Here is a 57,076-nt window from a genome sequence, read left to right as displayed (position 1 = left end):
GTGCTTCGCAACCTTGTCGTTGTGTAATAAACAAACTGGTACGCTGAGTTAATATTATGTTAACAGTTTGTTTATTACCTGGGGTTGTGATGACGACGAATACGCATTTTAGAGGTGATGTATTGAAAAAGGTTTGGCTTAACCGTTATCCCGCTGGTGTTCCTGCGGAGATCAATCCTGACCGTTATCAATCCCTGGTGGAACTCTTTGAACACTCAGTAAGACGGTATGCCGATCAGCCCGCGTTTGTAAACATGGGGGAGGTGATGACCTTCCGCAAGCTTGAAGAGCGGAGCCGGGCATTTGCGGCTTATTTACAACAAGGCCTGGGGCTGAAAAAGGGCGATCGCGTCGCGCTGATGATGCCGAACCTGCTGCAATATCCGGTCGCACTGTTTGGGATTTTACGTGCCGGCATGATCGTCGTGAACGTTAACCCGCTTTACACGCCTCGCGAGCTGGAACATCAGCTTAATGACAGCGGCGCGTCGGCGATTGTCATCGTGTCCAACTTTGCCCACACGTTGGAAAAAGTGGTCGACAAAACGTCGGTACAACACGTGATCCTGACGCGTATGGGCGATCAGCTGTCGACCGCAAAAGGGACGCTGGTCAACTTTGTCGTCAAGTATATCAAACGGCTGGTGCCGAAATATAACCTGCCGGATGCCATCTCGTTTCGCAGTGCGCTGCAAAACGGTTATCGCATGCAGTATGTGAAACCCGAAGTGGTGTCGGAAGATCTGGCGTTCCTGCAATATACCGGCGGGACAACCGGCGTGGCGAAAGGCGCGATGCTCACGCACCGCAACATGCTGGCTAACCTGGAGCAGGTTAACGCCACATACGGCCCGTTGCTGCATCCGGGCAAAGAACTGGTGGTAACGGCTCTACCGCTGTATCACATTTTTGCGCTGACGATGAATTGCCTGCTGTTTATTGAGCTGGGTGGTCAAAACCTGCTGATTACTAACCCGCGTGATATCCCAGGACTGGTCAAAGAGCTGGCGAAGTATCCGTTTACCGCGATGACCGGCGTCAATACGCTGTTTAACGCGCTGCTGAATAACAAAGAGTTTCAGCAACTGGATTTCTCGTCACTGCACCTTTCAGCAGGCGGCGGCATGCCGGTTCAACAAGCGGTAGCTGAACGTTGGGTGAAGCTGACGGGGCAGTATCTGCTGGAAGGCTATGGTCTGACGGAGTGCGCCCCGCTGGTGAGCGTCAACCCTCACGATATCGACTACCATAGCGGCAGTATCGGGTTACCGGTTCCTTCCACCGAGGTCAAACTGGTGGATGACGACGACAACGAAGTGCCGCCAGGAGAACCGGGCGAACTGTGCGTGAAAGGTCCGCAGGTGATGCTGGGCTACTGGCAGCGACCAGACGCCACTGACGAAATCGTCAAAGATGGCTGGCTGCACACTGGCGATATTGCGGTGATGGATGACGAAGGCTTCCTGCGTATTGTCGATCGTAAGAAAGATATGATCCTGGTCTCCGGCTTTAACGTTTATCCGAACGAAATTGAAGACGTGGTTATGCAACATCCTGGCGTGCAGGAAGTAGCTGCAGTTGGCGTTCCGTCCGGCAGCAGCGGTGAAGCGGTGAAAATTTTCGTGGTGAAGAAAGACGCCTCGTTAACCGATGAAGCGCTGGTTACTTTCTGTCGTCGTCACCTGACGGGCTATAAAGTACCGAAGCTGGTTGAGTTTCGCGATGAGTTGCCGAAATCTAACGTCGGTAAAATTTTGCGACGAGAATTACGTGACGAAGCGCGCGCCAAAGTGGACAATAAAGGCTGAGCGTTAAGTCAGCCAGCAGAAAACGTCGGGTAATCCGGCGTTTTTTTTGGCGTAAACCTAAGAGAGCACGATTTGAATTATCAAATGATCACCACGGACGACGCGTTGGCCACGCTGTGCGAAGCCGTCCGTGAATTTCCGGCGATAGCCCTGGATACCGAATTTGTTCGCACACGTACCTATTATCCGCAGTTGGGGCTGATCCAGCTGTTTGATGGCAAACACGTTGCTCTGATTGATCCGCAGGGGATCACCGACTGGTCGCCGTTGCGCGATATTCTGCGTGATACCGCCATCACCAAATTCCTGCATGCGGGCAGTGAAGACCTGGAAGTGTTTCTCAACGCTTTTGGCGAACTTCCGCAGCCGTTAATTGATACACAAATTCTGGCCGCTTTTTGCGGTCGTCCGCTGTCGTGGGGCTTTGCCGCGATGGTGGAAGAGTTTACGGGCGTGGCGCTCGACAAAAGCGAGTCGCGTACCGACTGGCTGGCCAGACCGCTGACCGAACGTCAGTGCGAATATGCGGCGGCTGACGTCTGGTATCTGTTACCGATCACCTCAAAGCTGATGGCTGAAACTGAAACCAGCGGTTGGCTGCCAGCCGCGCTGGACGAATGCCGCTTGATGCAACAGCGTCGCCAGGAGATTCTGGCACCTGAAGATGCCTGGCGCGACATCACCAACGCCTGGCAACTTCGTACCCGTCAGTTAGCCTGCCTGCAACTGCTTGCCGACTGGCGGCTGCGTAAAGCGCGCGAGCGCGATCTGGCGGTAAACTTCGTGGTGCGTGAAGAACATCTGTGGGCGGTGGCACGTTATATGCCGGGCAGCCTGGGTGAACTGGATAGCCTGGGTCTTTCCGGAAGCGAAATTCGCTTCCACGGCAAAACGCTAATCTCGCTGGTAGAAAAGGCCCAGGCTTTACCGGAAGAGTCGCTGCCGCAGCCGCTACTGAATTTGATGGATATGCCAGGATATCGCAAGGCGTTCAAAGCCATCAAGACGCTGGTTGCCGAAGTGAGTGCGGAACAAAATCTTAGCGTCGAACTGTTGGCTTCCCGCCGTCAGATCAACCAGTTGCTCAACTGGCACTGGAAATTAAAGCCGCAGCAGACCCTGCCGGAGCTGGTTTCCGGCTGGCGTGGCGAACTGATGTCCGATCGTCTCAACGCGCTGCTGCAGGAATATCCGCAGTAAGTCACCAGACTCGCCGGGTCGCGCCATTGCTGACCCGGCCTGCGAACGCTACAAATCAAGTACCAGGCGCTTACCTTTGGCGCGAGAGCAGCAAATGAGCATGCTCTGCTGGCTGGCTTTTTCGTCGTCGCTAAAGTATTGATCGCGGTGATCCGCTTCCCCTTCAAGAATCGCTGTTTCGCAGGTGCCGCACACGCCTTCCCGGCACAGACACTCAACGCGTGCAGCTTTGTTATTTTCGATAACCTGCAAAATGGTCATCTCTTCCGGAACCACAAACTCGCGCCCGGAACGCGCCAGCACCAGGGTGAAGGCGTCGCCGCTTTTATCTTCCAGCGCAAATTGTTCGAAATGTAGCGTATTGCTATCCAGCCCATGGCGGGAAGCCGCTTCTCTGACGGCATCGTTGAGCACCGCTGGGCCACAGGTATAAATATGCGTGCCGGGTTCAACATCGGCCAGCAGGCGTGCTAAATCAAGGCGGGTGCCTGCGCTTGAGAGGTGCAGATGAATGCGATCGGCGCTGGGGTACTGCAGGAGTTCGTCATGAAATGCGCAGTTGTCCAGGCTGGGAGAGCAATAATGTAGCTGCCATTCTGCCTGAGAGTGTTCCAGCTCCGGGATCTGCGATAAAAACGGTGTGATGCCGATACCTCCGGCAATCAACAGATGTTGTTGTGCCTGAGGGGCGAGGGCGAACAGATTGTTTGGCGTGGAGATCGTGAGCGTGTCGCCGGGTTTCACCTTTTGATGCAGATATCGTGAGCCGCCTTTGGACGCCTCTTCCAGTCGTACGGCGATTTGCCAGGCGCTGGTATCGAAGGGTGAACTCATCAGCGAGTACGCATTGCTATATAGGTTCTCGCCATCGCGCATCTGCACGATGATATGGCTGCCACCCTGAAACGCAGGCAACGGCTGGCCTGAGGTTGCCATTAGGGTGAAGCGTTTTACCTGCGCGGTAATGGTCTCAATCCGACTGACCCGGACTTCTTGCATTTGATAATCAGACATTGCGGCACTCCCTAAAAAATCTGTCCGGCGCGGTTCAACGACGCGCCGGTGTCTGTCGTTACAGCCCCGGGTTATTCCTGAAACACCTGCGCGACCAGATTATGGAAATGGGCAATGCCATGCTCGGAGATGCCGCTGCCGCTGGTGTCCGCCATAATGCGGCCCTGACCGCGATACCCGCGCGATTTCAGCCCCTTTTGCACGCTTTCAACCAGACGTAAATCTTCAGGACGAAAGACGTTGCGATACCATTCGATCAGTTGTTTCTGCTCTTCGGTCAGCTCTTCGTTGGTGAAGTAAATGTCATAGTTTTGCAGCGTGGTTTCCGCATCCACCGGGAATTCGTAGATAACGGTCATCATGCCTTTGATTGGCGTGACGTTGAGCATGGTGCATGGCCACAGCCAGAAACCGTGGAAGGCGGCATCAACACCTTCTTCGAACTTAAATGACTGCTCTGACGGTTTGGCGAAACCGTGTTGCAGCGTCCAGTTGCCGTGCATGGTGTGCCAGTAACGGTCAACCTGAACCGAGTCGGAAAAACCTGGGTGGGCCGGGCCGCAGTGGTAGCACTCCAGATAGTTGTCGACAATATTCTTCCAGTTTGCCGGGGTACGGGTCGTAAAGCGCGCCGCCAGTTTCAGGTCATGCACGTCAGGGCAGGCTTCGATAACTTTGTCTGCAAGACCAGGGAGTTGTTCTTCTACGCTGCCTGCGTTCGGATCCATGTTGATAAACACGAATCCGGCATACTCTTCCAGACGTACAGGGGTAAGGTGCGCTTTTTCGCTGTCGAAGTTGGCGACATTTTCGCAGTTACGCGCATGCGCCAGATTGCCGTCAAGTTTGAACGCCCATGCGTGGTAAGGGCAGGTAATTACATTTTTCGCTTTCCCTTCGCCGCTCAACAGCTGATGACCGCGATGCGGACAAACGTTGTAGAACGCGCGCAGCACGTTATCGCGACCCCGTACCAGCACGATGTTCTCGCCAATCACTTCACGGGTAACATAATCATTGGGCTTTGCCAGCTCGCTACTGTGGGCGACGCAAATCCAGCTTTTAGCAAACACTTTCTCTTGTTCGTGCTCGAAGGCCTGATGGTCGGTATAAAACCGGGCAGGGATAGTCCAGGCGTCCTGCGGGTTGGCACAGAAATTTTGCGGCAGAATAAACTCAGGGCTTAGATTGCTCATTGGAATACCTTTTAATTTGTGAGTAAGAGGGTTTTATACTGGCGCTTAATTGTCGCCTTTGAGTAATGTCCCGGCCGGTGGCGCAACGGGGGCGTTAACTGGCGTTTCGGGAAGATGACTTTCAATTTGATGCGCAGGAACGTGGGCATAGTCCTGCCGTACCCAGCGAAGAAAACCGCCGACTTTCACCAACAGAATGGCGAGGAAGGGAAGTGCGGTCAGAACCACCGTGGTCTTCATGGTTTCCAGGGATGCGCCGGTGAATAAAATCGATAAGGGGATCAGGGTGATGACCACGCACCAGAACAGTCGTAAGCTACGCTGCGGATCTTCCCCTTCCTGCAGGTTACGCGTGCTGGTGGCGGCCATGGTATAGGCGACGGCATCCATGTGCGAGGCAAGGAAAATAATCATGATCGCCAGATACGCCACCAGGAATAGTTTCCCGGCTGGCAACGACATCAACACTTGCTGTACGGCCGTTTCACCGCCCAGTGTCGCCATAACCTGCGGTACGTCGATCACACCGTTCACAAACTGGTGGATTGAGTAGCTTTCCATCACGCCGAAGAAGAACCAGCAGCCAACGGTACTACCGAGGATTAACGCCCAGATAACCTCTTTGATTTTGCGACCACGGGATACGCGAGTGACAAACATTGCCACGCCTGGGGTGTAGGAGATCCACCACAGCCAGTAGAACACCGTCCAGTTGCGGGTGAACTCACCGTTGCCAAGTGGATCGGTGAACAGGCTCATCTGCAAAAAGTTTTGTGTCGTCAGACCAATGGCGTTGATGATGTTATTGGTGATAAATTCGGTCGGGCCGACGATCAGCACCAGCAGCGGCAGTAAGAATGCCCCCCAGCCGACCATTTTGCTCAGACGTTGCAAACCGTTATTGATGCCAATCCAGGAGCTCATGCAGAAAATGCCGCCAGAGAACAGGATCACAAACGCCTGCATGGTGAAGTTATCCGGCAAACCCGTGAGGGCAGATAAACCGCGGGTAAAGGTGGCGGCGGTGACAACCAGAGAGATGGTTAACGCGCCAACTGTTGCGATCAGGAACATCAAATCAACCAGGCGACCCCACACGCCCTGCGGATGGACGCCGGTGATAGCGGCAATAATTCCGGACAGGCTCAGCCCTTTGTTTTTACGCACATGAAAGTGGTAGGCCATTGTTAGTGAGGCCAGGGTATAAGTCGCCCAGGCGCTGATCCCCCAATGGAAAAAGGAGTAGGGTAAGCTATATTCCAGCGCTTTTTGCGAATGCGGCGCGATATTCAGACCCGGAGTCTGGTAATAATAGGCCCACTCAGCAACACCCCAATAGAGTGTTGAGGAGCCTAATCCGGCACATATAAACATAAACAGCCAGGACAGCGTGCTGTATTCCGCTTTCCCTTCACCCAGACGAATGTTGCCGTATTTGCTGGTAGCCAGCCAGACGACCAGACCCATCGCCATCAGAACGAGGATCTGCACGGCGGAACCCAGCATCCGGGTAACGCCGTTAAAAAGGGTATTTGCGACTTGTGCAGACTGCTGAGGGAAGAGACTAAGCGTGGCGGCGATGAAAAGAATAGCCACCAGGCTGATGGCTATCAGCGGCATGTCTTTTTTCTTTACGTTGCTCAACATGGGATCTCCTGGGCACAGTTGCCCGCGTATGGCATTAGCCTGTCGTTGTTATCATGCTGTAGGGAATCAGTGATTTTGTATTTAACAATTTTATTATTTGTTTTTTACATGAATTAAACAATTGCCCGATGCGTGAAGCAATAAAACACGGAACGGAAATAATAAAAGGTGAATTGGCGCAGGTTATTGGCGGCATAAAACGCATAAAAAAGCCGCGTCAGTGACGCGGCTCATATTTCGTGGTTTGACCTCTAACGCAGTGCCTGAGCGATGGCTTCACCAACCTGTTGGGTGGTGGCGTTGCCTTTCATATCTGGCGTTTTCGGGCCGCTGGCAATGACCTGCTCAATTGCCGCCAGAATACCGTCGTGGGCGGCTTTATAGTTGGCATCACCGTTGCCAAGGAAGTCGAGCATCATGGCGCCAGCCCAGATAGTCGCAATAGGGTTGGCGATATTCTTGCCGTAGATATCGGGGGCCGAACCGTGTACCGGCTCGAACAGCGACGGGAAGGTGCGCTCCGGATTTAAGTTGGCAGAAGGCGCAATGCCAATCGTTCCGGTACAGGCCGGGCCAAGATCGGAGAGGATGTCGCCAAACAGGTTGGAGGCAACCACGACGTCAAAACGCTCCGGCTGCATCACAAAGCGGGCGCACAATATATCAATATGCTGTTTATCCCAGCGGATCTCGGGATAGTTAGCCGCCATTGCTTCCACGCGTTCGTCCCAGTAAGGCATGCTGATGGCCAGGCCGTTGGATTTGGTTGCTGAGGTCAGGGTTTTGCGCGGGCGCTTTTGCGCCAGCTCGAAAGCGTAACGCAAGATACGATCCACGCCACGACGGGTGAAGACTGATTCCTGGATAACCACTTCGTGTTCGGTACCTTCGCTCACGCGTCCGCCGAGGGCAGAGTATTCTCCCTCGGTGTTTTCGCGTACGACGTAGAAATCAATGTCGCCTGGCTGCTTGCCAGCCAGTGGGCAAGGGACGCCCGGAAACAGGCGCACCGGGCGCAGGTTGACGTACTGGTCGAATTCGCGACGAAACTTAAGCAGCGAACCCCATAATGAGATGTGGTCAGGCACGGTGTCCGGCCAGCCAACCGCGCCAAAATAGATAGCATCAAAGGATTGCAGCTGCTCATGCCAGTCATCCGGCATCATCTTGCCGTGATGGGCGTAGTATTCGCAGCTGGCCCATTCCATTTGCTCAAAGCTGAGCGACAACCCCCAACGCTCGGCGGCTGCCTGCAACACATGAATGCCCTCAGGCAGAACTTCTTTACCAATGCCATCTCCGGGGATAGCGGCGATACGCCAGGTTTTCTTCATAGCAGCTCTCACTTGTACGCCATCAAAATTGACTTTCCCCTTATCCTATAATTGACTGATTAATAGTTAATCCCCCTAACTGGTGAAACATAAAACACAGATCATGAATAATCTGCCGCTGCTAAATGATTTACGCGTCTTTATGCTGGTTGCCCGTCGTGCAGGATTTGCCGCCGTTGCCGAAGAGCTGGGCGTCTCACCGGCTTTTATCAGTAAGCGCGTTGCCCTGCTGGAGCAAACGCTGAATGTAGTGCTGCTGCACCGGACAACGCGGCGCGTAACCATCACGGAAGAGGGGGAGCGGATCTACGAATGGGCGCAGCGGATCCTGCAGGATGTCGATCAGATGATGGATGAGCTATCAGATGCCAGGCAGATCCCGCAGGGGATGCTACGTATTATTAGTAGCTTTGGTTTTGGCCGCCGGGTGGTGGCTCCGGCGCTGTCTGCGCTGGCAAAAGAGTATCCGCAATTAGAACTGCGGTTCGATGTTGAAGACCGCCTGGTGGATATGGTGAATGAGGGCGTCGATCTTGATATTCGTATCGGGGATGATATCGCGCCGAACCTGATTGCCCGCAAGCTGGCGACTAACTACCGTATTCTGTGCGCCTCGCCGGAATTTGTGAGGCAGCATGGGACGCCGAAGCAACTCAACGATCTCTCCACTTTTCCTTGTCTGGTCATCAAAGAGCGCGACCATCCGTTTGGTATCTGGCAAATGCGCAATAAAGAGGGCGCGCATTCGATTAAAGTTACGGGGCCTTTGTCGTCAAATCATGGCGAAGTGGTACATCAGTGGTGCCTTGATGGGCAGGGAATAGCTCTGCGGTCATGGTGGGACGTTTGCGACAACATTGCCAGCGGCAACCTGATACACATATTGCCCGAGTATTATCAACCAGCAAATATTTGGGCGGTTTATGTTTCCCGGCTGGCGACGTCGGCAAAAATCCGTATTACGGTTGAGTATTTGCGCCGCTATTTTACCGAAAACTATCCAAAGTTTACTTTGGAATAAAGGTGCAGCAGCCTGGCAAGAAACAGAAAATAAAAAAGGCAGAATAATCTGCCTTTTTTGTAACGATGACTCTCTGAGCAAAGCCGTTATTTAGATTCTTCGGCTTCAGGTAATGTCACGTTAAGTTCGAGGATAGAAATATCGCCGTCTTTTTGCTCAAGCTGTACGGTGACCATTTCAGGATCAATTTGTACATACTTGCAGATAACCTCGAGAATATCTTTCCTCAACTGCGGTAAATAATGTGGCTCGGCGTCACTACGACGGCGTTCCGCAACAATAATCTGCAGTCGCTCTTTAGCGATGTTCGCTGTGCTCTTTTTCCGCGAGAGAAAAAAATCCAGTAATGCCATAACTTATCCTCCGAACAGGCGTTTGAGGAAACCTTTCTTCTCTTCTTCAATGAAGCGGAAAGGACGTTCTTCTCCCAACAGACGGTCTACGGTATCAGCATAGGCTTTACCGGCATCGGCATTGATGTCGAGAATAACCGGCTCACCCTGGTTAGACGCGCGCAGGACTGACTGATCTTCAGGAATCACGCCAACCAGCTTGATTCGCAGAATTTCCAGTACGTCTTCCATGCTCAGCATGTCACCTTTATTTACGCGGCCAGGGTTGTAGCGCGTCAGCAACAAATGCTCTTTAATCGGATCTTCACCGTTTTCCGCACGACGAGATTTCGACGCCAGAATACCCAGAATACGGTCAGAGTCACGTACAGAGGAAACTTCCGGGTTAGTGGTGATAATCGCTTCATCGGCAAAATACAGGGCCATCAGCGCACCGGTTTCAATACCTGCCGGGGAGTCGCAGACGATGAAGTCGAATTCCATCGTTTTCAGGTCGTCCAGAACTTTCGCGACGCCTTCACGCGTCAGCGCGTCTTTATCGCGAGTCTGTGAGGCCGGAAGAATAAAGAGATTTTCGGTACGCTTATCTTTGATTAACGCCTGATTTAACGACGCATCGCCCTGAATAACGTTGACGAAGTCATAAACGACGCGGCGTTCACAACCCATAATCAGATCAAGGTTACGCAGGCCGATATCAAAATCAATAACGACAGTTTTCTTTCCCTTCTGGGCCAAACCTGTAGCGATGGCCGCGCTGGAGGTGGTTTTGCCAACGCCCCCTTTACCCGAAGTAACAACAATAATGCGTGCCATAGAAATTCCTTGTTAAAAAGGGATCAATTCAACGGTTGAACTGTCAAAGCGTTCTCTGCTAATTGCAGACGGGCCGCTTTGCCATAAAATTCTGCTGGGATTTTATCACTCAGCCAATAAACACCTGCGATAGACACCAGTTCTGCCGTCAGATGGGTACAAAAAATTTGCGCTTCCCGATCGCCGCTTGCGCCTGCCAGCGCACGGCCTCTCATCATGCCATAAACATGAATATTACCATCAGCGATAAGCTCTGCGCCTGCACTGACGTGGCTTGTAACAATCAGATCACATTGTGGAGCATAAATGCGCTGACCGGAACGAACCGGCACATTTATTAATCGTGTTTTTGTGATGGGAGTAACGTTTTGCGGCGGAGCAACGGGAGCCGGGGTCTCAACAGGCGCAGAACGAATAGCTTTTTCTTTACCTTCAGTCAGTAAAGGAAGGCCCATTTCGTCGATTTCAGCCTTGAGTCTGGCGTCTTTGCATCCGCTAACGCCAATAATGCGCAATCCGGTAGACGTAACAACTTTCTGCAGCGCTGACCAGTTGACCGGGCTTTCAAGACCACTCACGTTAACCACCACGGGAGCATGTTTTAAAAAAGCCGGCGCCTGCGCGATTTTGTCTTCCAACGCCTGACGAATAACCTCGGGTTCTGCTTCATGTAAATGAACCACTGATAAGGTGAAGCTACTGCCTTTAAGCTCGATTGGCGTGTTTGACATCCTGGCCTTACTCAATTTGCTATTTATCATCCCCAGCGCGGGGTGATATTCCGAAGACTATAAGGCATGTTATAGTCAGTATTATATTGAGGCAAGCCACCATTCCGTGAATTCAGAGTAAAAGATATGTTTTGTGTGATCTACCGAAGCAGCAAACGTGACCAGACCTATTTATATGTCGAAAAAAAAGACGATTTCTCACGCGTTCCTGAAGAACTGATGAAAGGATTTGGTCAGCCGACGCTGGCAATGATGTTACCGCTTGATGGTCGAAAAAAATTGGTTAATGCCGATCTTGAAAAAGTAAAACAGGCCCTGGCCGAGCAGGGCTATTATTTACAAATACCACCGCCGCCAGAAGATTTACTTAAACAGCATCTGGCTGCGACAAAACAAAATACACCAGACGCTAAACGTTAAACTGCATCCGCCAGCAGCACGTTCCATCGATGCAGTACCTGAAATCTATGACTACGTTAGGGGAAAGTAATGTATCAACATCACAACTGGCATGGTGCTCTGCTGGATTATCCGGTGAGTAAGGTGGTTTGCGTAGGAAGTAACTATGCTAACCATATTAAAGAGATGGGCGGAACCCCCCCCGAAGAGCCGGTGCTGTTTATTAAACCGGAAACCGCACTGTGCGATTTACGCCAGCCGCTGGTGATCCCATCTGATATGGGGTCGGTTCACCATGAAGTTGAGCTGGCTGTGCTCATTGGCGCGACCCTGCGACAGGCGACGGAAGATCATGTGCGCAAAGCCATCGCGGGTTATGGCGTCGCACTGGATCTGACCCTGCGCGATATCCAGGGCAAAATGAAGAAAGCGGGGCAGCCATGGGAAAAAGCGAAGGGTTTTGATAACTCTTGCCCGCTGTCAGGATTTATTCCCGTAGCGGAATTTAACGGCGATCCACAGGATACGATGCTCGGGTTGACGGTCAACGGTGAACAGCGTCAGCACGGCTCCACGGCGGATATGATCCATCAAATCGTTCCTTTGATTGCCTATATGAGTCGTTTCTTTACCCTCAAAGCGGGTGATGTTGTGCTGACGGGCACGCCAGCAGGCGTGGGGCCATTAAGCAGCGGTGATGAACTGGCGATCAGTTTTAACGGTCAAACGCTGACGACCCGCGTACTGTAATCTCTGCTTGCCGCCTTTTCGGGCGGCAAAACTTGCATCAGCGTGCCAGACTGGTTATAAGGTGCAGCTTTAATGCAATAGCGGAAACCCTGATGAGCGACATACCTTTCTGGCAAAGTAAAACCCTTGATGAAATGACCGATGCCGAGTGGGAGTCATTATGTGACGGATGTGGTCAATGCTGCCTGCATAAGCTGATGGATGAAGACACCGACGAAATCTACTTTACCAACGTCGCGTGTAAGCAACTCAATATCAAAACCTGTCAGTGCCGTAATTACGAACGTCGATTCGAGTACGAGCCTGACTGCATCAAACTGACGCGCGATAATTTGCCGACTTTTGAATGGTTGCCAATGACCTGCGCGTATCGTCTGCTCGCGGAAGGTAAAGGGCTGCCGGAGTGGCATCCGTTGCTGACGGGGTCTAAAGCGGCGATGCACGGTGAACGTATCTCAGTTCGTCATATTGCGGTGAAAGAATCGGAAGTACGTGACTGGCAGGATCATATCCTGAACAAACCTTCATGGGCGGACTGAGCCGCCCATCGATTAGCAGGCGTTAAGGTTTAAGACTTTTTCGCCTGATACATCTCATCGGAGTGGTTGTCATCTTCCACCCAGAAGTTAATGTTGAATTGTGCGTCGTCGCTTAATTCAACACGATGCCAGTACTGCGGTGGGCTGGTCGCGAACTGACCGGCATTAATCACTACCTTCACTTCGGGCTCTTTTGCGTCTTCATTGGCAAAGCCATAATACGTTACCGTACCTTCCATTACACAGAGCTGACCAAACACGCCTGCTGCGGTGTTATGGTGAGAAAGAAGTGCTGCCGGGACGTTGTCTTTGGTAAAGAAGGGAGTAGAGCGTTTCACTTTCCAGTTTGCCGGGATGCGTAAATGGGACATAAGACATCTCCTTCGTGTGGCATCTATAAGATGTATTTAATATACATTTTATAGATGCCAGCAGGCAATGGATTTAAGGCAAAAAAAACGCTCCTGAAGGAGCGTCTCTGTTAGCGACCGAAGAGGTCACGTTTTTTCGGTTTAAACGGCTGTGCTATGAATACCAGCACGGCGACCACCAGGTAAGCGGCGAAGATCCCCAACAGCCACTGTGGCATTTCCAGGGTTAAAAAAGACCACTGGCGTTCAGCACAGTCACCGGATGCTAAAAACACCTGCGGCAGCCATTTGTCCAGCGGCAGCCAGCTCGGGAAGCGGGCTGCAAAATCACAGGTCATGAACGGTGATGGGTGCAACTGAATCATGGTGTGCTCATACGCTAACTGAAGCCCACGCCAGGCACTGTAAATCCAGATTATCATCGCCACATAGCGCAGCGGTGTCTTTGGCGCGATAGCCCCCACCAGCCCCGCACCCATCACGCCGAATAATGCGCTACGTTCGTAAATACACAACACGCAAGGTTTTAGCAGCATGACGTGCTGGAACCACAGCGCAACGAGTTCCAGCGCAAAGGCGGTTAACGCCAACAATAACCATGCTCCACGACCTCGGGAGCATTGGTTTAAAAATCGCAACATAATAATTTCCCTGCAACATGCGTAGAGACCGCAGTTTAAACCAATTCAATTTATGCGCCACTAGCGGGAATTGAAAATTTGCGTAATCGGATAATTATCATGCAAAAAGTCAAACCGGGCAGTGATTTGCCCGGTTAATTGTTATGAAAGTGTAGCTAACCAGCCCGTTTGAGTCATCCACTCGGTCACCGGTACCAGCGTGAACTCGACGCAAAGCAGACCAACGAGCGTCAGGACGAGAGTATACGGCAGAGCCATCCACACCATGCGGCCATAAGAGAGGCGAATCAATGGTGCCAGCGCGGAGGTCAGCAGGAACAGGAATGCCGCCTGACCGTTTGGTGTAGCCACGGAAGGCAGGTTGGTCCCGGTATTAATCGCTACCGCTAACAGTTCGTACTGGTTGAGGCTGATGGTCCCTTGTTCCAGCGCTGCTTTGGCTTCGTTAATATAGATGGTGCCGACAAAAACGTTATCAGAGATTGAAGACAGCAGGCCGTTAAAGAGATAGAACAGCGTCAACTGAGCATGTTCAGAGGACTGCAATACGAACTGAATGATCGGCGAGAAGAGCTGTTGATCGATAATAACCGCAACAATAGAGAAGAACACGGTCAGCAGGGCGGTGAACGGCAGCGACTCGGTAAACGCTTTGCCAATAGCATGTTCGTCTGTAACGCCGGTCAACGACGTTGCCAGAATGATGACGGACAGGCCAATTAATCCAACCTCTGCCAGATGCAGAGCCAGAGCAACCACCAGCCAGACGCCGATAATAGCCTGAACAATCAGTTTGATTTTATCCTGACGAGTACGTTGCTGACGGCTTTGATCGTCAAATTGTTGCAGGACATCGCGGACGGTCTCCGGCAGCGTTTCGCCATAGCCAAACCAGCGTAATTTCTCGACCAGCACACAGGTTAACAGGCCGCAAATCAGCACAGGTACGGTGACCGGCGACATGCGCAGGAAGAAGTCACCAAAATGCCAGCCCGCCGCTTTGGCGATAATCAGGTTTTGCGGTTCGCCGACCATCGTCATTACGCCACCTAACGCCGTACCGACGCCCGCGTGCATCATCAAGCTACGCAGAAAACCACGAAACTGCTCCAGTACGACCTTATTGTGCTGATCGATATGGCTGTCATCGAGCATGTTGTTGTCTTCCGCGCGGGAAGAGGCGACGCGATGGTAAATACCATAGAAACCGACCGCGACGCTGATCACCACGGCAACGACGGTCAGCGCATCAAGAAACGCAGAAAGGAAGGCGGCAGCAACGCAAAAAGCCAGCGACAGCAGCGTTTTGGAGCGAATCGTAAGCAGCAGGCGGGTGAAAATAAACAGCAGCAGCTGTTTCATAAAGTAGATGCCAGCCACCATAAACATCAGCAGCAATAACACCTCAAGGTTAGCGGCAACCTCTTCACGCACATGCGTGGCGCTGGTCATACCGATGATGACTGCTTCGATAGCTAACAGCCCACCTGGTAGCAGCGGATAACATTTTAACGCCATCGCCAGCGTAAAGATGAACTCGGCCACCAACAGCCAGCCCGCAATAAAAGGATTAATAAAAAATATAATCGGGTTAACGACTAAGAAGACGAGCAGTGCAAGTTTGTACCAGTCAGGTGATTGACCTAAAAAATTGCGCCACATAGCGCGACCCCATGATAGCTCCATGGTGATTTCCCTACCTTTAAAAATGAAATCATATTTTTATGTTTGACCGCAAAGCTTAGCGGGAGGAGGGAGTACAGGCAAGCTATTCACGCGACGGGCAAGGCTGGCTGCGCTTTAGCGTTATCTGGAAAATGAAGCCTTGATCTACTTTTTCTTCATTGCGTCAGCTATCAGCTATGTAACCCGTCTGGTATGATAACTGTAACTATGTTTTGCTGTGTAATGGAATTATTACTATGGTCATTAAGGCGCAAAGCCCGGCTGGGTTCGCGGAAGAGTACATCATTGAAAGTATCTGGAATAACCGCTTCCCACCTGGCACTATTTTGCCTGCTGAACGTGAACTCTCTGAACTGATCGGAGTGACACGTACCACGTTACGCGAGGTATTACAGCGTCTGGCGCGTGACGGTTGGTTGACCATTCAACACGGCAAACCGACGAAGGTGAATAACTTCTGGGAAACCTCCGGGCTGAATATCCTTGAAACGCTGGCGCGTCTCGATCACGAGAGCGTTCCGCAGCTTATCGATAATCTGCTGTCCGTGCGTACCAACATCTCGACGATCTTTATTCGTACCGCGTTTCGCCAGCATCCTGATAAAGCGCAGGAGGTTCTGGCGACGGCAAATCAGGTGGCCGACCATGCTGATGCGTTCGCCGATCTGGACTATAACATTTTCCGCGGTCTGGCATTTGCCTCCGGTAATCCGATTTACGGTTTGATCCTTAATGGTATGAAAGGATTATATACCCGCATTGGCCGCCATTATTTTGCCAATCCGGAAGCGCGCGCGCTGGCGCTGAGCTTCTACCATAAGCTGTCAGAACTGTGCGAGCATGGCGCTCATGAGCAGGTTTATGAAACGGTGCGTCGCTATGGTCACGACAGCGGCGAGATTTGGCATCGTATGCAGAAGAACCTGCCGGGCGATTTAGCTATTCAGGGACGCTAATTAAAAACCCCTCATTCGAGGGGTTTTGTTTTTACAGACCGTTTATCCTCGGCGGGCAACGCTCCAGCAACTCCACGCTACCATCTTCATTCTGCTGCTCCAGCATCACGTCAAAACCCCATAGCCGGTGCACATGCTTAAGCACCTCTTTGCGTCCTTTATCCAGCGGAGCGCGGTTATGCGGAATATAGCGCAAGGTGAGCGAGCGATCGCCGCGCAGATCGACGTTCCAGATTTGAATATTCGGCTCCAGGTTGCTCAGGTTATATTGCGACGACAGCCTGTTGCGGATTTCGCGATATCCTTCCTCGTTGTGGATCGCTGAAATCTCCAGATAATTATGACGATCGTCATCCAGTACGGTAAACAAGCGGAAATCACGCATAACCTTCGGTGACAGGAACTGGCTAATGAAGCTCTCATCTTTGAAATCACGCATCGCGAAGTGCAGAGTTTCCAGCCAGTCTGAGCCCGCTATATCCGGGAACCAGTATTTGTCCTCTTCGGTCGGCGACTGACAAATACGTTTGATATCCTGGAACATCGCAAAACCCAGGGCATACGGGTTTATCCCGCTATACCACGGGCTGTTGTACGGCGGCTGGAACACCACGTTGGTATGGCTATGCAAAAACTCCAGCATAAACCGTTCGGTGACTTTACCTTCATCATAAAGGTGGTTCAGGATGGTGTAATGCCAGAAAGTAGCCCAACCTTCGTTCATCACCTGCGTCTGTTTCTGCGGGTAAAAATACTGGCTGACCTTACGCACAATACGCAGGACTTCGCGTTGCCAGGATTCTAGCAGTGGGGCGTTCTTTTCCATGAAGTACAGCAGGTTCTCCTGTGGCTCAGAAGGATAACGCCGGGCTTGTGAAACGGTTTTCTCTTCTTCTTTCTTCGGCAGCGTGCGCCATAACATATTCACCTGACTTTGCAGATACTCTTCACGACTTTTCTGCCGGGCTTTCTCTTCCTGTAGCGAGATTTTTTGTGGACGCTTGTAGCGGTCCACGCCGTAGTTCATCAGCGCGTGACAGGAGTCGAGAAGCTTTTCGACTTCATCCACGCCATAACGCTCTTCACACTGGGTAATATAGTTTCGCGCGAAGATCAGGTAATCGACGATGGAACTGGCATCCGTCCAGCTACGGAACAGGTAGTTGTTTTTGAAGAAGGAGTTATGTCCGTAGCAGGCATGCGCCATCACCAGCGCCTGCATGGTGATGGTGTTCTCCTCCATCAGATACGCGATACACGGATTGGAGTTGATAACGATTTCATAGGCCAGCCCCTGCTGACCATGCTTATACAAGCGCTCGGTTTCGATAAACTTTTTACCAAACGACCAGTGTGGATAGTTGATTGGCATCCCGACGCTGGAGTAAGCGTCCATCATCTGTTCGGAGGTGATTACCTCGATTTGGTGCGGGTAGGTATCCAGTTTGTAGAGTTTCGCCACGCGGTCTATTTCCGCCAGATAGACATCCAGCAGATCAAACGTCCAGTCGGGTCCATCGCTTAACCGTGTGCTGTCCTTGTTCATGGAATCAATCGTAGCCATTCGCGCACCCTCATTGTTGGCGGCACTCTCTGTCTGGAGTACCTCATTTCAAGCATAGATCATGGTGTTAAAAAACGTGCTGCGGCTGAAATTTTTTCTTTGCGATTTCTCGTTAGCGAGGCGTCGAAAAACGGTATGGTCGCAAAATTTTATGCTGGATAAAAATAGCGCACAGCAGGAGATGCCAAAGCAGAGAGTTCCCCGCTGTCACCGCTATATGTGAGATAAGTCACCATAAAAAAGCCATATGTTGAATAATATTTTCAACTGAGTTATCAAGATGTAATTAGATGATTGTTCTTTTACTGTTAACGGAGTGGCTATGCGAGTTGTCATACTGGGAAGTGGTGTCGTTGGCGTGACTAGCGCCTGGTACTTAAGTCAGGCTGGACACGATGTCACCGTCATTGATCGTGAGCCCGGTCCGGCACTGGAAACCAGTGCAGCGAACGCGGGGCAAATCTCTCCAGGTTATGCAGCACCATGGGCGGCGCCAGGTGTACCGCTGAAGGCAATTAAATGGATGTTTCAGCGTCATGCTCCGCTGGCCGTACGCCTCGACGGGACCCAGTTCCAGTTGAAATGGATGTGGCAAATGCTGCGCAACTGCGACACCAGCCATTACATGGAAAACAAAGGACGCATGGTGCGTCTGGCGGAATACAGCCGTGATTGCCTGAAAGCGCTGCGCGCTTCTACCGGTATTGAGTACGAAGGGCGCCAGGGCGGAACCCTGCAACTTTTCCGTACCGCTCAACAGTATGAGAACGCCACCCGCGACATCGCCGTGCTCGAAGACGCTGGCGTACCCTATCAGTTGCTGGAAGCAAGCCGCCTGGCTGAAGTCGAGCCGGCGCTGGCGGAAGTGGCGCACAAGCTGACCGGCGGTCTGCGTTTACCGAATGATGAAACGGGTGACTGTCAGCTGTTTACCCAGCGTCTGGCGCTGATGGCTGAGCAGGCTGGCGTTAAGTTTCGTTTTAATACGCCGGTCGATAAGCTGCTGAGCGATGGTGAGCAGATTTACGGCGTTCAGTGCGGCGAAGAGATAGTCAAAGCAGATGCCTATGTAATGGCGTTTGGCTCGTACTCTACGGCGATGCTGAAAGGCATCGTTGATATTCCGGTCTATCCGCTCAAAGGCTATTCGTTGACCATTCCGGTGGCGCAAGATGACGGCGCGCCGGTTTCTACTATCCTTGATGAGACTTACAAAATCGCCATTACCCGCTTTGATAACCGTATTCGTGTGGGCGGCATGGCGGAAATTGTCGGCTTCAATACGGAATTGCTACAACCTCGTCGTGAAACGCTGGAGATGGTTGTACGCGATCTCTTCCCGCGTGGTGGTCATGTGGAACAGGCAACTTTCTGGACCGGGCTTCGTCCGATGACTCCGGACGGTACACCGGTGGTTGGGCGAACCCGCTTTAAGAATCTACTACTCAACACCGGCCACGGTACGCTGGGCTGGACTATGGCCTGCGGCTCGGGTCAGTTGCTGAGCGACATTCTTTCTGGCCGCACACCAGCCATTCCTTACGACGATCTGAGCGTGGCGCGCTACAGCCCGGGGTTTACTCCATCTCGCCCACGGCATTTACATGGCGCACATAACTGATAAGGACGTGAGATGACTCGCCCGATACTGGCCAGCATTGACCTGCAGGCGTTGAAACAAAACCTGAGCATCACCCGCCAGGCCGCGCCGGACGCTCGCGTCTGGTCGGTGGTGAAAGCCAATGCGTACGGACACGGCATTGAACGCGTCTGGAATGCGCTGGGCACAACCGACGGTTTTGCCATGCTCAATCTTGAAGAAGCGATAACCCTGCGCGAGCGCGGATGGAAAGGCCCGATACTCATGCTGGAGGGTTTTTTCCACGCCGAAGATTTAACGGTGTATGACAAATATCGTCTGACCACCTGTGTACACAGTAACTGGCAGCTAAAAGCGTTGCAGAATGCGCGCCTCAACGCGCCGCTGGATGTTTACCTGAAGGTGAACAGCGGCATGAACCGGCTGGGTTTCTTACCGGACAGAGTTTCTACGGTCTGGCAACAGCTGCGGGCGATGCCCAACGTTGGTGAAATGACGCTGATGTCACACTTTGCCGATGCAGAGCACCCGGAAGGTATCCGGGAGGCCATGGCGCGTATTGCGCAGGCGACAGAAGGGCTGGAGTGCAGACGCTCGCTGTCCAATTCGGCCGCCACGTTGTGGCACCCTGAAGCACATTATGACTGGGTTCGTCCGGGTATTATCTTGTATGGCGCATCGCCGTCGGGACAATGGCAGGACATCGCCAATACCGGCCTCAAACCGGTGATGACCCTTAGCAGCGAGATAATCGGCGTACAAACGCTGAAAGCCGGAGACCGGGTGGGTTACGGAGGACGCTACACCGCCAGCGGCGAGCAGCGTATTGGCATTGTAGCGACCGGCTATGCAGACGGTTATCCGCGCCATGCGCCAAGCGGGACACCGGTGCTGGTGGATGGCGTACGTACCACTACGGTGGGAACAGTCTCAATGGATATGCTGGCGGTAGACCTGACGCCGTGTCCGCAGGCGGGGATAGGGACGCCGGTAGAGCTGTGGGGCAAAGAGATTAAAATTGACGATGTAGCCAGCGCCGCGGGTACGGTAGGTTACGAATTGATGTGTTCTCTGGCGCTGCGCGTGCCGGTGGTGACGGTGTAACTTTTGTAGGACTGCCTGATAGCGATGCGCTTATCAGGCCTCATTTTGTAGGCCGGGTACGGCGCAGCCGCTACCCGGCAAAAAATATCCGCGTTACTCATCCTCATCTTCAGCAACGCGAACACCGACCTTCAGTACCGCATTATCTTCTTTCTCGGCAACCGTCCAGATCATGCCAGCGAATTCAACCTGGTCACCGACGACCGGCGCGGCGCCAAGCAGATGCTGGACAATATCCCCCAGCGTTTGCTGCTTATCACGATACTCTGTGCCATCATCCAGGCCATAAATCAGCGCCACATCGGCATATTTTGCGCTGGCTTCAAGAATAAAGTCACCGAAGAAGCGCTGGTCCAACGACACCGGCGGGGACTGGCTGAACAGCTTGCCGAGAGCAGGGAGATCGCGCTCGCGGCCAATAACACACAATACATCGCCTTCGCGCAGGCGCGTACTGCCGGAGGGGTGAAATAGCACGTTGTCACGAAACAGGGCGGCAATTCGCGTTTCTTCCGGCATATGCAGGTCGCGCAGCGCGGCGCCCACACACCACTTATCCGCGCTGAGCTGATAAACAAACTGCTCCCAGGGATTATCCGGATGAATATCCAGACCAATGCGCGACACGGGCCAGCCGACGGGAGGGACCACCACTTTGGCTTTTTTAGCGGCCCACGAAAGCGACGTACCCTGAAACAGCAGCGAGATCAGAACCACGAAGAATGCGACGTTAAAGAACAGGCGCGCGTTTTCCAGACCTGCCATCATTGGGAAGACGGCGAGGATGATCGGAACTGCGCCGCGCAGACCCACCCAACTGATGAAAATGCGCTCGCGCAGATTGAAGCCTCGAAATGGCAGCAGTCCGGCGAACACCGAAAGTGGGCGGGCAACAAATATCATCCACGCAGACAAAATTAACGCAGGGATTGCGATAGGCAGCAGGTCAGACGGTGTAACCAGCAGTCCGAGCACCAGGAACATGGCGATTTGCGCCAGCCAGGCCAGACCGTCGAAGTTTTGCAAAATACCAAACCGGTTGCGGATGGGGCGATTACCCAGCAGGAAACCACACAGATAAACGGCCAGAATACCGCTGCCTTCCAGCGCAGTGGTCAGGGCAAAGATCAGGATTCCTCCGCTTAACGCCAGTAGCGGATAAAGTCCGGCAGGCAGCGAAATACGGTTAATCATTTGCTGGAGCAGATAGCCGCCGCCGAGTCCCAGCATGATGCCTAAGCCAAACTGCTGGATAATATGCACCGCAAACATCCAGCTTAAACCGGTCTCGTGATTTTGGATCATGGCGATAAGCGTGATGGTCAAAAAAACCGCCATCGGATCATTACTACCGGATTCAATTTCCAGCGTAGAGCCAACACGTTCGTTAAGACCCTTACCGCCAAGCAGGGAAAAGACCGCCGCGGCGTCGGTTGAACCCACAATCGCGCCAATCAGCAGCCCTTCGATAAGATCCAGATGGAACAGCCACGCGGCCATCATGCCAGTGAGTCCGGAGGTAATCAGCACCCCGACGGTTGCCAACGATAGCGCCGGGCCTAAAGCGACGCGAAAAGAGCTGGCCTGGGTGCGCATCCCGCCGTCGAGGAGGATAACCGCCAGCGCCAGGTTACTCACCATGTAGGCAAAAGGGTAATTATCGAAAGGAATACCGCCCACGCCGTCGACGCCCGCTAACATACCGATAGCGAGAAATATCACCAGAATAGGGATACCAAGACGTGATGAAAATGAACTGAGTAAGATACTGCAGGTGACGAGAACGGAACCCAAAATAAAAAGGCTGATAATTGCTGCGGCATCCAACGTTCGGTTACTCCTGAATTACGCTGTTTCGTATTAATAAACCCTAACATATTAACGACAGAAACAGCGTTTTACTTAGCCCTCTTAACCGCTTTTTTTACGATTTTAATACCGGATGCCCACTAATAGTGAGCTGAGTGCCGTTTTTATCGTTTTTCAGCATCGCTCTGGCTCCCAAAGGCAGGGTGACAGTGCGTTGTTCATGGCCAAAATCAAGGCCGTCGATCAACGGAACCGCCAGCCTGGCGCGCAGAAAATCACAAACTGAATCAAGATTGTAACCTGCGTCGTAATCATTAGGCGCGCTGCCGCTAAAACTGCCGAGGATAATGGCGTTTTGCTGGGCCAGTATTCCCGCGTGATACAGTTGCAGCAGCATGCGCTCAATGCGAAACGGATGCTCGTTAATATCTTCCAGCACCAAAACGCCGTTTTTGATAGCCGGCATCCACGGCGTACCCATCAGCGAAATAAGCATCGCCAGGTTTCCGCCCCATAGCGTCCCTTCTGTCGCACACGCCGGGCCGTTACCCTGCCATTCGAGGGTGAATTGGGCATTGCGCAGAGCCTGCCAGAAATGGTGCTCGGTGAATGCGTTCATCTCCTCGGCGCCGAAGTTAGCCGCCAGCATCGGGCCGCTGAAGCTAATCACATTCCCCTGCGCCAGCAGACCACACTGGATCGCCGTAAAATCGCTGTGCCCGCACAGCAGCAGCGGGTTGTGTTGCTGGCGGTCCGCCAGCGCCTGCCAGTCAATATCTTCCAGTAAACGGCTCGCGCCATAGCCGCCGCGTACCGCCATCACAATGGTATCGGGCGTTTTCAGATTTACCAGCGAGTTCACATCAGCCAGACGCTCTGCTTCTGTACCCGCAAAACGCTGGCTGCGGCGCGCAATAACCGCTGAATTGTCGACCTGATGACCGGCCTCAGTAAGACGCGCAAGCCCGCGTAAGGCGGCCTGCTGGTTGATACAGTAGCCCGACGGGGCAATTAAGTGAAACCGGGACATGGCATTTCCTTGCTACAACTAAAACCAAATGTATATCATGCCGCGTAGGTATGTCGTTGTCACCTCAGCGACAGGTTCCGGCTATAAGGATAGATGACGTGAAATTGAGATGGTTTGCTTTTTTGGTTGTATTACTTGCGGGCTGTAGTTCAAAACAGGATTACAAAAATCCGCCGTGGAATGCTGAAGTTCCGGTTAAACGCGCAATGCAATGGATGCCGATTAGCGAAAAAGCCGGTGCGGCCTGGGGTGTCAGTCCACAATTGATTACCGCCATCATCGCTATTGAATCAGGCGGTAACCCGAATGCGGTCAGTAAGTCTAATGCGATCGGCCTGATGCAGTTAAAAGCCTCTACTTCAGGACGCGATGTTTATCGTCGTATGGGATGGAGCGGAGAACCGTCGACCAGCGAATTGAAAAATCCTGAGCGCAATATCTCGATGGGGGCCGCCTACCTGAGCATTCTGGAGACCGGGCCGCTGGCCGGGATCGAAGATCCGCAGGTGATGCAATATGCGCTGGTGGTATCGTACGCCAACGGCGCGGGGGCACTGCTGCGAACGTTCTCTTCCGACAGGAAGAAAGCCATCAATAAGATCAACGATCTCAGTCCGGATGAATTTATTGAACATGTTGCGGACAATCATCCGGCGCCGCAGGCTCCGCGCTATATCTGGAAGCTTCAGCAGGCGCTGGATGTAATGTAATTCAGGTGATGTTAATCGCGCACTTTGTTCGATTTTTCCCGGGCTTCGCGCTCAAGGGAAAAAATAATCCGCTGTAAGTTCCGCTCCACCGCCGGGCCGACGTTGAGAAAACGAAAGCTCAGGCGGGGAGTGGTAATGGTTTCGTTTTTACTGTCGATAACTTTGCGTTCGCTAATGGAAATAAGCTGAGCGTCAACGTTATACACCCCCCATTGCTCCATGTTCAGTTCAACCTGCGAGAAGCGCATGCCTTCTACCAGCCCCTCTGGTTTCGGCGTTTCTAACAGCCCGCCCATACCGCCAAGCGACAAATCGAATAAGCGAAAACAGAGTGTGCTGTTGTCCGGCATTTTTACCGTACAACGATAGGGAGGATGCAGCGGAGCGCCGATGCGGAAATATTCCCGACGCTGGACGAACCACAGGGAAGGCGGTAACGATGAGATAAATGCGGGTAGTCGCTGGTATTCGCCTTTTTTCAGCTGTGGCAGGGTGAACTCCACTTTGGCTCCCTGCGTTTCGGCGATAATTGTTATCTGGCTGGCACGCTGCACGGCCTGGTTTTCGTATTCCTGACTGCCAAAATCCATGATCAGTTCGTCTGGGTTGACCGCCAATATTTTGCTGATGAACTGGCCACCCGCCCAGGAGATACGCAGCGGAACCTGCTGCGAATTTAAGTCCCGGAGTACGCCTAACACCGCTAACGGATTTTGCTTCAGGAACTGCTCATTGTAGTTACTCACACCTAATGACTCCTGGATGCCTGGTTTATCGTTGGATTATCGGCATCAATCAACGGAACTTAATACAAATGGATGAAATTTTTTACCAACGCCAATGAATTAAGTCTGCGTGAAAACAGCATATAGCGATGGTTTGCCTATACTTTAAAGGCTGGCGCAGGAATGTCTTGCGCGTGCGTTCACTGGAAAGAGGGCCTGAAAATGGGAATTATTGCCTGGATTATTTTTGGTCTGATTGCGGGGGTTATCGCCAAACTGATTATGCCGGGGCGCGATGGCGGTGGATTTATCCTGACCTGTATTCTGGGTGTTGTCGGTGCTGTGGTCGGTGGATGGCTGGCAACGATGTTTGGTATCGGCGGCGATGTCAGCGGGTTTAATCTCCACAGCTTCCTGGTGGCCGTGGTCGGCGCGATTGTCGTGCTGGGTGTCTTCCGGCTTGTACGACGAGATTAATCGAACGGCCCCCGAGCGGTAATGCCGTTCAGTTAAGCATGTAAGGTGAACATGTGATTCTTGCTCAGGGTTCCGTTCACCTCAACGGTGTCATTTCTCTGAACCGCAGACACCCGTGAACGTGCAAGGGAGGCTCGCCGCCACTTCCCTTGCATCCCAGGCTCCCGGCGGGAAAATCGTCGCTGCGCGATTATTCGCCCCATCCTTGGGGCTCACCCCTTGGGGGCCAGCGCAAGCGCTGTTCAAAATTGCTCCTGGCAATTTTGTCATTCGTCTTAGGCCGTCCCCTCTGTCCGCATCCCTGCGGACAGACCCGGTCAGCCGTCAACGACTCATCGATTTTCCCGCCGGGAGCCGGGATTGTAAAGGGCGTGGCGAAGAACGCCCTTTACACGTTCACAGAAATCGGCGTTTCAGAGAAACTATGGATATGAGGTGAACGGAACCCTTTATCTGAGAGTGCATATTCATAACTTCTACCCACACAGGCGATACTTTCTGAAACTAAGGCGTTAACTGAACAGCATTACTCCGAGTGGGGCCGTTTCTCTGCATCGCTATATCAGAATTGATACTCAATCCCCGCCCAGTAATTGCGACCTTCTTCAATAAATCCTTCACTATAAACGTACTGCGTATCGAACAGATTATTGACCGAAGCGTTAACGCTGAACCCGTGACCGATGGCGTAGTCAGCGCGTAAATGGGTAATGGCGAAACCCGCGGCTTTCTGCGAGCCGTCGCTATTGCTATAGCTCGACGAACGGGCTTCTTCAGACAGCGTAATGCTCAGCGGATCCCACGGTTTCAGCGTCATCCAGGCGGTCAGGGTTTGCGTCGGCAAATCGGTTATTTTGCCGATGTCGCTGCGTTTGACGTCTGCATGGATAAGGCCATAGCTCAGCCCGACGTCCAGCATATCAAAGACCTTACCTTTAACACCGGCATCAAGGCCGGTGTAATCCACCCGACCACTGTTCTGATTCTGGATGGTGTCGGCATCAATGTTGTGCGACAGAATCGCGTCGCTGATGCGGTTGTAATAGACGCTGGCTTCAAATCCCCAGTTCTGGCTAAGTGAACCATTCCAGGTCAGGTCTACGCTGCGGGCGCGTTCCGGTTTCAGCTGCGGATTGACCAGCGCCACCTGGTTATAAGCCGGTTTTGAGGTCGTGTAGCGCTCTTTCAACGTTGGGAAGCGCGTTCTGTCAGAGTAGGACAGCGCCAGTGTGTCTGAATTTTCAAAGTGGTATTTGGTCATCACCTGCCAGTTAAAGGCCGACTGATTGTTGTCATCGTAGTGAGTGACGCTGCCGTTTTTCTCGTGTTTCATGCCTTCCAGACTGTCGCGCCAGTCATAGCTTATTCCCGCCACCACATCGACATTGTCCGCGGCTGCCCACTGGTATTCACTGGCAACAGACCAGGTACGGTCTTCGTAACGGTCGTAAGCCGCATTCGGCGCCCCTTTCTCGCGGTGAACATCATCCTTCCAGTTTACGGCGAAAGAGAGCAGATCGTTTTCACGCATATCCGCAGCGAGCTGCAGGCCAGCCCCATCGCTGTAGTCCGAATAATGGCTATAGCTGCCTTTCTTATTTTTCAGATCGGCAAGCGAGTTATACATCATCAGCGTATTTTCAAAAGTATCGCGATACAGACGGCTTTTCAGGGTAAAACGGTCGCCCAGATGGGTAGTTCCCTGATAGTAATAGCTCTCTTTATCGTACTGCGGCCATTGCCAGTAGCGTGATTTCTGACTGCTGGTTCCGGCGTACGGTGGGTTATCTTTTTCACCGTCCTGATTAATATAGGTCAGCACATACTCATCATCGCCGCGAGGGGTAAAGCCCAGCTTCACGATGCCGCGTTTATCATCGGCGGAGGAGTTGGCAATCTTGCCGTGACTGCCCGCAACCGGATTGTCCACGCCGTGCGGTAAGCCAAGGAAATCCTGCTTCAGCTGGCTGCCGCTGAGCTGGATGTAACCCAGATCGTTACTGGCGCCAAATGAAGCGTGCATATCGTGGGCGTTGTCTTTGCTACGACTCCAGCCCTGACGATAACCAATGCTGCCTTCAATTGGTTTGGTGGGCTTTTTGGTGGTGATATTAATGGCGCCGCCCATCTGGTTAGGCCCTTGTAGCAGAGACGAGTAGCCTTTGGAGACTTCAACCGAAGCGATATCGGATGTCAGGAAACGGCCTAAATCGAGGTTGCCGTCATAGGGGATGTACACCGGCACACCGTCAAAAAAGACGGGAACCTGACGGCTGTCAAACCCGCGCACCTTTACCTGCTGCTCATTACGGTTGCCTGATTTTTGCAGCACTACGCCGGGGACGACGCTCAGCGCCTGCGCCACGTTTTGTTTATCCAGCTGTTGGATCGTTTCCTGGCCGAGAACCGTAGTGGTTGCCGCGGAGGCCGGGCTTGACCAGACGGTCATGGTTTCGCTTTCCTGCCCAGCAAAAGCACTATGCGCGAAAGCAAACGACAGGGCTGTGTAAAGACAACTTTTGTTGAAATTCATTCTTTTAGTCCATTTATAAATGTTATATGCCACGTGTGTCCGGGCTCAGGCTAACTTTGATATCCGCAGGCGGAGCGTAGTAAGGCGCGGAAGTGATGAAAAGTCTGATGCCACAGTCGAGATAACTCGCCAGCGAGGCGAGGGTAATGCCGCCAGTCAGCGCCAGCGTGCAATGGGGGGCCAGAGAAGGGGCCAGACGGGCAATTTCTGTTGCCTGCTCAGGGGTAAATTTGTCGAGTTGCAGAACATCGGGGGCGGCACGTAGCGCGGCTAATGCTTCAGCTGGCGTATCCGCTTCGACGACGATCTTTTTTTCTGGCGCATGGCTGCGTAAGCGCGCAATCGCGCCTGTCCAGTCGTTTGAATTGGTAAGAAAACGGCGGTGATTAGCGAACAACAGTACCGTCTCGGCGCATCCTCCGCGATGGATAATGCCCCCGGCGGCGAGTATTGCCTGAGTCGCCAACAAACGCGTGCCGGGAATGGCTTTGCGGGTGCAGGCAATCTGCCCATCAGGATAGCGTTGGCGTAGTTGGCTCAACATGCTCTCAAGATAGCCCGAAACCCCGCAGCTCCACTCCAGGACATTTTGTACCGCTTTCCAACCCTGGTGCAGCGCCGCCGCATTTCCGTGCGCGCGAATCAATTGCTGTCCGGCGCTGACCTGTTCACCATCGGCCACCCCGTCGCTGACGGTTAAACCTAATGAGGTGAGCATTTGTCTGGCAACGGCGGTGCCGCTAACGCATCCGCCCTGGCGATGGTAAAACGCCATTACGCCAGGTTGCGCGCCGATACCCAGCGCGCGGGTGGTCAGATCCCCGCCCTGAATATCTTCCAGCAGCAGCGCGTCGGTTTGCGCCTGCGAAAAGTAGATCATCTCAGCGCCTCCCGCGGAACGCTGTCCCACCAGATAAGCGCCCAGTCACGACTGGCGGGGGCAATCGCGCGAGGATCCTGCCGCTGATACCAGGTTTCCAGACGTTCGATCTCGTCGGCGCTGAGCTCCCCCATACTCCAGCGCACGTTTTCGAGAAAACGTGTCCAGGTGCTGTTGTCCTGCTGGCAGTTGGGTCCGCGGATAAAATCAACGTGCGCGTGGATCCCCATCTGATACAGGACATTAAGCGCATAGATATAGTTGGGAAGCTCAATCACTTCGCGGCCCAGCGCACGTTGAATGGTGGGAGAAACGAAAGATGAACTGACGAGATGAGTGGTATAAACCCGCAGCCGGGCCTGATTATTCAGTTTGGTCATCGCCTGGCGCATATCGGCAACCAGCGTGGAGCGCGAGGCGACGGCGATATCGCACTGGGGTAAATCATCCCAGTGCTCTTCCCAGGCCCGCTGCACCCACTGTACGTGATGGGCATTCATTTGTACGGCGCGGCGGGCAGCTACGCTCAGCATTCCCTGACTGTAATCTACGCCGTAAATTATTGGCATCTTTTTAGCCAGCGCCAGCGAGACCGTACCGGGCCCGCAGCCCATATCAAACAGCGACTCTGCGCCTTTCAGGTCGATCTTCCCCAACAGCTGCAGCAGATAGCTGTCGGTTAATGAGGCGCAATTCTCCGCCATTTTTTCCGCACGTTTATCCCAGTGCTCCGGCTTTTTCTCGGTTCTGTTCGCCAGTTGTAACTGTTTACGGTAAAGATCGGCAAAATCAATGTCGTCAATGAGCATTCCTATCCCTTAATTATGTGAGCCAAAGAGGTGGTGAGCAATTTGTGACGGTGTAACGCGATACAATTCAGCCAGACGATCGGCGGCGAGCTGGTATTCAGGACGTCCCTGCGACACTTCACCGTCTGGCTCGACGCGTACCACGCTGTCGGCAATTGCCCGGGCATGCAGCGGGTGATGGGTCGACATCAGCAGGGCCATACCCGAATTTTTCAGCGTCACCAACGTGTCGAGCAGGCGGATTTGATGCCCAAAATCCAGACTGGAAGCAGGTTCATCCAGCAATAAAAGGCGCGGACGTTGCGCCAACGCGCGGGCAATTAACACCAACTGCCGCTCTCCGCCGCTCAGTGTGTTCCAGCGTCGAGACGCCAGGTGAGAGATCCCCAGCATCGCCAGCTGTTGATGGGCAATTTCATGTTCTTTAGCCCCGGGAACCGCAAATGCCGCCAGTTGCGGGGCCAGTCCCATCATCACCATGTCCAGCGCGCTGAAGGCAAATGCGCCGTCATGCGCCTGAGGAACCCAGGCGATGGCCGCGGCGCGTTGCCGATCGTTGAGATGATTCACCGCGATGCCATCAAGAAGAATGTCACCGTGAAGCGGCGGAAGAACCCCGAGAATGGTGCGCATCAGGGTCGTTTTTCCACTGCCGTTGGCGCCAATCAGACAACAGACGGAGCCGGGCGAAACCTGAAATGAGACATCGCGTAACACAGGCTGTTGACTGTGGTACCCCAGCGACGCGTGGCGCACGATTAATAGCGTCATGACCGGTTTCCCCGCAGCAAAAGCAGCAAAAAGAACGGCGCCCCAATAAATGCAGTCAGGATCCCCAGCGGAATTTCCGTGCTGCTCAGCGTACGGGCGAGGGTATCGGTAAGCAGCAGCAAAATGGCGCCGATCCCCATGGACACGGGGAGCAACTGCTGATGGTTATTGCCACTGATGAGTCTGCCAATGTGCGGCACAACCAGTCCAATCCAGCCGATGATGCCCGCGATGGCGACGGTACAGGCGGTAATTAACGTTGCGCAGACGATCAGTCCCAGTCGCAATCGGGAGACGTTGATCCCAAGCGATCGTGCTTCATCATCCGACAGGGTGAGCAGGTTCATGCGCCAGCGCAGCAGCAATAGCGGGACCAGTCCTGCGAAGATCAGCGGTGCCGAGAACCACAGATCGTGCAAAGTGATCGTCGATAAACCGCCAAGCAGCCAGAAGGTGATAGACGGGAGTTGGGTATACGGGTCGGCCAGCGTTTTGATGAGTGAAATCCCCGCGCCACATACCGTACCCAGCGCAATCCCGACCAGAACCAGCGTTAAAACCGGGTCGTGGCGCTTGACTCGCCGGGTAATCAACCAGACACCGGCGACCACGAATAAACCGCCCGTGAACGCATACAGTTGAATAAACAGGATCGGTAATCCGAACAGGATTGCCGTACAGGCACCTAAACCGGCACCCGCCGCCACGCCGAGGATATCCGGCGAGACTAGCGGGTTGCGGAACATGCCCTGATAGGTGGTTCCTGCGCCTGCTAGCGCCGCGCCAAGCAGCAATGCAGCCAGAATGCGCGGCAGACGGATTTGCCAGAAGACGATTTTGTCCTGCATCGGGACGCTATCTGTACCGGCAATAAGATTCACGACCTGCTGTGCATCCAGGCGATAAGCACCAGAGACCGCGGCGACGCTCGCGCAAAGCACCACCGCAGCAATCATCAGAAAACCGAGGGTAGATGTTTTCATCAGACAGCCACCAGACGTTGATACTGTGCATCGCTTAGCGTGGTATGCCAGAAGAGTTCGCTGTAGCGCTGCATATCGGCTTTAAAGCTCGCGTTAACCTGCGGATCAAGCCAGGCGTGCAGGCGGCGTAATCCCAGTAAACGGTTGATGCCAGGAGGCGCATCCAGCCAGCCAAACGGTAGACCGCTGAGAAACAGAATGCGTTGGTTGGCAACCGCTTTAACCCCTTGCCAGACCGGATCTTCCCTCAGGTACTGCGCCGTCACCGCATCCTGCACCAGAATAATATCGGGCTGCCAGCTCAGCAGATTTTCCATTGAAACCTGCGTGAGTCCCTGTCGCCCAGGGATTTGCGCCACATTGTGTAAGCCCAGCAGTTCTGCCGCTTCGGTATGCAATGAACCTTGTAACCCTGTCTCAAGCCCTCTGGCGCCGCGCGCGGCATAAAAACGCAGCTTTGCTCCGGAAGAGTGGGAAAACGTGAGTGCTTCATCAATAAACCGACGAGCCAGTCTGGCCTGAGCTCTGGCCCGCGAGTCGACTCCCAGTGCTTCACCGGCGGCGAGTAGCTGTTCCGGGGTACGTCGCAGTTCACCGTTAATCAACAGCCAGGGAATTTGCGTTTGCGCGCTCACCTGTCTGGCCTGAGAAAGCCAGGTTTCATCGGCATTGCCGCAGTCAACAACCAGGTCGGGTTTAAGCGCCAGTAACGCTTCAAGTGAGAGGATACTGGCGCGCCCAGCCAGCCTGCCCAGTTTCGGCAATGCCCGAATATCATCGTGGAACGGGATGGCGGTCTGGCGAGATAAATCAAAGGAGGAAAGCCCTACCAGTTTTTCCGGCGCGACGGCCAGCAGCAGCATGTCGGCGGGCGCCCCCGCGCTGACCACGCGTTGGATTATATTCGGCCCTGGCGTGCCTCCAACGGCAACGGTTAGCGGCGTTTGCGCCAATGCGGGAAGATGGCGTAGCAGCAGTGCAGATGCCACAAGCTGGGCAAACATCCGTCTTGTCAGTGCCATTATCGGTATCCTGAAGGTTACAAATTCGCTATATATTTACATATACAGCGAATAAAAACATGTTCAGAATCAAATTCTCACGGATGAAAACCCCGGATACCCCATAAGGGCTAGAGGGCATAGAGACAGCTTAAATGGCGAAAAATAAGACAGAAAAAATCCGCGGCATAGCGCGGATTCAGGGCGTAAAACGGCTCAGGTAATGACCTTAAGGCGTCGGTTGAGTCTGTTTTTTAGGTTCGGCTGGGGGAGTACTGGCACTTGCTGGGGTTGGTCGTGATGCGGGTACGCTGTCACAGGGTTTATCTTTGGCGCAAATCAGGTCGAGCATTTTCAGCGTTACGCCGTTGGTCCAGCCGAAACCATCCTGCAACGGATATTCACCGCCACCACCGCCTGTGCCTGTGGTGCTCACGTCATACTTCTCAACCAGCTTTTTCTCGCGATCGTAGGTGTGCTGAACATTGGTGAGGAATCGCCAGGTTACGTCCATGGCGACGTTATCCTGACCGTAATTCTGTAACCCGGATGCTGCGACCCACTGGAGCGGGGCCCAGCCGTTGGGTGCATCCCACTGCTGGCCGCTTTTCACCGATGTAGTAGCCAGACCGCCAGGTTGCAACAGGTGCGCCTGGGTTGCCGTGGCGACTTTACCGGCGCGATCTTTAGCCGCCGCATTAACATACAGCGGGAACAGGGCGGCGGCAGTCAGTTGGTTGCGTACTTTGTGGCTCTTCAGATCGTAATCGGCATACCAGCCTTCTTTGTCGTTCCACAGGTGTTTTTCGATCCCTTTTTGTCGGGCATTGGCCAAATCTTCATATTGAGCAGCTTTGGCGTCATCATCGGCGGCTTTGCTGGCGAGGGCAATCATCTTTTCCATTTTGAACATCAGCGCATTGAGATCGACCGGAACGATGCTGGTGGTGCGCAGGGTGCCAAGCTGATTGGGGTTATCCATCCAGCGGGAACTAAAGTCCCAACCAGACGCGGCGGCAGAGCGCAGATCGCGGTAGATTTCGGTGGCTGGTCGGTTCGGGTTGCTTTTGGCAGTGGCGATATCTTCCACCCAGGACTCTGGCCTTGGCGTATCGCGGTCATCCCAGTAGCGGTTCAAAATGGTGCCGTCATCCAGTTTAACCACGCGCTTATTTTGCTGACCGGGCTGGAGCGTTTCGACGCCTTCCATCCAGTAGCTGTACTCTTTGAGCATCTGCGGGAGGTATTTTTTCAACGCGTCATTCCCGTCGTGCTGCGCCAGCAGTTCAACCATAAAGGCAAAGAACGGCGGCTGAGAACGGCTCAGATAATAGGTACGGTTACCGTTAGGAATATGTCCCCAGGAATCAATCTCGTAAGCGAAGTTTGCCACCATGTCGGAGACCTTATCCCAGTGATTGCTCTCGGCAAGCCCCAGCATGGTGAAATAGCTGTCCCAATAATAGATTTCGCGAAAACGCCCGCCCGGCACCACATATGGCTCCGGGAGCGGCAACAGCGAGTCCCATTTTTCTGCGTCGGTTGTCGAACGAGTGAGTACCGGCCACAGTCCGTCAATATGTTCGCGTAATGATTGCCCTGCCGGGGGGACGTATTTCTCGCCTTCTTTCGGCAAGGTGAAATTTACTTGCACAAAATGGCGTAGGTCGAATCCGGACTGATTTTTCTGCATCCGGTAATCGGCAAGGATCATTAATGGATCGCTGTTGGGCACCGCGTCTGCAAAGGTTTTCTGGTCAGGAAACAGTTTGGCCGTTTGTACATCGTTAAACAGAGGGCCAAGAAGAATATCAGGCGGTTGAGGCGTAGCGGCTGGCCCGTCCTCGGCGTTGGCGGCAAAAGAGGAAAGGGCAAAAAAGGTGCTTGCGAGCGTCAGTTTTATCGCAACAGAGAGCAGGCCAGGATGGCGAGTTGCTGGCGTTATCATCGGTTAATCTCCTTAGCGGTGTGCCGAAGTAGCGGCATTTACCATGAGAAAACCTTAGTTCAGGATCGGCCGTTGCGCGTGATCGGCTCCCCATTTTGCGAATAAACAGACATTTCCCGACGCGATTAGAAACGATGCACACCCTTTATCGGGAAAGGGCGTGCAAATGGCCTCAGCCCGCGAGGATTATCCGCTTCGCCACGCCGTCAAGGGTCAGAGTGTCACCCATCTTGATGCTATCGACAACATCACCCTGCTGGCACAGCCAGCACAGACCCATTGCGCGGGCGATAATCGCCGGGTGGGACGCCTCGCTGCCGTCCCGCAGGCAGACGCCCCTGATGGCCTTCGGATCCAGTTGCAGCACCGTAGACGGATAAATGACATCAGCGACCAGAATAGTGGGGCGGATGAACGCGGGAATTTGCTCGGTCTCTCCCGTCAAATGCTGAAGAGAACGAGATAATAAATCTTCAATATCGATGTACCGCGCCTGCAGGTAGGGATCGTCGAGCTGTAAATACTGCTGGCTGAGTTCGCTTAACACCTGATGCCATGCCCAGGCGGCGCTGCACTGCTTTTCACTCATTACGCCGCAGGCCATATCAAACAGTTCAGGATCGTCTAACAACGTGTGGTGACCGGAGAAAATCGCGGCGATATCGGCGGAATATTTCTCTTCGGCAAGTGCGGTTAACGCATTTAAGTCATTCAGCGTGCTTTGAATGGCGGCCCGTAATTGCTGCTGCTCAGTCTGCAATGATGCTGCAGGCTGCAGGCTTACCTGTGGTGAGTACGGCGTGTAACAAAATGCCGTCCCCGTTGCCAGTGAGGGGACGTGAGTCGCTACGTTATCAGCATGTACGGGCTCAAGCGATTCACCGAAATTCTCAGCCGCGAGCTGTTTAAATGCGGCCAACGCATCCTCAGCCTGTTCACCCTTGGCAATCAGGCGCAGCGTGTCGTTACAACGCACCTGCAGCAGAGCTATTTGGTTCAGGCTATCTGGGACCACGCACTTGCCATTTTTCTCCAGCCACATGTCGGCGTTAAAGCCAGACAGTGTGGAAACCAGCCGTGAAGCGGGACGAACGTGGATGCCGTTGGGGTTTTTCACCACAATGGCAACTGAATGAGCATTTGCATCCGGCGCAAATTCAGCCGATGTCGGTTTTGCGGTGGATGACGAAGGTAAACCCAGTTGCTCACATTTGGCGTCAAGGGCGTTCATGGCGTCACGGATGACCCGCTCGACGTCAGCGCCCGCGGCGGCGCTAACCGTTGCGGCTAACGTGCCTTCAACCAGCGGCGCGGCACACAGCCGCACTCTGGCGGCAATGTTAGGGTCGAGCAGTTCCAGTGCGGTTTCCGCACTCAGTAACGCACTACCGATATCCATCATCACCAGCACGTGATCCGTATCGGCCACGGACTCGATGGCTTCCATCACCTTAATCGGATCGGTGCCAATCGGATTTTCAGGATCGTCAATGCCTGCGGCAATGGCGATTTTGCAACCATCACCCATTAACATCTGCCGGGCCAGCGCGCCGACGCCTTCGCCCAGTTGGGCGCTGTGAGAAACAATAACCAGGTTTACCATCGCTTTATCCTTACTCTCTGGACGCCTGAGCCAGCATTTGCATCATAAACATTACGGACGTTGCGCCAGGATCCTGATGCCCAATGCTGCGCTCACCAAGATAGCTGGCTCGGCCTTTACGGGCCTGCATGGTGATGGTGCTTTGCGCTGCGGCTTCCGCTTGCTGGCTTGCCGCTTCCAGCGCCGCCTGTACGCTCAGTTTCTGTTCGCAGGACTGGCGTAAAGATTCCACAACCGGCAGCCAGACATCGCACATGGTTTTGTCGCCAGGTTCAGCCTTCCCACGGCTAACTACACCTTCTGCGCCATCACGAATCATTTGATACAGCTCTTCAAGCGTCAGGCTTTGATGAGCCTGAGTCACCTGGGCGGCGCGGATAAAAAAGGTGCCAAACAGCGGGCCACTGGCTCCGCCGACGCTTGAGAGCAGCACCATACCGGTGTTTTTCAAAATAAAACCGATGTCTTTATCGGCGATGGACGGCAGCTTTTCGACTACTTTGCTAAATCCGCGGTGCATGTTCAGACCGTGGTCGGCATCGCCGATCTCCCGGTCAAGTCCGGTGAGAAAATCACTTTCGGTGGTGAAGATCTCACCGCAACGATAGAGCCAGTTAACAATTTGCGTTCTGTTGAGGGACATCATGAATCTCCTTATTTACCCCAGTTGAGAGCAGGGGTGTGAACCGGCGCATCCCATAAGCTCAGCGTTTCGTCATCCACCTGTAACAGGGTGATTGAGAAGCCGGTCATATCCAAAGAGGTACAGTAAGAACCGATCAGGTTGCGCTCAATGATGATGCCTGCATCCTGGCAACGGCTTTCGAGGCGGTTATACACGCCGAACAGTTCTGACAGCGGCGTCGCGCCGAGATTATTAACCAGCGCAATGACGCGATCGCCGCTTTGCAACGCTCGTTTGCTTTCTTTACCTTCCTGCCACGCGCCCTGGACGTTGTCCCAGTGGCGGAGCGTACGGCTGTAGTTGCCGTTTTCAAGTAGAGTATCGAACATTTCATCAACGGTCTGATCGAGAGAGGAGAAAGCGCGGCGGTCTATGCCCGGTTCCCCGTGGATACCTACGCCAAACTCCATTTCGTTATCCTGCAACGTGAACGAAGGTTGTCCGGCGGCCGGAACGGTACAGGCGCCAATGGCTATGCCAATGGAGTGGCCCAGGTTGTTCAGCTTACGACCCAGCGCCGCACAGGCTTCCAGTGAGTCACCGCGTTCGGCGGCCGCGCCGACCAGTTTTTCGATCAATACGGTATTGGCCACACCACGTCGACCAGCGGTATACAGACTGTCTTTCACCGCTACGTCGTCATCTACCACCATGGTGGTGACTTTGACACCGCTTTCGTGCAGCAGCTCGGTAGCGGTTTCGAAATTAAGAATGTCCCCGGTGTAATTTTTGATTATCAGCAGCACGCCTTCGCCGCCATCAATTTGCATAGCGCATTCGAACATTTTATCCGGCGTGGGTGAGGTAAAAATCTCACCCGGACAGGCGCCAGAGAGCATGCCCTGACCAATGAAGCCGCAATGCATAGGCTCGTGTCCGCTGCCGCCGCCGGAAAGTAGCGCCACTTTGCCCATCACCGGCGCATCTGCGCGGGTGACATACACGGGGTCCTGATGCAGTGCCAGGGAGGGGTAAGCTTTCGCCAGTCCGGCGAGTTGTTCATTCAGTACGTCTTCAACACGGTTGATCAATTTTTTCATTATTTATGCTCCGCAGACAGTCCTGGATGGCTGCCAGCTTCGGGCAGGCATCTGATGTAGGGTATCGGTTTGTACAACGTCACGGCGACCGCTCGCTGCCGATAAGGTAATTTTGCACATGGGTTTATAAAAGAAAATTGTTGCGCGAAGCGTTTCATTACGAAACGTCACCACCAACTATTGTTCCATATTGAAACGTGATGATGCGAAAATCAGCGAAAATGAGATGTTGGGCAGTGTTAGGTGGAAGAACAGTTACACGCCAGATTTTGCTGAAAAAAAACCACCTGCGAGGCAGGTGGTTTATGCACAGGAAAAGATCCAGCCTTAGCCCGGATAAATTCCGCGATCTTTTCGTGCCAGCAGAATGCGTTCACAGGCAACAATGTAGGCAGCGGTACGCAGGGAGCAGGATTTCTCTGCTGCTTTTTCCCACACATGCACCATCGCATCGGTCATGATTTTGTCCATGCGATTGTTGATCTCTTCTTCGCTCCAGAAGAAGCTTGCCATGTCCTGAACCCATTCGAAGTAGCTGACGGTTACGCCGCCGGCGTTACAAACAACGTCAGGAACAACGACGATACCGCGGCTGGCCAGAACGTCGTCGGCGTCCGGATAGGTCGGTCCGTTGGCACCTTCGAGTACCAGTTTACAGGTCAGCGTTTCCGCGCGGTGACGGGTGATCTGGCCTTCGAGTGCGGCCGGGATCAGAATATCCATCTCCAGGCTCCAGAAGGCTTCGCTGGCGATGGTCTCAGCGCCCGGGAAACCGGCAATCTGCTTGTGCTCTAACTGCCAGGCAGACAACGCGGCCATATCAATACCCGTTGAGTTAAACAGCGTTGCGGTGTGATCCTGAATCGCGACTACACGCGCACCCGCTGCGGCGAACAAGCGGGCGGCTTCGCTGCCGACGTTACCGAAACCTTGTACCGCCACGCGAGCGCCTTCAACTTCAATGTTCGCACGACGAGCGACTTCCAGACCGCTGACGAAAACGCCGCGACCGGTGGCTTTATCACGGCCTAACGAGCCGCCGAGGTGAATAGGTTTACCGGTGACCACGCTGGTCACGGTGGTGCCGTGGTTCATGGAGTAGGTATCCATCATCCAGGCCATGACCTTTCCGTTAGTACCTACATCCGGCGCAGGAATGTCTTTCTGCGGCCCAATGATAATACCAATTTCACTGGTATAACGGCGGGTTAAACGCTCCAGTTCCCCTTCGGACAGCGAGAACGGATCGACGCGCACGCCACCTTTAGCGCCGCCGTACGGCAGGTTTAACGCCGCGCATTTGATGGTCATCCATGCGGACAGGGCCATCACTTCATTAAGATCAACATCAGGATGATAACGCACACCGCCTTTGCCCGGACCGCGGGAGAGGTTATGTTGCACGCGATACCCTTCAAAATGACGGATAGAGCCGTCATCCATCTGCACCGGGATATCGACAATCAGCGCGCGTTTTGGGTGGCGCAGGGTATCCACCCAATGGGAAAGTTCGCCCAGGTAAGGGGCCACACGCTCGATTTGTTGCAGGTAGGTATTCCAGGCAGATGTGCTGCTATCTGAAGCGTAAGATAACTTATCCATGATAAACCTTAGTTATAAAAGTAATATGTTCTTAATTTGGCCGTGGTATACAGTGAATCTCACCATATAAACTTAAATTTAACATTTTTTTCATGGAACAGCCTGCCTGGCCAACACGACTTATCGGTATGAATAGTGTGGGCTTTGGTTTGAGTGTGAATAGTTATTCTTCGGTTGTGGCGATATCGCGGTTATTTTGCGTTTTGTATGACTTAATATGCGTGAATCGTAAAAATTGTAATTTGTCAGATTTATGACGCACCTCTAAAAGTAAATAATATGATAATAAAATGTGTTTGCTTTATTGCTATTAAGCTGCGCGTCAGTAGGTCACTGCGATGGTGACAGTATCGGCATAGTTGTCTGGTGTGTAGTTCGCGCTGGGAACGGTGGCATAAACCGGGTAGGTTGTGGTTGTCCCCGTACCGTTGCCCGCGACGGTATTGAGTGATGTATTGCCCCAGATCGTGCCGGACGGCCCCGGAGTCGAACTAAGTTGATAGGGGACTTTATCCGTATTTGACCCCGTGCCCGCCATCACGCCGCTGCCTGCCGTATTGCCGTTGGAGGGCTGAAGGCCGATGGTGTAAGGCGTGTTATTGGAACATGCTACGCCCACGGTATTTGACGCCGTAAGGTTACGCCCGGTCGCTCTGGTTGGTGCAAAGCTAATATCGGTTGCAGAGGTGATATTACACTGCTTGCTGACAGTCGCCGATACGGTGAAAGGAAGCCTGGCGGCAACGGTATCGCCACAGGTGGTCGGCGGGAAAAGTAATCCGGGATTGAGGGTGACGAGGGCTGTCGCCGTCGTATAGCTATCCTGATAGTTTCCGGGGACGGCTGAAGTTTGTGGCGTGACGATCTGCGCTGATACCGTCAGTGAACCCGTTACCGGCGTCAGATTCAGCAGGCTAAGCTGTACCATGGGAAAAGTTGTTCCCGACTGATACTGGCTCCCCCATACCCTGGTGCGCCCGGCATCCTGGTAAAGCTGGTATGCCAGTGTTCTGGCAGGCGTACCGCTTAACGACATATTTCGGGGGGTAACCTGGCCACTGACAGCTGAGGCGCCAATATTAAAACAGAGATTGATCCCAGCCAGCGTGTCGCCAAGTTCTTTGGCGCAGGTGTAATTGAACGTCATTGATGACGTTGCGCCTGTCGCAGACAACGGATTGACTGAACCCAAATTTATGGGCTGCACGTTGCTCACCGAGCAGGTTACCGCATGACCGATCGCCGGGAAAAAGAGAACGGCAGCGATGAGTAACAGATGTCTTAACCTCATGAGCGCACTCCTGTTAGTATGATCGGCAAACCCGTGGGCCTATTTGCACAATCCCTTTTGCTGACGCGGGATAGTCAAATTGCACGCGACAACTGCCGGTGTCCGTATCAACGCGCAGCGTATTGTGCTGCTCCAGCGTGTCGAACCAGGTCATCCCATCAAAACCAACGACAGACGACTGGCCCGTAGTGCTGACGGCGTATGCCATGCTGCCTTCGGGAATTGGTTTACCCTGATTGTCGACGAGGATGACCTGCGCAGCGCGTACGGGAGTGATGCCAAAGCTAACCAGAGTACCGGAACGATCGGCAGGCGTTGCGTTCGTCTCAACGCGTGCAATCCGCATATTGGCGGGGAGATCCATTGGGTCAATACTAATCAGGTTTTTTTGATAACTGTTGAGGGGCGTGACCAGCAGTAGCCCCTGGTCGTCGCTGCGACCAATCAGGTTATTTTGCAATTTGACCGGAACATCAGGTACACCGTCAGTTGATACGACGGCAAAACCATTATTGATTTCTCTTGCTGCAAACAAGCCGCCTCCCATGGCCACCAGCGATCCGGTTGCGCCTGCATAACCATAATGGTTATCGGGTAAACGGCTAAATCCTGCGTACGCTTTACCATAACGCCCCAGATATCCCACTTCGCCCTGGCCACTTTGCCGGGAAGCCTGCTGACTGGCGGCCAGATTCCAGCCCCACCCACCGTCGGCAGGAGGCGTCAGGCTGGCGTTGAGCTGGTAGCCGGTTTCATCGTTGGTACGTTGTAGGGTGCTGCTGGCGCTCAGATTGTTGTCGGTAGCGATCGTCACCATCAAATAGAGACTGCGATCGCGGTTATCGTCAATGTTCTGATTGAATCCGGCATTCAGTGAGATGTTGTCTGTAACAGATTTAAACCAACTGGCGTTGGCGTAGCGCACCGCATTTTCATGTGGATAACGAAACTGCAGGTAGCTCAGGCTGACATTACCGGCAGCTTCCAGCGAATAGCCAATGACTGTGTTGCTGTTAAGCGTCGGTGGCGGCTCACCGTAATGGGTGGCGACATCGCGATAATCGCCGGAAGTTGCTGTGGTACTGGTACTGAAATTAAACCGTTCACCGGACCAACGGTAACCAAAACTGTACAAAAACCCGTTCTTTCCTGAGTCGGTACTTGCGGCAAGTGAGGTCGAAAACGTGCCGCTGCGGGTTCCAGGGATCCAGTCGTTACTGAAGCCCGCGTTAATCAGTCCATCGCTGGTTTCCGTATGAGTCCCGGCGGTGAACGTATTGCTAAACCCGCGGCGCCACGTAGCGCTCAATACCGGTGCGCTGGCATAATCAAAAGAGGAGTAACCATAATTTTCGCGTACCGTGCCCAATTCAGCCGACCAGGCAGTTAATCCTTCCCGCAGGAGTTGCTGATCGTTGTAGAACGAGAAATTTTGTACGCTCGTTCTGCCCAGTGCGTCCGTCATCATTACCTGACCCGTTCCCGCGCCGCTGATGTTAGGCATGGTGTTAATCTGAAAACTACCTGCGGGGACTTCTCCGTTGTAGTACCTGACGCCGTCCACGTACAGCTCAACGTTTGACGGCAACGTCGCGGATCCCAGATATGCAGGGAGCGGGGTGGTTGGCTTATAGGGCTGCAAACCAAAATCGGTTCCTATCTGAATACCGCCGATACGCGTCGGTCGGGACCAGATGAGTGAACTTGTCAGGGTATCGCCAACGGTGAGCGCCAACATCGAATCAGGAAATGACGTACGCCAACTGGTGTCGAGGCGCTCAAAGCTGTTATCGGCATATTCCTCGGTGGAGTACTGCGTCAACTGGGTGGTGCTGAGCACGCCGGCAGCATTGAAGGCGCGAAGTTCACTGAAAGTGTTGATTGCACTTTCATCCCCCTGTTGGGTATAGATATCATAATTGAGGAGCGCCCCGCGTGATGTTGTCGCCGTTGGCGAGGTTTCAGTGGGCGAGTTAAGCTGCGTGGTCGCAAGATCGAGTGAACTGAGTGGCACAGTAAGCGAGAGCGTTTGCAATTGAACGTTGTAGTCAATGGTTAGCTGGGGGATATCATTCAGGCAGACGGCGTTAGTGGCATCTGGAGCAAAGCGGAACCCCATTTTACGCAGGGTATCTGCTCCCGCATAAAGCTTTCCATTATCGTAGCCAAAATGTACCAGCCCAACGGGATTTCCATTTAAGGTGACGTCGAGATACAAATCGACCCCCGTAATCTGCGAAGTGCTATTAATAACACTATTTTCGTTCTGGTTATTATTCAGCGTTTGTGCGCAAACCATTCCCGAAATTAATACTCCATTGAGAAAGCAATATTTCACCAGAAGCCAGGATCTGTTACAGATCTTGTACTGTTTTTTGGCCATTGATTGTGACTTCAACTTTCCCGCCATAATGATTATTACTGGCCGACGGGGAGACTATCCAGCGCATTGTTGAGCCGGGTAAAACGTAGCCTAATAGTCCGGGTGTTATGACTTTTTTAGCACCGTCAGGGCTTATAAATGTTGCAGCGGATAATTGCGCATGCCCATTTCCCTGATTGCTGACTTCAATAAATTTTTTGCCATTCAGTTGTTGTAATTTCCATTGCAGTTTTGCCTGCGTTTGTGCCGCTGATGTCGGTTGAATGAAAACGGGAACGGAATAATGCAGCACAAACTGAAGCTTATTTTTTTCTACTTTTGCAGGCGGCAACTCATCTATCGACAAACGATAAGCGTCTTCGGCATGCACCGAGGGAGGGCTTGTGCGAATAACACGAATCAACTGACGTTCTCCAGGGGCTAATGCCAGCATCGGCGGGCTAATGACCAGCCCCTGAGAGGGAGAAAGTTTGTCGTCATAAGCGCTCTGGCTCCAGCGAAAAACCCGAACCTGGGCGTTGAGCACATTTTCACCTGCGTTACTCAGCCAGATACCATCGGCATTTTGCGTTGCTTGCAACGTTAATGTAACCGGGGCTATTTGCAGCCCGCTGGCGGCGGCGGGGTTAACGCTCGCCACCATCCCTAACAGGCATGCGCAGGCACACTGCTTAACAGGCAGTTTTACTTTCATGTAGCTTCCTGAAGTTAGTAGTTAACGTTAACCGTTACCGTGTCGGCATAGTCGTCAGGAGTGAAGTTGGCGCTCGGTGCGGTGGCATAAACAGTATAGGTTTGCGCCAGACCGGTCCCCGTCGCCGCTACGCCATTTCCAGGCGCGGTGTCGGTGGCGGTATTACCCCACACCGGACCTGTTGCTGACGTGCGATTTAGCTGATAGGGCACTTTGTCGGTATTGGTGGCAGCGTTAGCCACAGAGGACATGGCGCCTGAGCCCGTCGTCGTCCCTCCATTGGCAGCCGACGGTGCCAGGCCGATAAAATAGGGCGTGGTTTTTGAGCAATTAATTGAAATAGTGTTGCTTGCACTGGTATTTGTCGCAGTGGTATTCACCGGACCAAGCGTGATATTTGAAGCCGAACCAGCAGTTACGGTACAGGCCTTCTGAATCGTCATCAGCACCTGAAATGTTCCGTTAACGGTTGCTGCATTTGCCACTGATATAATGGAAAAGGCGCAGCAACAAAGAATTAAGCGTTTGTCTAAGACTAGAGCCATATCCTTTACCTTTTTCAAATAACCACATTTATTACTTTAGAAAAACAATAATGTGGCACAAGAAGACATAATTTAACCCTAGAATAAGTATTAGGCGTACGCCAGTTGATCTAATGAATTTTACTTAGGAAAAAGGTGATGGCGTCTACAAAAAAATAATACCAACGGGTGAGTATGTTGTTTGGTTTTTATGCTATGCCGGGTGTTTAGTCAAAAGGCCAGGGGGCAGCATATTCAGTGGATGGTACTCAAATGACCACCCAAAATATGAGAATCGTAGGTTTTATCTTCCTTAATTCAGTACCGTATTACCTGTTGGTTATGGGCTGTGGAAAACGACTTTATAACCTTGCTCATTCCAGTGTTGTAGCAGCTCATTTTGTCTGCGGGTTGGCGTAATACCGGTCCAGACAAAAAGCGTCTGCCCTGGGAAAAGTTCTGGTCTTGGCGATTCAATGGGTTCAGCAAGAACGGCAATATGCCAGCCAGATTGCGATAAGCGCCAGGCTTCGAGCCACAGACGGGTTCTGTCTTCAACATCCCAGGCCATCAGGATGGCATCTTTCCCTGACTTGCGCCGCGTTTCAGACAGCAGTGTGGCAACATATTCAATCAACGCGCCATCAAGCATACTGTTCATAATGCGGGATGTATTATGATCAAGCATTAGCCGTTGACGTACGGGAAGATAAACGTGATCAATCAGTGCATCTACGGGATGGACGCGACCAAGTGCGATAATTTTGGCTCGCAGCTTCGGTGGATGCGCCATGCGAAGAATACTCATCATCTCTTCTTGCAATTGATTCCAGTCGTCGTCAGTTTGACGGGTACTGGTTTCCAGTAATGCTTTTACTTTGCCAACGGGTGTGCCACTGTTAATCCAACGTTTTATTTCTTCAATACGTTGAATATCTTCTTCATCAAAGAGACGGTGGCCACCTTCGCTGCGTTGAGGTTTGAGTAAGCCGTAACGTCGTTGCCATGCCCGGAGGGTGACAGGATTTATCCCGCAACGTTCTGCGACATCTCCAATGCTGTAATAAGCCATAGTTCCCCCAGACACTCCTGATTCTCCGTCACCGATATGCGGTTCCTGTTACTTTGTACAAGATGCATCAAATTGTACAAAACATACAGAGAATTCTAGCAAAATTAAGATTTACTTTACTATCACGCAGGGTGAAATGCTGAATTTTTAAGTTCAGCATGAGAGAGGGGATGGGAATTATTGTTTGCTAACAATGCCTTAGGTGTTCTGATGCTGAGAAATCATTTTTTCTCTGGCCATGCAACAGACGGCGTACCATTCAGGCAGGCTTGTGCAAAAAGGTTACCCTGGAAGATTTCAATACCTGCGGACTCAAGCCACATCCACTCTTCAGGTTTTTCAACGCCGACTGCGGAAATCATGATTTCCAGCGAAGTGCAGCATTTGATAATTGCCTGAATGATGGCCTGTCTTGGTCCACTTTTATGCACATCCGTGATGAGCTCGCGGCTTATCTTTATTCGGTCGGGTTGAAAACGAGACAGAAGCTGAAGCCCGGCAAAACCTGCCCCAAAATGATCTATCGCTACACAGATCCCCGCAGCCTTGAGTGACTTCACTGCCTGCGCGAACGTATCAAAACGAGAAATAACTTCGCTTTCGGTAAACTCTACAATGATTTGTTCAGGCACCAGTCCGTGCGCCGCGATTTCGTTTATCAGAAAGCTGACTGCATCGGGTTTATTTACCAGGGTCATGGGGAGCAGATTGACTGAAAGCATTTTGTCGTTAAGTCCCAGCGCGCTTGCCATTGCAAAAGCAGTCTTTTTGCTCTGCAGATCCGCGGTATACAGTTCCTCAGGATTTAAGTTGTCAAAATAAGTTGCGGGCGTTTCACCGTCTCTACCACGAATAAGTGCTTCAAGGGCAATGACGCGTTGCGACATAGGATCGATAATTGGTTGAAAAGCAAAGCTGAAATCGATATCGGACGGGAGTGTGCTTTCATCCAGGAGAGTACAAGAGTCGTCGGCAACAAAACTCCAGTAATCAGGCGCAGGTATTTCAAAATAGCTCGATTTTTCCGTCGCAAGGACAAATGTGCGGAAAAACTGTAATGCCCTGTCATCATACGTGAGCTGAAATTTAGATGTTCCCTTGTTAAGTACCGCTTGCAGGACGTCATTGCGTTCATGTTTTTGTAAATCAAATAACTCCATCCCCACCTTTCCGAATCTTCTCGCAGGCGCGTAATCACACATCAGCTCAACGATATTGTGGTGCCGTGGATCGTTACATATACAACGATAAATCTCCTTTACCTGCTCCTCAGGGCCTTCAAGCAGTTGGAAAAAGTGGCGACCGTTAAAAAGTAAAATCCCCGTAACATCAGATCGCCTGTTTTTGAGATTTGCAGCTGTCACCATATCCTCAAGCGCTCTGAGGGGGGCGTCATCACGTAGATGGCTACGGTAAATAATGGTCGTGAGCATGGACAGTCCGGGATCATGGGGGGAAGAGGTATGGACAGTATCAGACAAACCAGCTTATGTCCTGATTTTAATACATTATTCTAACTTTATTTTTACAAACAAAGACACCTAAACGGATCAAATTCATTCGTTAAACGATGTGTGTTGTACAATTGAATTTGATTTCATGTAGATTGATATTTATGCAACTCATTGATTATGTTGACTTAGCACTTATTGCTAAAAATTAACGAGCTGCGTTGTACACATTTTTGGTACAACTTTGCTACTGTTATAAAACTTAATATTCACCAGCATTTTGTTACAGGAGCATGACATGCAGCAGCATACCGTTCGCACTGATTCTGCAAGCGCGATTTCTCGTTACTTTGCAAAGGCGCATCTGCCAACCCAACAGGAAACATTGGGAGAAATCGTCACTGAGATACTCAAAGATGGGCGAAATCTGAACCGCAAATCACTTTGCACCAAGCTTCTGAGCCGTCTTGAAAAAGCATCAGGGGAGAACGAACAGAAACATTACAATGCGTTAATTGGCTTGCTTTTTGAATAAAAGGAAGTCTGACATACAGAATCGGAGTAAATACTGACGTCGTTATGAATAAAACTGACAGTGAACGCTTGAAACATGAAATTACAGGTTTGGCTGTGCTAGAAATTTTGCGAATGCATACAGACGTTTCGTTAGCTGCAGTGATTAAGCAACTGCGACTTATGCAGGCCAGTGAAATGGATAGCGCACGCAAGCAATTAATTGACAGCGTTATCAATGATTTCACAAACATTAATCCGGGAAAGATAAGCAGAAAACCGGATAAAACCAGAGATGAGAGTGCTTTCAGTGCCAGCAAAAACCCTAAATTACATTAAAGATAATCTTCCAGACTATACAAGCGAGGTTACCATGCTTCATGAAATTAATGTCCACAGTGTAATGACGGATAAAGCTTTATCAAGTTACTTCCATAATGCAGGTGAGCTATTAGCAGATGAGTCTGTGGTATTGGGGCAGGCGGTAACAAATGTAATTCTGGCTGGTGATAATGTTAATAATAAAAATATCATTTTAAGCCTGATTGGTTCTCTGGAGTCAACAGTTGACGTTGTCCAGGCAGATGTTATCAGAAAAACCCTGGAAATAGTGTTGCGTTACACAGCTGACGATGTCTAATAAGTTTTCATATTAATATAATATGTACAGTACCTTTGTTATATGCTTAAAGCATTCATGCTGAGCATTTTTTTTGATTAAGACTATACATAGCACCCTCTCATTTTTATGACTACATTTTATGGGGGTTGATATGGCCAATTCTATTCCGGAAAGCTTTATTTTTTGCTGTGCGTTGTATAAAGATATAGAGCGTAAGGTAATGTTAAAACAAGGTTATATCAATAATGATGTTCTTGTTCAGGCTTTTAGTATTCAGTTGAAGAATGAGAAGAATGCGATTTTAACCGATCTCTATACACAGATTTTGGCTCATCTTCAACCCGACAAAGTAGTACAACACGGTTAGGTTTATTGTGATTTTTCATTGAGGCCATAATGATGAACATCGTTCAGGAACAAGTTGGAAACGCAGAGTTATGGCTTGATGATATTTTTATCAGGCAAGGGTTAAAGAATATTCTTGCCGATATATTTTTCGAAGATGACCAGACGCGTCTTGTTTTCTTCACCGCCAATCACTTTGATGCGGTAAAAAAGCAAAAATATGATCTGAATACGCATCGTTTGGTACTGTTGATTGATGGTCATCAGTATCAGTATCTCAATGATATTTCACTTTACAGACTTCCAGTGGATATTGGCGTTGGCTCAATTAAACAATTTATTATTGATATCACTCGTGCTGGTGGTGAGCACGAGAATCAATCGAAAGCATGTATCTCTTTGACCGCACGAGATAAATATATTTTAACGCAGTTAGGAGAAGGTCGAACTATTTTTGAGATATCCGCCTTGTTAAATCTACACTTAAAAACGATTTACCAGGCCAGGCAGAATCTGATCAAGAAACTTGGTTGTTCTGGGCTGATTGATTTTCAGGGAATACTGCGAGCGCAGGTATTCCGCAACTGGCTGGAACATGCCTGAGCATCGATAATCTTAACGAGCTGAGCGGTATTTTTTTACCTGTACAGGTTCAGCTCGTTAATAATGCACTCAGGTTCTTCACGCAGAGGCATATTGTCTATGTCCAGAACCCCATCATTTTTTTGCGGATCATCAGCCCGCAGGCCTGCAAACAGTGGGGTAAGATCCTGTTGTGCTTCACCTCGTTCAGCCATCAGCTCGAACGTTTTATTTTTTGCCTCGTCGTGGGTCAGGGCACTGACCAGAACCTCGGCGATTTGCTCGCGGGATATCACACCATCTTCCGGTGTTCCTGCATGGCGACGATCTCCCTGAAGCATAACGATTCGGTGTTCATCATTGTTGTAATCAAACCAGCCGGGCCTGACGATGGTATAGGGGTGACCAGTGGCCCTGACCAGACGCTCGGCACGTCTTTTCCAGTCATGAACCTCAGTGCGTTGATTCCAGGTGCTGAGCCGTTCAGTCACGCCAATCGTGGTCATCAGGCCGATACGAACAGGCGTATCCTTAAATATGCGTAAAATATTACGTACTCCGCCGTAGTCTATCGCTCTGGCACCTATACGCCCCTGGCCATCGGAACCGAGCGTAAAGATGATGGCATCAATATCTTTCGGTAATTCGGTGAGTGTTTCAGGCATTGAAACATCGCCGTAAAAAATATCTGTTCCCCGAGGAAGCGATTTCACTTTGCGCTTATTTCGGATCAGCGCTACAGGCTGATGGCCCATTTTGATAGCGGTATTGACGACATGAAGGCCAATACTTCCTGTCGCCCCTGCAACGAGTATTCTCATGATAAACCTACTGATAATTCAGACTTATTTTCGATACAGTCAGAATATCAATTATCATTATGGTCAGTAATAGGGCTAAAATGATTGTGTCTATGAACACCCTTCATGAGTGTGCGATGAAGGGAATGCCGCCATAAGGAAATCGCCCATGCTGAAAGAAAACTTCAATGAACTGCAAATCTTTCTTGTGGTGGCAAGGGAGCGAAGTTTTACCAAAGCAGCGGGTAAACTGGGCGTTTCTCAGTCTGCACTCAGCCACGCGATGAAGGCCCTGGAGGAAAGGCTGAATATCCGCCTTCTGACCCGTACGACACGAAGCGTTGCCCCTACGGAAGCCGGTGAGAGAATCATTGCCTGCCTTGAACCGCGTATTGCCGATCTTGAGCAGGAGCTGGAATCACTGGTTCAACTGAACGGCACCGCCTCCGGCAATATCCGTTTATCTGCCGGGGAGCATGCCGCGCGAAGTCTGGTATGGCCGAAGCTAAAACCCTTCCTCAGGGAATACCCGGAAATCAATCTCGAACTGGTGGTGGATAACGGCTTTGTTGATATTGTTGAGGGGCGTTTTGATGCCGGGATCCGCTTGGGCGAAAGTGTGGATAAGGACATGATTGCGGTAAGGATTGGCCCTGACATGAGAATGGCTGTTGTAGGAGCGCCGTCTTATTTCGCTGCAAATCCTGCCCCTGAAACGCCGCACGAGCTACAAAATCACCGGTGCATCAATATGCGCCTGCCGACGGCCGGTGGGCTTTACCACTGGGAGTTTGAGAAGGATGGGAAACCGTTACGGGTCAGAGTGGAAGGGCAGGTCACGTTTAATCTGCAGGCGGAAAGGATTGATGCGGCGTTATCCGGTTTTGGTATCGCCTGCATACCTGAAAACAGGGTGCAGGATGATATAAAGTCAGGAGAGCTTATTCAGGTTCTGCAGGACTGGTGTCCGTCTTTCCCCGGATATTATCTTTATTACCCGAGCCGTAAGCAGCATCCGCCCGCTTTTGCGCTGATGATCGATGCACTTCGCTACTCGGAATAACGGGTCCGTAGACCCGTCCGGGTATTAACGGCCTACGCGAGCCTGATGCTCAGGAGAGTAACGTTCGCCGACGATTTTAATCGTTTCAAGCGCCTGGGTTATCTGCCGTGAGTCATTCTGCGAAAGGATGATGTCGGCAACCCCCAGGTTTTCCTCCAGCCGGTGCAGTTTGGTGGTACCAGGAATAGGAGCAATCCACGGCTTTTGTGCCAGCAGCCATGCCAGCGCGATTTGTGCAGACGTCACGCCTTTCTCTGCCGCCAGTTCCCCCAGCAATGAGACCAGCTTTTCATTGGCTTCAATCGCCTGCTCGGCGAAACGCGGCACTTGGCTTCTGTAATCATCCTTGCCAAAAGTGGTTCCTGGCTTAATTGATCCCGTCAGGAAGCCTTTGCCTAATGGGCTGAAGGGCACAAAACCAATACCCAGTTCCTCCAGTAACGGCAGAATCTCCTTCTCAGGCTCACGCCACCACATCGAGTATTCGCTTTGCAGCGCAGTGACCGGTTGTACGGCATGCGCGCGGCGAATGGTTTGCGCACCTGCTTCGGACAGACCGAAATGTTTAACTTTGCCTTCAGCGATCAGGTCTTTTACCGTACCCGCAACATCTTCAATGGGGACATCCGGATCGACACGGTGTTGATACAGCAGGTCAATGACATCAGTCTTAAGACGGCGTAATGATCCTTCAACGGCTTCACGGATATGCTCCGGACGGCTGTTTAAAATCTGCTGCTTGTTGTCGTCGCCAAAAGTAAAACCAAATTTAGTGGCGATAACCACACGGTCACGAAACGGTTTTAAGGCAACGCCTACCACCTCTTCATTAAGAAAGGGGCCATACACTTCAGCGGTATCGAAGAAGGTGACGCCACGTTCAACCGCTGCACGAATGAGTTCGATAGCCTGCCGGGTATCGGTCGCCGGGCCGTAGCCGTGGCTTAAGCCCATGCAACCGAGCCCAAGCGCGGAGACTTCGAGTCGGGATTGACCCAGATAACGTTTTTGCATTGTATGAATACCTCTTTTATCGCGACTTAAACATCAAGCTTACGGCCAGCCAGCCATTCAACTCTGGCAGGATCGCGATGGGAAAAGAATGCACTCGTTGCGGTGTCGATAGCGGTAATCTGCAGCATATCTCCAGCGCTGAGTTCAAAATCGAGAATGTTGATGTTCTCTGCCATGCGTTCTTTGCGCACCGATTTCGCCAGCGAAACGATGCCTCGCTGGAAGATCCAACGCAGCACAACCTGGCCCACGCTTTTGCCGTACTTCTGGCCAATTGCCGTCAACACCGGGTGCTGGAACAGGCCGTTTTTACCTTCTGCAAACGGTGCCCAGGCTTCCGGCTGAATGCCGCGGCTTTGATTCCATGGAACCGCATGCAACTGTTGGTTGAAGGGGTTAACTTCAATCTGGTTCACCGCAGGGGCCACTTTGTTAAAGGCGATAAGATCGGCCAGTCGGTCAGGATGGAAATTGCTAACGCCAATGGCGCGGATTTTGCCAGCCTGCTGCAGTTCTTCCATCGCACGCCATGCCCCATGGACATCGCCGTAAGGCTGGTGAATCAGATACAGGTCAACGTAATCAAGCTGCAGTCGGTTCAGAGAGCGTTCGAACTGGGCTTTCGCGCCTTCATAATTAGTATCCTGAAGCCACAGTTTGGTGGTGACAAACAGTTCATCACGGGCGATGCCGGTCTGTTTCAGCGCGTTCCCGACCTGGGTTTCATTCTGGTAAGACGCGGCGGTATCGATCAGACGGTATCCAGTATCGATGGCATCAATAACGGCTCTTTCGCATTCAGCGGCATCCGTCATCTGAAAGACACCGAAGCCCAGCAGGGGCATTTCAATCCCGTTGTTCAGTTTTACAGTTTGCATGACGTTATCCTTCAGCTGTTGTGTTGGAAAAGCATAACGCAAACTGATTTATTCGATTAGATGGGGTAATTAGCTAGGGTTTATTAGGTGGGCTCATTAATTTAGACGGGGGAGGGAAGGTCGGCTTTGTGCCAGAAGGGGACATTACAGATATGGCCGCGCGGTGTCACTTGCGGGGGTTACATGATTTACCTGTAATCAAGTGCAATAGCAAACGGGCAAATATTCTTGAGGCTGCGGGGAAGTGCAGCCTCAGTGATATGACTGTGGAAAGCGGTTTATTATTTCTTTGCTGCTCGAATCAGGCCGTCAAGCCATTCCTGATGACCATTAAGCATTGGGTTCGGGCGGGTATTTGCCAGATCTTTTGCCGGGACTCCGTTCTGTGTTTCCTGCGTTAGGATACGGACCCTGTGACCGGAAAGATCCTCCAGTAGCCACGCATGATGGACATCGAGTCGTTGAGCGGTATCTTTTTCACCGGCCCATCCGTGCCATGCCAGACGAGCAGGTTTACCTTCAGCAGGTGGAACAAACTCCACAACCTGAGCTTCAACTGGGAAACCAAACGTGCTGAAGTAGAAGCGAACCCCATTTTCCAATTCTGGACCTTTGTTGTCATAAAAGCGCACATCGGCGGAATTTTTATAGTATTCCGGCCATAGCAATGGCTGACTCAGGAGCGGCCAGACATCATTGACGTTCAGACCTGAGATGATCATTTCATTAGAAACAAAGTTATCGGTAAAACCCGGAACAAAGCCTTCTGGCCAGTTAATCGCGTTCATAAATTTCTCCAATTGCTATAGTTGAGTGCACTGCGTGTGTCATTACGGCAGTAACGTGATGACAGTGATTATTGGTGCAATGGAGTTATAAGGCGAATTGTCATTACTTATATTCTTAATAAGATAAATTATATCAGGACGCGGGATGTTGGCTTACTTCTGCGCATAAAGCACGAATCCACTGATGACTTGGGTCACGATGGGTTCGCTCATGCCAGGCCATGCTCTTGGTAAAGCCGGGTACTTTCAGGGGCAAAGGGAGAATGATGAGATCGTTGTTAGTCAGGACCATGCGGTGAGGTACAACTGCAATCATATCAGTCACTTGTAATATATCAGGTATCACCTGAAAACTATTAACTGACATGCCTACTCGTCGTGTCAGACTGAGCTTAGCCAGTGCTTCATCTGTAACACCGGTGAAGTTACCTTCTGAAGACACCAGAATATGTTCCTGTTTGCAAAATTGTTCGAGCGTCATTTCTGAACTCGCTGCCAGAGGATGATGACGTCGTGCTACGCAGACATAATCTTCTTCATAGAGCGCTCTTCCATGCAGGTCTTCGGGGGTTGTTTGCGGTGTTATCAAAGCCAGATCAACTTCACCCCGAGATAACTGCTGATACATTCGCTCATTGTCCACGGGCCGCACGGCGATTTTAATATACGGTGCACGTTGTTTTAGCTCAGCCATCAACGGAACGACAACAGCCTTAAGTGCATAGTCCGTTGCGACGATGGTATAAGTCAGTTCCACCGTCACGGGATCAAATTTCTTTGGTTTCAGCAGGATAGCGATATCGGTGAGGATTTGTTTTACCGGCGTAGAAAGTTCGTTGGCCCGCATTGTGGGGACCATACCGTGGCTGGTGCGAACAAAGAGTGGATCGTCAAAGTAATCACGCAAGCGAATAAGCATACCACTGACGGCAGGCTGCGTCAGTGAGAGGCGCTGTGCAGCCCGAGTCACGCTTCCCTCATCCAGTAATGCATCAAGGGCCTTAAGAAGGTTAAGGTCGAGGGTTCTGATATCATTTTTCATAATGAACTAGCCTGACAGATATTAAAATTTTAATTCAGGCTAAATGCTCGGGAAAAGGTTGTCTAGAAGGTTTGCGAGTGTTTTCCTTTTGGGGGAACTTCCATTTCTGGATGGTAGGCCTTGTACGGATAAGTCCGCTCTTCAGCTCAAAGCAGACCTTGGAATTGAAAGCAGAGGGACTACCTGACACAATTTTGCACAGTGAAGAGTCGGGCGTTGTTAACGTTCAGATTTTCAATGTATCAATGACCATCCGCAGGGCGGGAGAGACGTTGCGATGGGGATAATAGAGAAACAATCCTTCCATTCGCAGGCTGTAACGCTGCAACACCCTGATAAGCTTACCGCTTTCTAAATCATGCGCGACCAGTTCAACAGGAACATAGGCCAATCCGAGGCCCAGTCGGGCGGCCTCTGCTTCCATATAGCTGTCGGATAAGGCCCATTGCCCTTCGGGTTGATGAGTGATTTTTTTATCATCCTGAGTGAGTTCCCACTGGTATACGCTGCCGTCGGCAAATTGATAGGCGATACAGGGATGCGTCTTTAAATCTGTCGGGGTTTGCGGAAAAGCGTAGCGACGAAAATGTTCCGGAGTCCCCACAATCGCCATCTCCATATCGGGCGTGATGCGCACCGCGACCATGCCCTGGCCGACTTCAGGCCCCAGACGGACACCAGCATCGAATCGCTCTTCGATGATATCGACGAACCGGCTCTCATTCATCAGTTCCAGTCTGATATCAGGATAGCGCTGTTTAAATACCGCCAGCTTTGGCAGCAGGCATTTATCAATGGCGTGCTGGCTGGCATTGATACGTACCGTACCGGAGGGCGTCTCTCGATAGTGCGCCAGCGTGGCAAGCCCAAGATCTAACGTATCAAATCCAGATGCCGTCTTCTGGTAGAGCTGCTCGCCTGCTTGCGTCAGCGATAGTTTACGCGTGGTACGCACCAGCAGCTGGACGCCCAGCCTTTCTTCAAGCTCGCGAACAGAACGGCTGACTCCTGACTGAGCAAGCCCCAGCCGCTGAGCCGCTGCGGTAAAGCAGCCTTCTCGCACCACCTGCATAAACAGGTACAGCTCGTTGTAGTTCTCCCTTTTCGCCATTGAAAAATCCCCCCGGAATGACAGCAAATTCAGTATTGATTTATAACAATATGGTATCAATCTTAGCAGTAATCGCCCCCTAATCAGCACTAATTCTGCTCACTATAATGACCCCATCAAAGCAAAGCACCGCAGCGTTGTCCGTCGGAAACCTGTATCTCTCTGTTGTTTTTTATGGGGATTTTTATGAAAGCCTTCACCCTAACGCTAAAAACCGCGATGCCGGCCATGCTGTTATTCGCATCATTAAGTGGAGTCACGACAATGAGTTATGCTGATTCAACCAATCCTAATGCCCCTGTGTCCATGACAGATAAATGGGATAAAACGTTCGCCGAGAGCCAGAAAGTCGAACATCGTAAAGTCTCGTTCCCGAACCGATATGGCATCACCTTAGTGGGCGATCTTTACCTGCCTAAAGACCGTGGCGATCGCAAGCTGGCGGCGATTGCGGTCAGTGGGCCATTTGGCGCGGTGAAAGAGCAATCCAGCGGCCTGTATGCGCAGACGCTGGCGGAACAAGGATTTGTTACCCTGGCATTCGATCCCTCTTACACGGGGGAAAGCGGCGGCTATCCGCGAAACGTCGCCTCACCGGATATCAACACTGAAGATTTCAGCGCGGCGGTGGATTTCTTAGGGCTGCAAAAAGAGGTGGATCGCAACCGTATCGGGCTGCTCGGTATTTGTGGCTGGGGCGGCATGGCGCTGAACGATGCCGCGATGGATACCCGCGTTAAAGCGGTGGCTACCAGCGTGATGTACGACATGAGCCGGGCGATGGGCCATGGTGTGGGGGATGGCAAAGACCGTTATTCCACCGCCGACCGTCGTGCTGTTCTGCAATATCTGAATGAACAGCGCTGGAAGGATGCGCAGAGCGGCACGTTCGCACACGGTGCTCATGATATTAACGTCGACAGCAACGGCAAGGCCAGCGCGGGCGAGCGCGTTCTGCCAGAAACGCTGCCGGCAAATCCGCATCCGATACTGAAAGAGTTCTTCGATTACTATCGCATGCCGCGCGGCTTCCACGAGCGTTCCGTTAACTCGACCGGGGCGTGGACGGCAACGATGCCACTGTCGTTTATGAATATGCCGCTGCTGAGCTACGCCAGTGAAATCACCATCCCAACGCTTATTGTGACCGGTGAGAAAGCGCATTCACGCTATTTTGCTGAAGATGCTTTCAAGGCGATTGGCAGTAAAGACAAAGAACTGGTAGTGGTGCCAGGGGCAAATCATGTGGACCTCTACGATAACGTGGCCGGAAAAATACCTTTCGCGAAGTTCGAACAATTTTTCCAGACCAAACTGAAATAAACCCTCTCCTGAATTGATGCAAAGCCACCGGCCTCTGGCGGGTGGCTTTTATCCTGATCTTCGTGAAATTTCACTATGTCGACGCTAAACCAAACACCATCACATCCTCATCAGCGCGCATACTGGGGCGGTATTTTTGCCATGACCCTGTGCGTGTTTGTGCTGATTGCTTCTGAATTTATGCCCGTCAGCCTGCTCACGCCGATTGCCCGCGATTTAGGCGTGACGGAGGGGCTGGCAGGCC

At 52.0% G+C, this 57,076-nt stretch carries 55 protein-coding genes and 1 pseudogene; 19 read left to right on the top strand and 37 right to left on the bottom strand.

The features are described 5' to 3' along the window. Positions 1-122: 122 nt before the first annotated feature. The gene (gene fadD / locus OGW16_RS06455) at positions 123-1,808 is read left to right on the top strand and encodes a long-chain-fatty-acid--CoA ligase FadD (protein WP_123915245.1); all 1,686 of its coding nucleotides are present in this window, start codon (positions 123-125) and stop codon (positions 1,806-1,808) included. A gap of 84 nt (positions 1,809-1,892) precedes the next feature. Continuing rightward, positions 1,893-3,008 (top strand): ribonuclease D, encoded by a 1,116-nt coding sequence (rnd, locus tag OGW16_RS06450; RefSeq protein WP_193145529.1) that lies wholly within the window; start codon positions 1,893-1,895, stop codon positions 3,006-3,008. 48 nt (positions 3,009-3,056) lie between these two features. Here rnd and OGW16_RS06445 read toward each other — a convergent pair whose 3' ends face one another. The 4 genes from OGW16_RS06445 to OGW16_RS06430 form a co-directional block, all read right to left on the bottom strand. Continuing rightward, the gene (locus OGW16_RS06445) at positions 3,057-4,022 is read right to left on the bottom strand and encodes a PDR/VanB family oxidoreductase (protein WP_286518111.1); all 966 of its coding nucleotides are present in this window, start codon (positions 4,020-4,022) and stop codon (positions 3,057-3,059) included. A 71-nt stretch (positions 4,023-4,093) separates the two neighbouring features. Continuing rightward, positions 4,094-5,218, bottom strand: coding sequence for a carnitine monooxygenase, oxygenase subunit YeaW (gene yeaW, locus OGW16_RS06440; protein WP_043016054.1), 1,125 nt, complete (start codon positions 5,216-5,218; stop codon positions 4,094-4,096). A 45-nt stretch (positions 5,219-5,263) separates the two neighbouring features. Further along, positions 5,264-6,865 carry a BCCT family transporter gene (locus OGW16_RS06435; RefSeq protein ID WP_043016055.1) on the bottom strand — a complete coding sequence of 534 codons (1,602 nt, stop codon included), beginning with the start codon at positions 6,863-6,865 and terminating at the stop codon, positions 5,264-5,266. Positions 6,866-7,116: 251 nt separating this feature from the next. Further along, the gene (locus OGW16_RS06430) at positions 7,117-8,199 is read right to left on the bottom strand and encodes a tartrate dehydrogenase (RefSeq protein ID WP_100194268.1); all 1,083 of its coding nucleotides are present in this window, start codon (positions 8,197-8,199) and stop codon (positions 7,117-7,119) included. Positions 8,200-8,302: 103 nt separating this feature from the next. Between OGW16_RS06430 and OGW16_RS06425 the strand changes: the two genes are divergently transcribed. Continuing rightward, entirely contained in the window at positions 8,303-9,220 is a 918-nt protein-coding gene (locus OGW16_RS06425; RefSeq protein WP_043016057.1) for a LysR family transcriptional regulator, read from the top strand. Between the two features lie 86 nt (positions 9,221-9,306). Here OGW16_RS06425 and minE read toward each other — a convergent pair whose 3' ends face one another. Genes minE through minC form a run of 3 tightly spaced genes read right to left on the bottom strand, consistent with a single transcriptional unit; the run spans position 9,307 to position 11,120 of the window. Next, entirely contained in the window at positions 9,307-9,573 is a 267-nt protein-coding gene (gene minE, locus OGW16_RS06420; protein WP_001185666.1) for a cell division topological specificity factor MinE, read from the bottom strand. Positions 9,574-9,576: 3 nt separating this feature from the next. Next, the gene (minD, locus tag OGW16_RS06415; protein ID WP_003020956.1) at positions 9,577-10,389 is read right to left on the bottom strand and encodes a septum site-determining protein MinD; all 813 of its coding nucleotides are present in this window, start codon (positions 10,387-10,389) and stop codon (positions 9,577-9,579) included. 23 nt (positions 10,390-10,412) lie between these two features. Continuing rightward, positions 10,413-11,120: a septum site-determining protein MinC gene (gene minC / locus OGW16_RS06410; protein ID WP_043016058.1), complete on the bottom strand. Its 708-nt coding sequence runs from the start codon at positions 11,118-11,120 to the stop codon at positions 10,413-10,415. A 126-nt stretch (positions 11,121-11,246) separates the two neighbouring features. Between minC and OGW16_RS06405 the strand changes: the two genes are divergently transcribed. The 3 genes from OGW16_RS06405 to ycgN all read left to right on the top strand — a co-directional run bounded on the left by OGW16_RS06405 (position 11,247) and on the right by ycgN (position 12,808). Then, positions 11,247-11,540 carry a YcgL domain-containing protein gene (locus OGW16_RS06405; RefSeq protein ID WP_043016059.1) on the top strand — a complete coding sequence of 98 codons (294 nt, stop codon included), beginning with the start codon at positions 11,247-11,249 and terminating at the stop codon, positions 11,538-11,540. Positions 11,541-11,609: 69 nt separating this feature from the next. Beyond that, on the top strand, positions 11,610-12,269 hold the full coding sequence (locus OGW16_RS06400) for a fumarylacetoacetate hydrolase family protein (RefSeq protein WP_043016060.1): 660 nt from the start codon (positions 11,610-11,612) through the stop codon (positions 12,267-12,269). A 92-nt stretch (positions 12,270-12,361) separates the two neighbouring features. Next, a complete protein-coding gene (ycgN, locus tag OGW16_RS06395; RefSeq protein ID WP_003020944.1) occupies positions 12,362-12,808 on the top strand; it encodes a cysteine cluster protein YcgN in 447 nt (148 codons plus the stop codon). A gap of 29 nt (positions 12,809-12,837) precedes the next feature. On the opposite strand, the gene OGW16_RS06390 is transcribed toward ycgN, so the two are convergent. The 3 genes from OGW16_RS06390 to nhaB all read right to left on the bottom strand — a co-directional run bounded on the left by OGW16_RS06390 (position 12,838) and on the right by nhaB (position 15,506). Next, positions 12,838-13,179 (bottom strand): TehB family protein, encoded by a 342-nt coding sequence (locus OGW16_RS06390; RefSeq protein ID WP_016153372.1) that lies wholly within the window; start codon positions 13,177-13,179, stop codon positions 12,838-12,840. Positions 13,180-13,289: 110 nt separating this feature from the next. Beyond that, a complete protein-coding gene (dsbB, locus tag OGW16_RS06385) occupies positions 13,290-13,820 on the bottom strand; it encodes a disulfide bond formation protein DsbB (RefSeq protein WP_043016061.1) in 531 nt (176 codons plus the stop codon). A 141-nt stretch (positions 13,821-13,961) separates the two neighbouring features. Further along, positions 13,962-15,506, bottom strand: a complete 1,545-nt coding sequence (gene nhaB, locus OGW16_RS06380) for a Na(+)/H(+) antiporter NhaB (RefSeq protein WP_043016062.1) — start codon at positions 15,504-15,506, stop codon at positions 13,962-13,964. 236 nt (positions 15,507-15,742) lie between these two features. Between nhaB and fadR the strand changes: the two genes are divergently transcribed. Further along, positions 15,743-16,462 carry a fatty acid metabolism transcriptional regulator FadR gene (gene fadR, locus OGW16_RS06375; RefSeq protein ID WP_043016063.1) on the top strand — a complete coding sequence of 240 codons (720 nt, stop codon included), beginning with the start codon at positions 15,743-15,745 and terminating at the stop codon, positions 16,460-16,462. Positions 16,463-16,493: 31 nt separating this feature from the next. Here fadR and OGW16_RS06370 read toward each other — a convergent pair whose 3' ends face one another. Then, complete coding sequence (locus tag OGW16_RS06370) at positions 16,494-18,026, bottom strand: SpoVR family protein (protein WP_199994782.1); 1,533 nt, start codon at positions 18,024-18,026, stop codon at positions 16,494-16,496. Positions 18,027-18,348: 322 nt separating this feature from the next. Between OGW16_RS06370 and OGW16_RS06365 the strand changes: the two genes are divergently transcribed. Together OGW16_RS06365 and dadX are read left to right on the top strand one after the other, a co-directional pair. Then, entirely contained in the window at positions 18,349-19,647 is a 1,299-nt protein-coding gene (locus OGW16_RS06365; RefSeq protein ID WP_043016065.1) for a D-amino acid dehydrogenase, read from the top strand. Between the two features lie 12 nt (positions 19,648-19,659). Then, positions 19,660-20,730 (top strand): catabolic alanine racemase DadX, encoded by a 1,071-nt coding sequence (gene dadX / locus OGW16_RS06360; protein WP_100194270.1) that lies wholly within the window; start codon positions 19,660-19,662, stop codon positions 20,728-20,730. A 93-nt stretch (positions 20,731-20,823) separates the two neighbouring features. Here dadX and OGW16_RS06355 read toward each other — a convergent pair whose 3' ends face one another. Together OGW16_RS06355 and ldcA are read right to left on the bottom strand one after the other, a co-directional pair. Then, positions 20,824-22,557, bottom strand: a complete 1,734-nt coding sequence (locus tag OGW16_RS06355; RefSeq protein WP_043016067.1) for a potassium/proton antiporter — start codon at positions 22,555-22,557, stop codon at positions 20,824-20,826. Positions 22,558-22,654: 97 nt separating this feature from the next. Further along, positions 22,655-23,569 (bottom strand): muramoyltetrapeptide carboxypeptidase, encoded by a 915-nt coding sequence (ldcA, locus tag OGW16_RS06350; RefSeq protein WP_087050933.1) that lies wholly within the window; start codon positions 23,567-23,569, stop codon positions 22,655-22,657. A gap of 98 nt (positions 23,570-23,667) precedes the next feature. On the opposite strand from ldcA, the gene emtA reads away from it, so the two are divergent. Continuing rightward, a complete protein-coding gene (emtA, locus tag OGW16_RS06345) occupies positions 23,668-24,279 on the top strand; it encodes a membrane-bound lytic murein transglycosylase EmtA (RefSeq protein ID WP_016153365.1) in 612 nt (203 codons plus the stop codon). A gap of 11 nt (positions 24,280-24,290) precedes the next feature. Here the strand turns inward: emtA and ycgR are convergent, their stop codons facing one another. Then, positions 24,291-25,025 carry a flagellar brake protein YcgR gene (ycgR, locus tag OGW16_RS06340; protein WP_043016069.1) on the bottom strand — a complete coding sequence of 245 codons (735 nt, stop codon included), beginning with the start codon at positions 25,023-25,025 and terminating at the stop codon, positions 24,291-24,293. Between the two features lie 201 nt (positions 25,026-25,226). Between ycgR and OGW16_RS06335 the strand changes: the two genes are divergently transcribed. Beyond that, positions 25,227-25,481 (top strand): GlsB/YeaQ/YmgE family stress response membrane protein, encoded by a 255-nt coding sequence (locus OGW16_RS06335; protein ID WP_003020908.1) that lies wholly within the window; start codon positions 25,227-25,229, stop codon positions 25,479-25,481. Positions 25,482-26,043: 562 nt separating this feature from the next. Here OGW16_RS06335 and OGW16_RS06330 read toward each other — a convergent pair. From OGW16_RS06330 to OGW16_RS06250, 17 genes are all read right to left on the bottom strand, one after another. Continuing rightward, a complete protein-coding gene (locus tag OGW16_RS06330) occupies positions 26,044-28,014 on the bottom strand; it encodes a TonB-dependent receptor plug domain-containing protein (RefSeq protein ID WP_047410626.1) in 1,971 nt (656 codons plus the stop codon). A 22-nt stretch (positions 28,015-28,036) separates the two neighbouring features. After that, positions 28,037-28,894: a ModD protein gene (gene modD, locus OGW16_RS06325; protein ID WP_286518105.1), complete on the bottom strand. Its 858-nt coding sequence runs from the start codon at positions 28,892-28,894 to the stop codon at positions 28,037-28,039. Next, positions 28,891-29,703 (bottom strand): class I SAM-dependent methyltransferase, encoded by an 813-nt coding sequence (locus OGW16_RS06320; RefSeq protein WP_286518101.1) that lies wholly within the window; start codon positions 29,701-29,703, stop codon positions 28,891-28,893. Before OGW16_RS06320 ends, modD begins: the two co-directional genes overlap by 4 nt. Positions 29,704-29,712: 9 nt before the next feature. Next, positions 29,713-30,474: an ABC transporter ATP-binding protein gene (locus OGW16_RS06315; protein WP_087052774.1), complete on the bottom strand. Its 762-nt coding sequence runs from the start codon at positions 30,472-30,474 to the stop codon at positions 29,713-29,715. After that, positions 30,471-31,430: a FecCD family ABC transporter permease gene (locus OGW16_RS06310; RefSeq protein ID WP_390887391.1), complete on the bottom strand. Its 960-nt coding sequence runs from the start codon at positions 31,428-31,430 to the stop codon at positions 30,471-30,473. The genes OGW16_RS06315 and OGW16_RS06310 overlap by 4 nt, the downstream gene beginning before the upstream one ends. Positions 31,431-31,456: 26 nt before the next feature. Further along, positions 31,457-32,479, bottom strand: coding sequence for an ABC transporter substrate-binding protein (locus OGW16_RS06305; protein ID WP_286518098.1), 1,023 nt, complete (start codon positions 32,477-32,479; stop codon positions 31,457-31,459). A gap of 208 nt (positions 32,480-32,687) precedes the next feature. After that, a complete protein-coding gene (locus OGW16_RS06300) occupies positions 32,688-34,406 on the bottom strand; it encodes an alpha,alpha-trehalase (protein ID WP_213732349.1) in 1,719 nt (572 codons plus the stop codon). A 172-nt stretch (positions 34,407-34,578) separates the two neighbouring features. Then, entirely contained in the window at positions 34,579-36,009 is a 1,431-nt protein-coding gene (gene dhaM, locus OGW16_RS06295) for a dihydroxyacetone kinase phosphoryl donor subunit DhaM (protein WP_286518094.1), read from the bottom strand. A 10-nt stretch (positions 36,010-36,019) separates the two neighbouring features. After that, complete coding sequence (gene dhaL / locus OGW16_RS06290) at positions 36,020-36,652, bottom strand: dihydroxyacetone kinase subunit DhaL (RefSeq protein ID WP_043016078.1); 633 nt, start codon at positions 36,650-36,652, stop codon at positions 36,020-36,022. Between the two features lie 11 nt (positions 36,653-36,663). Further along, positions 36,664-37,734, bottom strand: coding sequence for a dihydroxyacetone kinase subunit DhaK (gene dhaK, locus OGW16_RS06285; protein WP_043016079.1), 1,071 nt, complete (start codon positions 37,732-37,734; stop codon positions 36,664-36,666). Positions 37,735-38,061: 327 nt separating this feature from the next. Beyond that, complete coding sequence (locus tag OGW16_RS06280) at positions 38,062-39,336, bottom strand: Glu/Leu/Phe/Val family dehydrogenase (RefSeq protein ID WP_043016080.1); 1,275 nt, start codon at positions 39,334-39,336, stop codon at positions 38,062-38,064. A gap of 322 nt (positions 39,337-39,658) precedes the next feature. After that, positions 39,659-40,627, bottom strand: coding sequence for a Csu type fimbrial protein (locus tag OGW16_RS06275; protein ID WP_043016081.1), 969 nt, complete (start codon positions 40,625-40,627; stop codon positions 39,659-39,661). Between the two features lie 13 nt (positions 40,628-40,640). After that, entirely contained in the window at positions 40,641-42,926 is a 2,286-nt protein-coding gene (locus OGW16_RS06270; protein ID WP_286518091.1) for a fimbria/pilus outer membrane usher protein, read from the bottom strand. A gap of 55 nt (positions 42,927-42,981) precedes the next feature. Then, positions 42,982-43,704 carry a fimbrial biogenesis chaperone gene (locus OGW16_RS06265; RefSeq protein WP_087051487.1) on the bottom strand — a complete coding sequence of 241 codons (723 nt, stop codon included), beginning with the start codon at positions 43,702-43,704 and terminating at the stop codon, positions 42,982-42,984. Positions 43,705-43,718: 14 nt separating this feature from the next. Next, positions 43,719-44,249, bottom strand: a complete 531-nt coding sequence (locus tag OGW16_RS06260; protein WP_003833507.1) for a Csu type fimbrial protein — start codon at positions 44,247-44,249, stop codon at positions 43,719-43,721. Between the two features lie 319 nt (positions 44,250-44,568). Further along, the gene (locus OGW16_RS06255) at positions 44,569-45,300 is read right to left on the bottom strand and encodes a MerR family transcriptional regulator (protein ID WP_087051485.1); all 732 of its coding nucleotides are present in this window, start codon (positions 45,298-45,300) and stop codon (positions 44,569-44,571) included. A 221-nt stretch (positions 45,301-45,521) separates the two neighbouring features. After that, the gene (locus tag OGW16_RS06250; RefSeq protein ID WP_047410681.1) at positions 45,522-46,733 is read right to left on the bottom strand and encodes a diguanylate phosphodiesterase; all 1,212 of its coding nucleotides are present in this window, start codon (positions 46,731-46,733) and stop codon (positions 45,522-45,524) included. Positions 46,734-47,049: 316 nt separating this feature from the next. Between OGW16_RS06250 and ycgZ the strand changes: the two genes are divergently transcribed. From ycgZ to OGW16_RS06225, 5 genes are all read left to right on the top strand, one after another. Next, on the top strand, positions 47,050-47,286 hold the full coding sequence (ycgZ, locus tag OGW16_RS06245) for a regulatory protein YcgZ (protein WP_043016086.1): 237 nt from the start codon (positions 47,050-47,052) through the stop codon (positions 47,284-47,286). 44 nt (positions 47,287-47,330) lie between these two features. Continuing rightward, complete coding sequence (locus OGW16_RS06240; protein ID WP_043016087.1) at positions 47,331-47,603, top strand: hypothetical protein; 273 nt, start codon at positions 47,331-47,333, stop codon at positions 47,601-47,603. 34 nt (positions 47,604-47,637) lie between these two features. Further along, positions 47,638-47,904: a biofilm development regulator YmgB/AriR family protein gene (locus OGW16_RS06235; RefSeq protein ID WP_043016088.1), complete on the top strand. Its 267-nt coding sequence runs from the start codon at positions 47,638-47,640 to the stop codon at positions 47,902-47,904. Between the two features lie 133 nt (positions 47,905-48,037). Further along, on the top strand, positions 48,038-48,253 hold the full coding sequence (locus tag OGW16_RS06230; RefSeq protein ID WP_043016089.1) for a hypothetical protein: 216 nt from the start codon (positions 48,038-48,040) through the stop codon (positions 48,251-48,253). 29 nt (positions 48,254-48,282) lie between these two features. After that, positions 48,283-48,834: a LuxR C-terminal-related transcriptional regulator gene (locus tag OGW16_RS06225; protein WP_213732976.1), complete on the top strand. Its 552-nt coding sequence runs from the start codon at positions 48,283-48,285 to the stop codon at positions 48,832-48,834. Positions 48,835-48,869: 35 nt separating this feature from the next. On the opposite strand, the gene OGW16_RS06220 is transcribed toward OGW16_RS06225, so the two are convergent. Further along, positions 48,870-49,634, bottom strand: coding sequence for an SDR family oxidoreductase (locus OGW16_RS06220; RefSeq protein ID WP_286518089.1), 765 nt, complete (start codon positions 49,632-49,634; stop codon positions 48,870-48,872). A gap of 148 nt (positions 49,635-49,782) precedes the next feature. Between OGW16_RS06220 and OGW16_RS06215 the strand changes: the two genes are divergently transcribed. After that, on the top strand, positions 49,783-50,676 hold the full coding sequence (locus OGW16_RS06215; protein ID WP_286518088.1) for a LysR family transcriptional regulator: 894 nt from the start codon (positions 49,783-49,785) through the stop codon (positions 50,674-50,676). A gap of 24 nt (positions 50,677-50,700) precedes the next feature. Here OGW16_RS06215 and OGW16_RS06210 read toward each other — a convergent pair whose 3' ends face one another. The 5 genes from OGW16_RS06210 to OGW16_RS06190 all read right to left on the bottom strand — a co-directional run bounded on the left by OGW16_RS06210 (position 50,701) and on the right by OGW16_RS06190 (position 55,509). Further along, on the bottom strand, positions 50,701-51,690 hold the full coding sequence (locus tag OGW16_RS06210; RefSeq protein ID WP_043016093.1) for an aldo/keto reductase: 990 nt from the start codon (positions 51,688-51,690) through the stop codon (positions 50,701-50,703). A gap of 26 nt (positions 51,691-51,716) precedes the next feature. After that, a complete protein-coding gene (locus tag OGW16_RS06205; protein ID WP_087052785.1) occupies positions 51,717-52,568 on the bottom strand; it encodes an aldo/keto reductase in 852 nt (283 codons plus the stop codon). Between the two features lie 281 nt (positions 52,569-52,849). Continuing rightward, positions 52,850-53,356, bottom strand: a complete 507-nt coding sequence (locus OGW16_RS06200; RefSeq protein WP_043016095.1) for an SRPBCC family protein — start codon at positions 53,354-53,356, stop codon at positions 52,850-52,852. A 133-nt stretch (positions 53,357-53,489) separates the two neighbouring features. After that, positions 53,490-54,398 (bottom strand): LysR family transcriptional regulator, encoded by a 909-nt coding sequence (locus OGW16_RS06195; protein WP_043016096.1) that lies wholly within the window; start codon positions 54,396-54,398, stop codon positions 53,490-53,492. 226 nt (positions 54,399-54,624) lie between these two features. Further along, positions 54,625-55,509, bottom strand: a complete 885-nt coding sequence (locus OGW16_RS06190; protein WP_172862955.1) for a LysR family transcriptional regulator — start codon at positions 55,507-55,509, stop codon at positions 54,625-54,627. Positions 55,510-55,773: 264 nt separating this feature from the next. Here OGW16_RS06190 and OGW16_RS06185 point away from each other — a divergent pair, with 264 nt between their 5' ends. Both OGW16_RS06185 and OGW16_RS06180 read left to right on the top strand, forming a co-directional pair. After that, positions 55,774-56,832: an alpha/beta hydrolase gene (locus OGW16_RS06185; protein ID WP_155762300.1), complete on the top strand. Its 1,059-nt coding sequence runs from the start codon at positions 55,774-55,776 to the stop codon at positions 56,830-56,832. Between the two features lie 75 nt (positions 56,833-56,907). After that, a pseudogene (locus OGW16_RS06180) lies at positions 56,908-57,076 on the top strand (MFS transporter); the annotation flags it as partial.

Source organism: Citrobacter sp. Ce104 (assembly GCF_030334595.1).
Lineage (GTDB): Bacteria > Pseudomonadota > Gammaproteobacteria > Enterobacterales > Enterobacteriaceae > Citrobacter > Citrobacter europaeus.
The sequence above is the reverse complement of the archived record's forward strand: the minus strand, read 5'-3'. Positions and strand labels throughout refer to the sequence as shown.

Excerpts from the sequence above, each read along its gene's own strand:
- rnd (WP_193145529.1), top strand. The coding sequence starts at position 1,893 with ATGATCACCACGGACGACGCGTTGGCCACGCTGTGCGAAGCCGTCCGT.
- OGW16_RS06445 (WP_286518111.1), bottom strand. The coding sequence starts at position 4,022 with ATGTCTGATTATCAAATGCAAGAAGTCCGGGTCAGTCGGATTGAGACC.
- yeaW (WP_043016054.1), bottom strand. The coding sequence starts at position 5,218 with ATGAGCAATCTAAGCCCTGAGTTTATTCTGCCGCAAAATTTCTGTGCC.
- OGW16_RS06435 (WP_043016055.1), bottom strand. The coding sequence starts at position 6,865 with ATGTTGAGCAACGTAAAGAAAAAAGACATGCCGCTGATAGCCATCAGC.
- OGW16_RS06430 (WP_100194268.1), bottom strand. The coding sequence starts at position 8,199 with ATGAAGAAAACCTGGCGTATCGCCGCTATCCCCGGAGATGGCATTGGT.
- OGW16_RS06425 (WP_043016057.1), top strand. The coding sequence starts at position 8,303 with ATGAATAATCTGCCGCTGCTAAATGATTTACGCGTCTTTATGCTGGTT.
- minE (WP_001185666.1), bottom strand. The coding sequence starts at position 9,573 with ATGGCATTACTGGATTTTTTTCTCTCGCGGAAAAAGAGCACAGCGAAC.
- minD (WP_003020956.1), bottom strand. The coding sequence starts at position 10,389 with ATGGCACGCATTATTGTTGTTACTTCGGGTAAAGGGGGCGTTGGCAAA.
- minC (WP_043016058.1), bottom strand. The coding sequence starts at position 11,120 with ATGTCAAACACGCCAATCGAGCTTAAAGGCAGTAGCTTCACCTTATCA.
- OGW16_RS06405 (WP_043016059.1), top strand. The coding sequence starts at position 11,247 with ATGTTTTGTGTGATCTACCGAAGCAGCAAACGTGACCAGACCTATTTA.
- OGW16_RS06400 (WP_043016060.1), top strand. The coding sequence starts at position 11,610 with ATGTATCAACATCACAACTGGCATGGTGCTCTGCTGGATTATCCGGTG.
- ycgN (WP_003020944.1), top strand. The coding sequence starts at position 12,362 with ATGAGCGACATACCTTTCTGGCAAAGTAAAACCCTTGATGAAATGACC.
- OGW16_RS06390 (WP_016153372.1), bottom strand. The coding sequence starts at position 13,179 with ATGTCCCATTTACGCATCCCGGCAAACTGGAAAGTGAAACGCTCTACT.
- dsbB (WP_043016061.1), bottom strand. The coding sequence starts at position 13,820 with ATGTTGCGATTTTTAAACCAATGCTCCCGAGGTCGTGGAGCATGGTTA.
- nhaB (WP_043016062.1), bottom strand. The coding sequence starts at position 15,506 with ATGGAGCTATCATGGGGTCGCGCTATGTGGCGCAATTTTTTAGGTCAA.
- fadR (WP_043016063.1), top strand. The coding sequence starts at position 15,743 with ATGGTCATTAAGGCGCAAAGCCCGGCTGGGTTCGCGGAAGAGTACATC.
- OGW16_RS06370 (WP_199994782.1), bottom strand. The coding sequence starts at position 18,026 with ATGGCTACGATTGATTCCATGAACAAGGACAGCACACGGTTAAGCGAT.
- OGW16_RS06365 (WP_043016065.1), top strand. The coding sequence starts at position 18,349 with ATGCGAGTTGTCATACTGGGAAGTGGTGTCGTTGGCGTGACTAGCGCC.
- dadX (WP_100194270.1), top strand. The coding sequence starts at position 19,660 with ATGACTCGCCCGATACTGGCCAGCATTGACCTGCAGGCGTTGAAACAA.
- ldcA (WP_087050933.1), bottom strand. The coding sequence starts at position 23,569 with ATGTCCCGGTTTCACTTAATTGCCCCGTCGGGCTACTGTATCAACCAG.
- OGW16_RS06335 (WP_003020908.1), top strand. The coding sequence starts at position 25,227 with ATGGGAATTATTGCCTGGATTATTTTTGGTCTGATTGCGGGGGTTATC.
- OGW16_RS06330 (WP_047410626.1), bottom strand. The coding sequence starts at position 28,014 with ATGAATTTCAACAAAAGTTGTCTTTACACAGCCCTGTCGTTTGCTTTC.
- modD (WP_286518105.1), bottom strand. The coding sequence starts at position 28,894 with ATGATCTACTTTTCGCAGGCGCAAACCGACGCGCTGCTGCTGGAAGAT.
- OGW16_RS06320 (WP_286518101.1), bottom strand. The coding sequence starts at position 29,703 with ATGCTCATTGACGACATTGATTTTGCCGATCTTTACCGTAAACAGTTA.
- OGW16_RS06315 (WP_087052774.1), bottom strand. The coding sequence starts at position 30,474 with ATGACGCTATTAATCGTGCGCCACGCGTCGCTGGGGTACCACAGTCAA.
- OGW16_RS06310 (WP_390887391.1), bottom strand. The coding sequence starts at position 31,430 with ATGATTGCTGCGGTGGTGCTTTGCGCGAGCGTCGCCGCGGTCTCTGGT.
- OGW16_RS06305 (WP_286518098.1), bottom strand. The coding sequence starts at position 32,479 with ATGGCACTGACAAGACGGATGTTTGCCCAGCTTGTGGCATCTGCACTG.
- OGW16_RS06300 (WP_213732349.1), bottom strand. The coding sequence starts at position 34,406 with ATGATAACGCCAGCAACTCGCCATCCTGGCCTGCTCTCTGTTGCGATA.
- dhaM (WP_286518094.1), bottom strand. The coding sequence starts at position 36,009 with ATGGTAAACCTGGTTATTGTTTCTCACAGCGCCCAACTGGGCGAAGGC.
- dhaL (WP_043016078.1), bottom strand. The coding sequence starts at position 36,652 with ATGTCCCTCAACAGAACGCAAATTGTTAACTGGCTCTATCGTTGCGGT.
- dhaK (WP_043016079.1), bottom strand. The coding sequence starts at position 37,734 with ATGAAAAAATTGATCAACCGTGTTGAAGACGTACTGAATGAACAACTC.
- OGW16_RS06280 (WP_043016080.1), bottom strand. The coding sequence starts at position 39,336 with ATGGATAAGTTATCTTACGCTTCAGATAGCAGCACATCTGCCTGGAAT.
- OGW16_RS06275 (WP_043016081.1), bottom strand. The coding sequence starts at position 40,627 with ATGAGGTTAAGACATCTGTTACTCATCGCTGCCGTTCTCTTTTTCCCG.
- OGW16_RS06270 (WP_286518091.1), bottom strand. The coding sequence starts at position 42,926 with ATGGTTTGCGCACAAACGCTGAATAATAACCAGAACGAAAATAGTGTT.
- OGW16_RS06265 (WP_087051487.1), bottom strand. The coding sequence starts at position 43,704 with ATGAAAGTAAAACTGCCTGTTAAGCAGTGTGCCTGCGCATGCCTGTTA.
- OGW16_RS06260 (WP_003833507.1), bottom strand. The coding sequence starts at position 44,249 with ATGGCTCTAGTCTTAGACAAACGCTTAATTCTTTGTTGCTGCGCCTTT.
- OGW16_RS06255 (WP_087051485.1), bottom strand. The coding sequence starts at position 45,300 with ATGGCTTATTACAGCATTGGAGATGTCGCAGAACGTTGCGGGATAAAT.
- OGW16_RS06250 (WP_047410681.1), bottom strand. The coding sequence starts at position 46,733 with ATGCTCACGACCATTATTTACCGTAGCCATCTACGTGATGACGCCCCC.
- ycgZ (WP_043016086.1), top strand. The coding sequence starts at position 47,050 with ATGCAGCAGCATACCGTTCGCACTGATTCTGCAAGCGCGATTTCTCGT.
- OGW16_RS06240 (WP_043016087.1), top strand. The coding sequence starts at position 47,331 with ATGAATAAAACTGACAGTGAACGCTTGAAACATGAAATTACAGGTTTG.
- OGW16_RS06235 (WP_043016088.1), top strand. The coding sequence starts at position 47,638 with ATGCTTCATGAAATTAATGTCCACAGTGTAATGACGGATAAAGCTTTA.
- OGW16_RS06230 (WP_043016089.1), top strand. The coding sequence starts at position 48,038 with ATGGCCAATTCTATTCCGGAAAGCTTTATTTTTTGCTGTGCGTTGTAT.
- OGW16_RS06225 (WP_213732976.1), top strand. The coding sequence starts at position 48,283 with ATGATGAACATCGTTCAGGAACAAGTTGGAAACGCAGAGTTATGGCTT.
- OGW16_RS06220 (WP_286518089.1), bottom strand. The coding sequence starts at position 49,634 with ATGAGAATACTCGTTGCAGGGGCGACAGGAAGTATTGGCCTTCATGTC.
- OGW16_RS06215 (WP_286518088.1), top strand. The coding sequence starts at position 49,783 with ATGCTGAAAGAAAACTTCAATGAACTGCAAATCTTTCTTGTGGTGGCA.
- OGW16_RS06210 (WP_043016093.1), bottom strand. The coding sequence starts at position 51,690 with ATGCAAAAACGTTATCTGGGTCAATCCCGACTCGAAGTCTCCGCGCTT.
- OGW16_RS06205 (WP_087052785.1), bottom strand. The coding sequence starts at position 52,568 with ATGCAAACTGTAAAACTGAACAACGGGATTGAAATGCCCCTGCTGGGC.
- OGW16_RS06200 (WP_043016095.1), bottom strand. The coding sequence starts at position 53,356 with ATGAACGCGATTAACTGGCCAGAAGGCTTTGTTCCGGGTTTTACCGAT.
- OGW16_RS06195 (WP_043016096.1), bottom strand. The coding sequence starts at position 54,398 with ATGAAAAATGATATCAGAACCCTCGACCTTAACCTTCTTAAGGCCCTT.
- OGW16_RS06190 (WP_172862955.1), bottom strand. The coding sequence starts at position 55,509 with ATGGCGAAAAGGGAGAACTACAACGAGCTGTACCTGTTTATGCAGGTG.
- OGW16_RS06185 (WP_155762300.1), top strand. The coding sequence starts at position 55,774 with ATGAGTTATGCTGATTCAACCAATCCTAATGCCCCTGTGTCCATGACA.